Annotated in this window: 43 protein-coding genes (2 of these 43 running past the window's edge); 21 read left to right on the forward strand and 22 right to left on the reverse strand. The window is 67.1% G+C overall.

Annotated features, from left to right (window positions below):
• On the reverse strand, positions 1–1,940 hold the 5' portion of the coding sequence (locus ACFQRC_RS07090) for a TonB-dependent receptor (RefSeq protein WP_379959386.1). The gene continues 274 nt to the left of window position 1, outside the view; only the first 1,940 of its 2,214 coding nucleotides appear in the window; the start codon lies at positions 1,938–1,940; its stop codon lies off the left edge, out of view.
• A 93-nt stretch (positions 1,941–2,033) separates the two neighbouring features.
• Between ACFQRC_RS07090 and ACFQRC_RS07095 the strand changes: the two genes are divergently transcribed.
• A complete protein-coding gene (locus ACFQRC_RS07095; RefSeq protein WP_379959389.1) occupies positions 2,034–3,173 on the forward strand; it encodes a PepSY-associated TM helix domain-containing protein in 1,140 nt (379 codons plus the stop codon).
• Here the strand turns inward: ACFQRC_RS07095 and smc are convergent, their stop codons facing one another.
• From smc to ACFQRC_RS07115, 4 genes are read right to left on the reverse strand one after another with little or no spacing between them, the layout of a single operon-like run.
• Positions 3,174–6,614, reverse strand: a complete 3,441-nt coding sequence (gene smc, locus ACFQRC_RS07100) for a chromosome segregation protein SMC (protein ID WP_379959392.1) — start codon at positions 6,612–6,614, stop codon at positions 3,174–3,176.
• Positions 6,615–6,644: 30 nt separating this feature from the next.
• Positions 6,645–7,346, reverse strand: a complete 702-nt coding sequence (locus ACFQRC_RS07105) for a thioredoxin domain-containing protein (protein ID WP_379959395.1) — start codon at positions 7,344–7,346, stop codon at positions 6,645–6,647.
• Between the two features lies 1 nt (position 7,347).
• Positions 7,348–8,097 (reverse strand): thioredoxin domain-containing protein, encoded by a 750-nt coding sequence (locus ACFQRC_RS07110; RefSeq protein WP_379959397.1) that lies wholly within the window; start codon positions 8,095–8,097, stop codon positions 7,348–7,350.
• A gap of 4 nt (positions 8,098–8,101) precedes the next feature.
• Positions 8,102–8,707 carry a DUF721 domain-containing protein gene (locus ACFQRC_RS07115; protein ID WP_379959399.1) on the reverse strand — a complete coding sequence of 202 codons (606 nt, stop codon included), beginning with the start codon at positions 8,705–8,707 and terminating at the stop codon, positions 8,102–8,104.
• Here ACFQRC_RS07115 and mutY point away from each other — a divergent pair.
• Together mutY and nudC are read left to right on the forward strand one after the other, a co-directional pair.
• Positions 8,689–9,723, forward strand: a complete 1,035-nt coding sequence (mutY, locus tag ACFQRC_RS07120) for an A/G-specific adenine glycosylase (protein ID WP_379959401.1) — start codon at positions 8,689–8,691, stop codon at positions 9,721–9,723. The genes ACFQRC_RS07115 and mutY overlap by 19 nt on opposite strands.
• The gene (gene nudC / locus ACFQRC_RS07125) at positions 9,720–10,595 is read left to right on the forward strand and encodes an NAD(+) diphosphatase (protein WP_379959403.1); all 876 of its coding nucleotides are present in this window, start codon (positions 9,720–9,722) and stop codon (positions 10,593–10,595) included. Before mutY ends, nudC begins: the two co-directional genes overlap by 4 nt.
• Positions 10,596–10,616: 21 nt before the next feature.
• Here the strand turns inward: nudC and ACFQRC_RS07130 are convergent, their stop codons facing one another.
• From ACFQRC_RS07130 to ACFQRC_RS07145, 4 genes are all read right to left on the reverse strand, one after another.
• Positions 10,617–10,862, reverse strand: a complete 246-nt coding sequence (locus tag ACFQRC_RS07130) for a GlsB/YeaQ/YmgE family stress response membrane protein (RefSeq protein WP_379959405.1) — start codon at positions 10,860–10,862, stop codon at positions 10,617–10,619.
• A gap of 107 nt (positions 10,863–10,969) precedes the next feature.
• A complete protein-coding gene (locus ACFQRC_RS07135) occupies positions 10,970–11,239 on the reverse strand; it encodes a GlsB/YeaQ/YmgE family stress response membrane protein (protein WP_379959408.1) in 270 nt (89 codons plus the stop codon).
• Positions 11,240–11,442: 203 nt separating this feature from the next.
• Complete coding sequence (locus ACFQRC_RS07140) at positions 11,443–11,742, reverse strand: DUF1153 domain-containing protein (RefSeq protein ID WP_379959410.1); 300 nt, start codon at positions 11,740–11,742, stop codon at positions 11,443–11,445.
• A 132-nt stretch (positions 11,743–11,874) separates the two neighbouring features.
• The gene (locus ACFQRC_RS07145) at positions 11,875–12,132 is read right to left on the reverse strand and encodes a hypothetical protein (RefSeq protein WP_379959412.1); all 258 of its coding nucleotides are present in this window, start codon (positions 12,130–12,132) and stop codon (positions 11,875–11,877) included.
• Between the two features lie 98 nt (positions 12,133–12,230).
• On the opposite strand from ACFQRC_RS07145, the gene mnmA reads away from it, so the two are divergent.
• The 5 genes from mnmA (at position 12,231) to murA (ending at position 18,058) form a co-directional block, all read left to right on the forward strand.
• Positions 12,231–13,400 carry a tRNA 2-thiouridine(34) synthase MnmA gene (gene mnmA, locus ACFQRC_RS07150; protein ID WP_379959414.1) on the forward strand — a complete coding sequence of 390 codons (1,170 nt, stop codon included), beginning with the start codon at positions 12,231–12,233 and terminating at the stop codon, positions 13,398–13,400.
• A 119-nt stretch (positions 13,401–13,519) separates the two neighbouring features.
• Positions 13,520–15,313, forward strand: a complete 1,794-nt coding sequence (locus ACFQRC_RS07155) for a PHA/PHB synthase family protein (protein ID WP_379959416.1) — start codon at positions 13,520–13,522, stop codon at positions 15,311–15,313.
• Between the two features lie 89 nt (positions 15,314–15,402).
• Entirely contained in the window at positions 15,403–16,128 is a 726-nt protein-coding gene (locus tag ACFQRC_RS07160; protein WP_379959419.1) for a phasin family protein, read from the forward strand.
• A 162-nt stretch (positions 16,129–16,290) separates the two neighbouring features.
• Complete coding sequence (gene clpS / locus ACFQRC_RS07165; RefSeq protein ID WP_379959422.1) at positions 16,291–16,647, forward strand: ATP-dependent Clp protease adapter ClpS; 357 nt, start codon at positions 16,291–16,293, stop codon at positions 16,645–16,647.
• A 127-nt stretch (positions 16,648–16,774) separates the two neighbouring features.
• A complete protein-coding gene (gene murA, locus ACFQRC_RS07170; RefSeq protein WP_379959424.1) occupies positions 16,775–18,058 on the forward strand; it encodes a UDP-N-acetylglucosamine 1-carboxyvinyltransferase in 1,284 nt (427 codons plus the stop codon).
• Here the strand turns inward: murA and rnk are convergent.
• From rnk to ACFQRC_RS07190, 4 genes are all read right to left on the reverse strand, one after another.
• Positions 18,055–18,477 (reverse strand): nucleoside diphosphate kinase regulator, encoded by a 423-nt coding sequence (rnk, locus tag ACFQRC_RS07175; RefSeq protein ID WP_379959426.1) that lies wholly within the window; start codon positions 18,475–18,477, stop codon positions 18,055–18,057. The two genes, murA and rnk, sit on opposite strands and share 4 nt — an antisense overlap.
• Before the next feature lie 218 nt (positions 18,478–18,695).
• A complete protein-coding gene (locus ACFQRC_RS07180) occupies positions 18,696–19,961 on the reverse strand; it encodes a DUF445 domain-containing protein (protein ID WP_379959428.1) in 1,266 nt (421 codons plus the stop codon).
• A 170-nt stretch (positions 19,962–20,131) separates the two neighbouring features.
• The gene (locus ACFQRC_RS07185) at positions 20,132–23,200 is read right to left on the reverse strand and encodes an efflux RND transporter permease subunit (RefSeq protein ID WP_379959430.1); all 3,069 of its coding nucleotides are present in this window, start codon (positions 23,198–23,200) and stop codon (positions 20,132–20,134) included.
• 21 nt (positions 23,201–23,221) lie between these two features.
• The gene (locus ACFQRC_RS07190) at positions 23,222–24,412 is read right to left on the reverse strand and encodes an efflux RND transporter periplasmic adaptor subunit (RefSeq protein WP_379959432.1); all 1,191 of its coding nucleotides are present in this window, start codon (positions 24,410–24,412) and stop codon (positions 23,222–23,224) included.
• Between the two features lie 357 nt (positions 24,413–24,769).
• Here ACFQRC_RS07190 and ACFQRC_RS07195 point away from each other — a divergent pair, with 357 nt between their 5' ends.
• From ACFQRC_RS07195 to ACFQRC_RS07205, 3 genes are all read left to right on the forward strand, one after another.
• Positions 24,770–25,486: an SIMPL domain-containing protein gene (locus ACFQRC_RS07195; protein ID WP_379959434.1), complete on the forward strand. Its 717-nt coding sequence runs from the start codon at positions 24,770–24,772 to the stop codon at positions 25,484–25,486.
• 151 nt (positions 25,487–25,637) lie between these two features.
• Positions 25,638–26,297, forward strand: coding sequence for a c-type cytochrome (locus tag ACFQRC_RS07200; RefSeq protein WP_379959436.1), 660 nt, complete (start codon positions 25,638–25,640; stop codon positions 26,295–26,297).
• 10 nt (positions 26,298–26,307) lie between these two features.
• On the forward strand, positions 26,308–26,751 hold the full coding sequence (locus ACFQRC_RS07205) for a DUF1801 domain-containing protein (protein WP_379959438.1): 444 nt from the start codon (positions 26,308–26,310) through the stop codon (positions 26,749–26,751).
• A 3-nt stretch (positions 26,752–26,754) separates the two neighbouring features.
• On the opposite strand, the gene ACFQRC_RS07210 is transcribed toward ACFQRC_RS07205, so the two are convergent.
• Positions 26,755–27,639, reverse strand: coding sequence for an LOG family protein (locus tag ACFQRC_RS07210; protein WP_379959440.1), 885 nt, complete (start codon positions 27,637–27,639; stop codon positions 26,755–26,757).
• Between the two features lie 71 nt (positions 27,640–27,710).
• Positions 27,711–28,358 carry an extensin family protein gene (locus ACFQRC_RS07215; protein ID WP_379959441.1) on the reverse strand — a complete coding sequence of 216 codons (648 nt, stop codon included), beginning with the start codon at positions 28,356–28,358 and terminating at the stop codon, positions 27,711–27,713.
• A gap of 228 nt (positions 28,359–28,586) precedes the next feature.
• Here ACFQRC_RS07215 and ACFQRC_RS07220 point away from each other — a divergent pair, with 228 nt between their 5' ends.
• The 4 genes from ACFQRC_RS07220 (at position 28,587) to ACFQRC_RS07235 (ending at position 33,802) form a co-directional block, all read left to right on the forward strand.
• Positions 28,587–29,777, forward strand: a complete 1,191-nt coding sequence (locus ACFQRC_RS07220) for a phosphoserine transaminase (protein WP_379959442.1) — start codon at positions 28,587–28,589, stop codon at positions 29,775–29,777.
• A 68-nt stretch (positions 29,778–29,845) separates the two neighbouring features.
• On the forward strand, positions 29,846–31,423 hold the full coding sequence (gene serA / locus ACFQRC_RS07225) for a phosphoglycerate dehydrogenase (protein WP_379959445.1): 1,578 nt from the start codon (positions 29,846–29,848) through the stop codon (positions 31,421–31,423).
• Between the two features lie 183 nt (positions 31,424–31,606).
• Positions 31,607–32,896: an adenylosuccinate synthase gene (locus tag ACFQRC_RS07230; protein ID WP_379959448.1), complete on the forward strand. Its 1,290-nt coding sequence runs from the start codon at positions 31,607–31,609 to the stop codon at positions 32,894–32,896.
• Positions 32,897–32,917: 21 nt separating this feature from the next.
• Complete coding sequence (locus ACFQRC_RS07235; RefSeq protein WP_379959450.1) at positions 32,918–33,802, forward strand: class I SAM-dependent methyltransferase; 885 nt, start codon at positions 32,918–32,920, stop codon at positions 33,800–33,802.
• Here ACFQRC_RS07235 and ACFQRC_RS07240 read toward each other — a convergent pair.
• Genes ACFQRC_RS07240 through ACFQRC_RS07260 form a run of 5 tightly spaced genes read right to left on the reverse strand, consistent with a single transcriptional unit; the run spans position 33,799 to position 38,666 of the window.
• A complete protein-coding gene (locus ACFQRC_RS07240) occupies positions 33,799–34,080 on the reverse strand; it encodes an acylphosphatase (RefSeq protein WP_379959453.1) in 282 nt (93 codons plus the stop codon). The two genes, ACFQRC_RS07235 and ACFQRC_RS07240, sit on opposite strands and share 4 nt — an antisense overlap.
• A 6-nt stretch (positions 34,081–34,086) precedes the next feature.
• Positions 34,087–35,877, reverse strand: a complete 1,791-nt coding sequence (locus ACFQRC_RS07245; protein ID WP_379959456.1) for an SLC13 family permease — start codon at positions 35,875–35,877, stop codon at positions 34,087–34,089.
• A 45-nt stretch (positions 35,878–35,922) separates the two neighbouring features.
• Complete coding sequence (gene fabI, locus ACFQRC_RS07250) at positions 35,923–36,741, reverse strand: enoyl-ACP reductase FabI (protein ID WP_379959459.1); 819 nt, start codon at positions 36,739–36,741, stop codon at positions 35,923–35,925.
• Complete coding sequence (locus tag ACFQRC_RS07255) at positions 36,738–37,703, reverse strand: YihY/virulence factor BrkB family protein (RefSeq protein WP_379959461.1); 966 nt, start codon at positions 37,701–37,703, stop codon at positions 36,738–36,740. The genes fabI and ACFQRC_RS07255 overlap by 4 nt, the downstream gene beginning before the upstream one ends.
• Positions 37,704–37,709: 6 nt before the next feature.
• Complete coding sequence (locus ACFQRC_RS07260; protein ID WP_379959463.1) at positions 37,710–38,666, reverse strand: DnaJ C-terminal domain-containing protein; 957 nt, start codon at positions 38,664–38,666, stop codon at positions 37,710–37,712.
• Between the two features lie 387 nt (positions 38,667–39,053).
• Here ACFQRC_RS07260 and ACFQRC_RS07265 point away from each other — a divergent pair, with 387 nt between their 5' ends.
• Positions 39,054–50,078 carry a hypothetical protein gene (locus ACFQRC_RS07265; protein WP_379959466.1) on the forward strand — a complete coding sequence of 3,675 codons (11,025 nt, stop codon included), beginning with the start codon at positions 39,054–39,056 and terminating at the stop codon, positions 50,076–50,078.
• A 356-nt stretch (positions 50,079–50,434) separates the two neighbouring features.
• Here the strand turns inward: ACFQRC_RS07265 and ACFQRC_RS07270 are convergent, their stop codons facing one another.
• The gene (locus ACFQRC_RS07270; RefSeq protein WP_379959468.1) at positions 50,435–50,902 is read right to left on the reverse strand and encodes a hypothetical protein; all 468 of its coding nucleotides are present in this window, start codon (positions 50,900–50,902) and stop codon (positions 50,435–50,437) included.
• Between the two features lie 18 nt (positions 50,903–50,920).
• Positions 50,921–51,142 carry a hypothetical protein gene (locus tag ACFQRC_RS07275; protein ID WP_379959470.1) on the reverse strand — a complete coding sequence of 74 codons (222 nt, stop codon included), beginning with the start codon at positions 51,140–51,142 and terminating at the stop codon, positions 50,921–50,923.
• Between the two features lie 1,007 nt (positions 51,143–52,149).
• Between ACFQRC_RS07275 and ACFQRC_RS07280 the strand changes: the two genes are divergently transcribed.
• The 5 genes from ACFQRC_RS07280 to ACFQRC_RS07300 all read left to right on the forward strand — a co-directional run.
• Complete coding sequence (locus ACFQRC_RS07280) at positions 52,150–52,542, forward strand: hypothetical protein (RefSeq protein WP_379959473.1); 393 nt, start codon at positions 52,150–52,152, stop codon at positions 52,540–52,542.
• A 38-nt stretch (positions 52,543–52,580) separates the two neighbouring features.
• Positions 52,581–53,339, forward strand: coding sequence for a phosphatidylserine/phosphatidylglycerophosphate/cardiolipin synthase family protein (locus ACFQRC_RS07285; protein ID WP_379959475.1), 759 nt, complete (start codon positions 52,581–52,583; stop codon positions 53,337–53,339).
• Between the two features lie 1,287 nt (positions 53,340–54,626).
• Positions 54,627–56,444 carry a hypothetical protein gene (locus ACFQRC_RS07290; RefSeq protein ID WP_379959477.1) on the forward strand — a complete coding sequence of 606 codons (1,818 nt, stop codon included), beginning with the start codon at positions 54,627–54,629 and terminating at the stop codon, positions 56,442–56,444.
• Positions 56,441–57,199, forward strand: coding sequence for a hypothetical protein (locus ACFQRC_RS07295; RefSeq protein ID WP_379959480.1), 759 nt, complete (start codon positions 56,441–56,443; stop codon positions 57,197–57,199). Before ACFQRC_RS07290 ends, ACFQRC_RS07295 begins: the two co-directional genes overlap by 4 nt.
• A gap of 103 nt (positions 57,200–57,302) precedes the next feature.
• Positions 57,303–57,671 carry the 5' portion of a hypothetical protein gene (locus tag ACFQRC_RS07300; protein ID WP_379959482.1) on the forward strand. The gene runs 1,011 nt beyond the window's last position, so the window shows 369 of its 1,380 coding nt (coding positions 1–369); the start codon lies at positions 57,303–57,305; its stop codon lies beyond the right edge, outside the window.

Below are 57,671 nucleotides of genomic sequence, written 5' to 3' on the forward strand. Positions count from 1 at the left end.
CTGAGGCTGTGGCGCGGCGTGTTGGCGAGCACGTTGCCGACCTCCTCGGGGTCGTTCGAGTCCCGGATCTGGGGATCGAGATGGGTGTAGGCGGCGATCAATTCCCAATTGGGCAGGATGCGGCCGGTGGCGCCGAGCTCGAAACCGTCGACCCTCTGCTCGCCGGCGAGCACCGTCGCCGGCTCGCCGGGCAGGCCGGGGGTGCGGGCGTTGGTCTTCTCGATCCGGAACAGGGCGCCGGTGAGCAGGAGATGGCCGTCGAGGCCGTCCCATTTGGCGCCGACCTCGTAGGTGCGGCTCTTCTCCGGCTTCAAATCGACCAGCGCATCGGAGACGTTCGACGAGGTCAGGCCTTCGAAGGACGGATTGGCCGAGGTTCCGGCGCCGGCATAGAGGCTGAGCGAGGGCGTCGGCTTGTAGGTGAGACCGGCGCGCCAGGAGACGATGTCGTCGGTCCGCGCGAGCGGGGTCGGATCGGGGTCGGTTCGGGTCGGAAGACCGATATAGTCGACCTCGAACCGCTCGTAGCGAAGGCCGCCGGTCAGCAGCCATTGCGGGCTGAGCGTCAACGTGTCGAACAGATAGGCGGCGACAGAATCCGCTTCGGCGCGGGCGGTGAAGCCGGACGGGGCGATCACACCGTCATATGGACGGGTCGGGTCCGGATCGAACAGGTCGGTGGGGCTGGCTTCCTCGATATCGCGGCCGACATTGCGGCTCTTCTCGCGCGAAATCTCGAAGCCGGCGACGAGATCGTGGCGGAGGCCGCCAGTGTCGAACTCGGCGAAGATATTGCTCTGGTTGAGCCATATCTGATCGACCGTGTCGCGTGACTGGCCCTGCGCGCGAATCCGGGTGGTCGTCGAATCGAGGAAGCGCGGCGAGGAGTAGATCGAGTCGCGCGTCGAATGGCCGTAACGGGTGACGTTGGAGACCCGGATGTCGTCGGTGACGTCATGCTCCAGCGCGAAGGTGACGATGTTGGTCACCGTCTCCTCATAGTCGCGGTCCAGCAGGCCGTAATAATTGTCATGATCGACCGGCGCGGGGCGGTTGTGGAAGGGGAGGAGCTCCGGCACCTCGGTCGTGTCCGGCACGAACGGGACGCCGTAATCGGGGACATTGTCCTGATCGAGCCGGTAATAGCTGAGGATGGCGCGGGTCGTGCCGCCGAGGCCGAGCGCGACCGAGGGCGCGATGCCGAACCGCCGTCCTTCGACATGGTCGCGGCCGGGCACGTCGGAATCGTGGTAGAGCAGGTTGAGCCGGACGGCCGCGCCCTCGAGGCCAATCATGTCCTCGCCGATATTGAGATCGCCGGTCACGCGGAGATAATCAGGACTGCCGACGCCGGCCGTTCCCCCGACGAAGGTGTCGCTCCGCGGCTGCTTCGAGAAGAGGTTGATATAGCCGCCGGTCGAGCCGCGGCCGGTCTGGGCGGTGGACGGGCCCTTCACTACCTCGACCTGCTCGACGTTGAACGTGTCGCGCGTATAGCTGCCGAAATCGCGAATGCCGTCGATGAAGATGTCGGTGCGGGCGGAGAAGCCGCGCAGTGTGAGATTGTCGCCGGCCGGGACACCGCCCTCGCCCGCCGCCATGCTGATGCCCGAGACGTTGCGGAGCACGTCGCGCAGGGTCGTTGCCGCCTGCTGCTCGATCACCTCGCGCGGGATGACGCTGATCGATTGCGGCGCCTCGCGGATATCGCCGAGGCGGCTGTTGAGCGTGTTGATGCGATAGCGTTCCCCGGTGACGGTGATGTCGTCGGGGCGGGCGTCATCCGCTTCGGCGGCGGCGGCGGCTTCGACGTCGGCCAGTGCTTCGGCCGCCATCGCCTGCGGCGCCAGCGCGAGTGACGAGCCGCCCGCGAGAACGAGCGCGGCCTTGCGGCAGGAGCGGATGCCGACGGCGGCGATGAAGTGGTTTCGACTGGACATGCTGGCCCCTGTTGTTGCAAATCGTTCGCAGAATTGATGCGGCTGATAATCATTCGCAACAAGGGCTGGCAAGAAGCAAATGCGAGGAACGAAATGAACGCTGGAAATCAAGGCCTTGGCCGGGCGGGCTGGCGGCGTTTGTGGCTGCAGGTCCACAAATGGATCGGGCTATTGCTCGCGATTCTGATCGTCCCCATCTCGCTGACGGGGTCGGCCCTGGTCTGGCACGACTGGCTCGATGAGGCGCTGAACCCCGCCCGCGAGGTTGCGGCGGGCGCCGTTCCGGTACTGCCGGCATCGGCCTATGCCGCCGCCGCTTCGGCTGCTCTGGCGCCGGGCGAGCGAGTCCAGTCGATCCGCTATCCCGAGGGAGAAGGGCCGATCCTGGTCAGCGCCGCCCGGCCGCCGGAGAGCGCGGGCGCGGGCCGCCGGCCGGTGCGCACCAACATCTGGCTCGATCCGGCGAACGGCCGGGTGCTCGACAAAGCGGCGAGCGACGAGGGCGCGGTTCGCTTCCTCCACGTCCTCCATGGCAGCCTCCAGGTGCCGGACGTGGGGCGGCAGATCGTCGGCTGGGTCGGCGTGGCGATGCTGGTCTCGTGCCTCAGCGGCCTCTGGCTGTGGTGGCCGGTGACGGGTTCCGTGCGCCGAAGTTTCCGGTGGCGCCGGCAGAATGCGACCAGCGCCAACCTTCACCACCAGACGGGTTTCTGGATCCTCATTCCGCTGGCGATGCTGTCCTTCACCGGCGTGTGGATTTCCTTCCCGCAATTCTTCGGGCCGTTGTCCGGAGCGGAGGCGCCGCGCGCCGGGCCCCGCCCGGCCCCGGCGCGGCCGCTGGCCGAGACGCGGCTGACGCCGGACGCGGCGGCGGAAGCGGCCGGTTCCCATGCGACCGGAGCTCTGGTGTCGATCACCTGGCCGACCGACAAGGCGCCGGAATGGACGATAGCGTTCGCGCGCGACGGCGGGCCGGCCGAGATCGCCGTCGCCGACGCCGGCGGCGAAGTAACGCCGCCCTCCCCGCCCCGCCCCGAAACGATCGCGCGGACGATGCGGCGCTGGCATGACGGCGACGGTATGGGGCTTGTCTGGCAGCTCGTCATCTTCGTCGGCGGGATCATCCCCGCATTGCTCGCCGTCACCGGGATCATGATGTGGCTGCGCGCGCGGGGCTGGCGCAGGCGGATCGCTAAACGGCGGCTGAACGCCGCGCCCGCCGCGGCGGAATGATCACTCCGCCGCGAGCAGCCGCTCGGCGCCGCCGAGGTCCACGCTGACCAGGCGGCTGACGCCTTTCTCGATCATGGTGACGCCGAACAGGCGGTGCATCCGGCTCATCGTCACGGCGTTGTGGGTGACGATCAAATAGCGCGTGTCGGTCTCGGCGGTCATCCGGTCGAGGAGGTCGCAGAACCGCTCGATATTGGCGTCGTCCAGCGGCGCGTCGACCTCGTCGAGGACGCAGATCGGGGCGGGGTTGGTGAGAAACAAGGCGAAGATCAGGGCGACGGCCGTCAGCGCCTGCTCCCCGCCCGAAAGAAGGGTCAGAGCCGAGAGACGCTTGCCCGGCGGCTGCGCCATGATCTCCAGTCCCGCCTCGAGCGGATCATCCGATTCGATCAGCTCGAGATGCGCCTGTCCGCCGTCGAACAAAGTGGAGAAGAGGCTGCGGAAGTGGCGATCGACGGCTTTGAAGGCCGCCAGCAGCCGGGCGCGGCCTTCGCGGTTCAGGCTGCCGATAGAGCCGCGCAGGCGGTGGATGGCGACGCCCAGCTCCTCGCGTTCCGCCTGCGAGCTGGCATGGCCCTCCTCCAGCTCGGCCAGCTCCCGCTCGGCGACGAGATTGACCGGACCGATGCGTTCGCGGTCGGCCGAGAGGCGGTCGAGCCGCGCCGATTCGGTCTGCGCCTCCTCGATGCCGTCTTCGTCAAAGCCGACCTTTTGCGACAGGAGCGGGGGCGGACATTCGAATCGTTCGCCGGAGATGCGGCCCATCTCGACGCGGCGCATTTCCTGATTCTCGTGCCGGGCGACCGCGCCGGCGCGGGCTTCGCGGGCGATGGAGAGCGCTTCGCTTACTTCGGCGAGCCGAGCCTCCGTCTCCCGCAGCGCATCCTCCTCCGCGCGTTCATGGGCGGCGGCGGCGCGGGCGGCTTCGGCGGCGGCGGTCGCCTCCGTTTCCAGCTGTTCGAGCCGCGCGGCGAGGGCTTGCGGCGCATCCGCCAGCCGCCCGGCCTCTTCCTCCGTCTCCGCGATGCGCTTCGCCATGTCGGCCTGACGCTTGGTCGCGTCCGCGGCCCGGTTGCGCCAATCCTGCCGCTCCTGGCGCGCGGCTTCGGCGCGCTGCTTGTCGGCGCCGATGGAACGCGCGTGGGTGGCGGCCTCGGCGCGGACTTCGGCGAGGGCCGCCTGCGCGGCTTCCGCCCGCGAGCGAAGGCCGGCGACGCGCCGCTGCGTGGCCTCCGCATCGGGGAGAGCGGCGACGGACCTTTCCGCATCGCCAAAGGCTGCCTGGGCCTCGGCGACATCGGCTTCCGCCTGGGCGGCCCGCTCGCCAAGTCCGACGCGGCGCATCTCGAGCCGTTCGAGGGCGACGTTGGCGGCGTCTTCCTGGCGAGTCGCCTCGCGGATCGCGGCGGTCGCCTCGGCCTCGCTCCGGCGGCCCAGATCGGCGGCTTCGCGCGCGACCTGCATCTCGGCCTGCGCGCGCGCGACCGCCGCCTGCGCGGTCTCGACGGCGGCGGACGCGGGGGGTAGCGCCTGCTCGATCTCGGCGAGACGATTGACCCGGATCAGCCGTTCGGCGGCGGCGGCGCCCACGCCGGTGGCGACGAATCCATCCCAGCGGCGGAGCCGGCCGTCGCGGGTGACGAGGCGCTGGCCCACGGCGAGAGCGATGCCGCCGTCATCCTCGTCCGCCACGCCGATCTGGGCGAGGCGGCGGGCGAGCGAGGCGGGCGCCCGCACGTGATCCAAGAGCGAAGCGAGGCCGGGCGGCAGGGCCGGATCGTCCTCGCCCGTCTCGGCGCCGGTCCAGCGGCGCGGAGCGTCGCCCGCGACCGCCGCCTCCAGATCGTCGCCGAGCGCGGCGGCAAGCGCGCGCTCGAAGCCGGGCGCGGCCTTCAGATGGTTGATCGCGCGGTCGCCGCCCGCATTCTGGACGGCGCGAGCGAGGGCCTTGGCCTCCGATTCAAGCGCGGCCAGGACGGCCCGGGCCGACGCACCCTCGCTTTCGGCGGAATCGCGCGCGGCGGCGGCGGCCTCGCGTTGGCCTTCAGCGGCGACGATCGCCTGCGCCGCGACCGCGAGCGCGGTCTCGGCCCGGCCTCGTCTGTCGCGGGCGGCGCGTTTCGCCTCGACCAGGGGGGCTTCCTCATCCATCTCGCCGATCTGCTGGCGGAGGCGGGCGAGCTCGGCCTCGGCACGGGCGAGCCGGGTCCGCGCCGCTTCGAGCGCCGCCGCCGCGACCCGGGCCTCGGCCTGCTCGCCGGCCTGGGTCGCGCGCGCCTTGCCGAGCGCCGCCTCCGCCTCCCGCGCTTGGTCTTCACGTTCGACCGTGCGGATGTCGATCGTGCCGCGGTTCGCCTCGGCTTCGGCGAGGCGCCGTGCGATGACGGCGAGCTCGTCGTCAAGGCGAACCAGCGCCGCCTCGGCATCGGCGCCGAGCGACGCCTCGCGCGCGCGATCGGCGGTGAGCGTCGCCCGCCGGGCGCCGAGCTCGGCGATGCGGCGGTCGATGCCGTCGCGTTCGGCGCGCAAGGCCGCCAACCGGTGCCCGAGCGACGACGCCTGCTCGCGCGCGGCTTCGGCGGTCCTGCGCTGGTCGGCGAGGCGCCGCGCGGCTTCGGTCTGATAGGCCGCGGCCGCGCGCTGGGCCTCGGTCGCTTTCTCGACCGCCGCGCTCGCTTGTTCCGCCTCCGCTTTCGCGGCTTCGGCGGCGGCGGCGGCTTCGCGCCAGCGCGCGAAGATGAGCCGCGCTTCGGCTATCCGGATCTGGTCGGTCAGCTTGCGGTAGCGCTCGGCCGCCTTGGCCTGGCGCTTCAGCGCGGCGGCGCGGCTCTCCATGTCGCCGAGCAACTCGTCGAGCCGGGCCAGATTGGCCTCGGCGGCGCGCAACTTCTGCTCGGCATCCTTGCGGCGGACGTGGAGGCCGGCAATGCCAGCCGCCTCCTCCAGCATCATCCGACGCTCGGTGGGCCTGGCCGAGATGACCTGGGCGATCTTGCCCTGGCTGACCAGGGCCGGCGAATGGGCGCCGGTGGCGGCGTCGGCGAAGAGCAAGGCGACGTCCTTGGCGCGCACGTCCTTGCCGTTGACGCGGTAGGCGGAGCCGGCGCCGCGCTCGATCCGGCGGGTGACCTCGACCTCGCCGGCGGAGGCGATTCCGAACGCGTCGGGTATGTCGGCCGCCGGCCGCTCGACCAGCAGCGAGACTTCGGCGAAATCGCGGGCGGGGCGGATCGCGGTGCCGGCGAAGATGACATCCTCCATGCCCGCGCCGCGCATCGACTTGGGCGACGATTCGCCCATCACCCAGCGTATCGCTTCGAGGACGTTGGACTTGCCGCAGCCATTGGGGCCGACGACGCCGGTGAGGCCGGGTTCGATGCGCAGTTCGGCCGGCTCGACGAAGCTCTTGAAGCCCGAAAGCTTGATGCGCTTTATCCGCAAGGCGGCGCCCCCGCGCACATGGTCCGGGCCCTAGCTCCCCGGCGGCGCGAGCAGGGGCTCCAGCGCCGGCCAGTTATGGACGCCGTCGAGCCGTCGCCCGTTGAGGAGGAAGGTCGGGGTGCCCTGAAGGCCGTGCTCCTCGACCGCGACGCGGCGGATTTCCGCGAGCTGCCCGATCGCTGCGCCGTCCGCCAGGCATTGCGAGGGGTTGGCGACGCCGGCTTTGGCCGCGTCGTCGGCCAGCCCGCCGATCGCCGCCAGCCGTTTCAGTCGATCGGCGTCGGCCAGCGATTCAAGCTCCTTCCGCGCGGCTTCCGTCATTTTCTCAAACCGGCCGATCCACTCCGACTGGCTCGCGAAATAATGGTCGGTAAGCGCGAAATAATCGCCGGGACCGGCGCAGCGGCTGAGCATCGCGGCGGTAAGATCATAGGGGTCGCGGACGAAGTTCCTGAACTCGAAGCTGATCCGGCCGCCCTTCACATAGGCGTCGAGCAGCCGCGGCACGCCTTGCGCCGCGAAGTTCGCGCAATGGTCGCAGGTCAGCGAGCCATATTCGACCAGCTTTACCGGCGCGTCGGGATTGCCGACGCGGTAGCCGCCCTCGGGCGTCAAGGCGACGATCCGGGTCCAGTCCTTCTGGACCTCCTGCGCCGCGGCCGGAAGCAGCGCCGCCGGCGCGCCGCCTAGCGCCGTCGCCAGAACGAGGCCAAGGACGAGGCGCGCCTTCATCCTACCTCAGCGCCTGCTGGATCTTGGGCTCCAGCAGCTCCCACGTGCCGGCATTCTCGGCCAGCTCGCCATTGATGATGAAGGTCGGCGTGCCCGGGAAGTTCGGATATTCGGTGGTCGCTGCCTGCGCCATTTCGACCAGCTGGTTGAACTCCGCTTCGTTCGCCAGGCACTGGCGCGCCTTGTCGGCAGGAATGCCGCGCAGCCGCACGAAATCGATGAGGCCCGCCTGTTCGCCCATCGCCGCGACCGCCTGCTGCGGCGACAGCGCCTGGAGCTGCTGCTGATCGGCCGGGCTCATCGTCTGGAGACGGCCGATCCATTCCTCCTGCGCGCCGAACATCTGTTCGGTCAGCTGGAAGTACGGAGTCGCGCCGCCGCAGCGGGTGAGCAGGGCCGCGGCTATGTCGGCCGGGTCGCGCACGAAATTGCGGATTTCGAGGCTGACCTGGCCGGTCTTCACATATTTGTCGATAAGCGCCGGAATCCCGGATTCGGCGAAGGCCGCGCAATGGTTGCAGGTCAGCGACGCATATTCGACGACCTTCACCGGCGCCTCGGGATTGCCCATCACATATCCGCCGGCCGGAGTCTCCGTCACCGTCTTGGTCCAGTCCCCGCCATTGGGCGCGGGGATCGAAGCGACCGGGCTCGTGTCGCCGGCGGCGACCATGTTGCCCTCGCCCTCGCCGCCGCAGCTCGCCAGGAAAAGCGCCAGCGTCGCCGTGCCGGTGGTGATCAGTGCCTTCATGTTTCTACCTCGTCAGTTTGCCGACGATCGGGATCGTCATCATGTCAGGGGGCAGCCCTTCGCTCGCCGCGACGCCGCGCGCAAGCGATTCGAGGACCGCGCGAAGCTCGGGATCGGCGATCTCGCGGAGCGAATCGCCGAGATCGGCCGGCAGCGGCTTCAGCGACGGCGGCGCGATTCGCGGCTTGGCTTTCGCCATCGTGACGATGCCCTGGCGAATCACGATCCGCTCGACCGCCGGATAGCCGAAGAAGCGGTTGACCCGCTCGACGATGACCGGGGCGACATGCTGCATCATCGGCGCATGGGCGCCTTCGACGATCAAAGTGAGCACACCTTCCGATTTGCGGCCGTGCGGAAATCTGATCGATTCGGGCGAGGAGACCCCGGCATAGCGCTTGCCGACGATCTCGGGCCAGCGGCTCACCACCGAAGACTGGACGAAGCCGAAGCGGCGGAAGGCCGCGCCGCCGGCCTGCGGCACCATGTCGGACACGGCGCGCGGCCGCATCGCCCGGCGCGGCGCCTCCGGCTGCTTTTTCGTACGCGGACCCGATTTCGCCATCGCCGCCAGCATGGCATAGGCGGGCCATGTCCGTCGATGCGGCAAATGCACTTATCCACTGGTATGATGCCAATGCGCGCATCCTGCCCTGGCGCGCGCGGCCCGGAGAAACGCCCGATCCCTATCGCGTGTGGCTGTCGGAGATCATGCTCCAGCAGACGACCGTGGCCGCCGTCCGCCCATATTTCGACACGTTCACTCGCCGCTGGCCGACCGTCGAATCGCTGGCGGCGGCCGAGGATGGGGAGGTGATGGCCGCCTGGGCGGGCCTTGGCTATTATGCCCGCGCGCGCAACCTCATCGCCTGCGCCCGCGCGGTGGTGACGGAGCAGGGCGGGCAATTCCCGGACACCGAGGCGGCGTTGCTGAAGCTGCCCGGCATCGGCCGCTACACCGCCGCCGCCATCGCGGCCATCGCCTTCGGCCGGCGCGCCGTGGTCGTCGACGCCAATGTCGAACGCGTGGTCTCGCGGCTCTTCGCGATGAAGGCGCCGCTGCCAGGTGCCCGCGCCGGCCTCTATGCGCTCGCCGACGGCATCACGCCATCGCGCCGCTCCGGCGATTTCGCTCAGGCGATGATGGACCTTGGCGCCACCATCTGCACGGTTCGCGCGCCCGCCTGCGCGGTCTGCCCGCTGTCAGCGCCTTGCGACGCCCGCCGCGAGGGCGCGCCGCAGCGTTATCCGGTCAAGGCTCCAAAGGCCGTCCGCCCCCACCGGCGGGGCAACGCCTATTGGCTGGAGCATGACGGCCACGTCCTGTTGGTCCGCCGCCCCGGTAAGGGGATGCTCGGCGGGATGCTCGGCTTTCCCACGGGCGACTGGGCTGACCAGGTCGAACCGGGCGACGGCGCGCCGATCGCGGCGGACTGGGCGGAGGCGGGCTCCGTCGACCATGTCTTCACCCATTTCGCGCTGACCTTGAATCTCTATTGCGCCGGGGCGGCGGGCCGGGAGCCAGACCAGCTGTGGTGGCCGGTCGAAAAGCTCGGCGAGGCCGGTCTTCCCACGCTCTTCGCCAAGCTGGCGGCGCGCGGCGCGACGTGGCAGAGGGCGGCATGATTTCTCCACGAGCGCCGGGCTTCACCGGTTCCCGAATCGACCGCGCCGACGCCCTTCGCCTCGACGAGGAAAGGATCGCGGCGCTGCTCGGCCATCTCGAGGCGCGACTGCTGCGTCTGGAAACGCTCGACCCGGTGTTGGGCGAGGACGGGCGGCTCGCATGGGACAGCATGGCCGGCCTGGGCGACGGGGCCGAGTCGCTGTTCCTCGGCCTCGACGGTGACGCGCCCTTGTTCGCGCCGCTCGCCCGAATGGCGCCGATCACCGGCCACGCCCGGAGCGTGTTCCCCCTGCTCGACCGGATGGACAGCGGGGACGCGGCCTTGTGGGCGGCGGCTCGCAGCCTCATCGAATGGCACAATCGTCATGGTTTCTGCAGCGTCTGCGGGAGTCCCAGCGAGATATTCCGTGCCGGCTGGGCGCGCCGTTGCCTATCCTGCGCGGCCGAGCATTTTCCGCGCGTCGATCCGGTCGTCATCATGCTCGCCGAACACGACGGGCGGGTGCTCGTCGGCCGGGGGCTTGCCTATCCGCCGGGCCGCTATTCCGCGCTCGCGGGATTCGTCGAACCCGGCGAATCGATCGAGGAGGCGGTCGCGCGCGAGCTGTTCGAGGAAGCGGGAGTGCGCGCGAAATCGGTCCGCTACGTCGCCAGCCAGCCCTGGCCATTCCCCGGATCGCTGATGATCGCCTGCATCGCCGAAACGGAGAGCGACGCGCTCACGCTCGACCGTACCGAGCTTGAGGACGCGATGTGGATCGACCGTGCGGGCATCGAAGCGGCGTTGACGGGTGCGGCCGAGGCGCCATTCCAGGCGCCGCCCCATTTCGCCATCGCCAACACGCTGCTGGCGAGGTGGCTGGCGGGTTAGGTTCATCGCGGGGATAGGAAGCTAGCGGCCCCGTCTCACGAAGAAGACCAGGGCGAGCAGGCCGACCGCGCCCAGCGATGCCACGACCGGGGTCATCGGGTCGAACGCCGCCTCGAGAATATTGCCGCCGCCGAGCAGCGGGCCGAGAATGAAGGCGCCAAGAAGCGAGCCGACCATGCCGGCGACGGGGTTGAGCCAGCGGCCGCGCGGGGAAGCGGGGCGCATGGCGAGGCCGGCGAGCCAGCCGATCGCGGCGCCGACGATCAAGGCGATGATGAAGCCCGTAAATCCCTCCCCAGCATTAATCGGCGGAACGAGAAAAGGCCGCCTCTATCGCGAGGCGGCCTTGTCCCGTCGAGTCGAGCTTCAGCGAGTTAGCGGACGCGGCCGCGGCGGAAGAGGTTGACGATCGCGAGCAGGATGACCGCTCCCAGGAACGACACCAGCAGCGACATCGGGTTGAACGCCCCGGTCGTGATGGAGGCGCCGCCAAGCAGCGGCCCGAGGATCAGGCCGCCCAAAAGCGCGCCGATGATGCCGACGACGATATTGAGGATGATCCCCTGCTGCGCGTCGGTGCGCATGACAATGCTGGCCAGCCAGCCGAGAATGCCGCCGACGATGATGATAATGATCCAAGTCATCTTTAATCCCTCCTGTACTCCGCCTGCGAACCGAAAGAGGTTTCAGCGGCGTTCCGAATCCAAGACGCGCGAAAGGCGTGCTTGTTCCTATGGGTCGTCGCACATTCTGGCGGCGCGGATCGGCCCAAGGCGAGCAGAGCCTTACATCGTTTCGGCAAAGTATTGAAGGAAAGACGTCGCGGCGGCGGAGGGGCCGACGCGGATCAGAATTTCTGCTGGCGCTCGTAAAGCGACTTGTAATGCTGGATGCGGGTGACGCGCAGGCCCGGCATTCCGGAACGGTCGACCGCGCGCTGCCAGCCGGCGAATTCCTCGAGCGTCAGATTGTAGCGCTCGCAGGCTTCGTCGACGCTCAGCAGGCCGCCGCTCACCGCCGCCACCACCTCGGCCTTGCGGCGGACGACCCAGCGGGACGTCGAGGACGGTGGAAGCGAATCGAGCGTCAGCGGCTCCCCGAGCGGGCCGATCACCTGAGCGGGGCGTATCGTCTGATTTTCGATCATTCCTACCTCAAAATAATCCCCCGGAACTCAGGGGGCGTCTCGTCCGGTCGCTCATCCTTAGCGGGAGGGCATTGAAGGAAGGCTAAAATGCGAAGGTAAATTTCCCGGTCATATGCATTGACGGAAAACCGCCTATCGCGTCCGCGACGGGTCGCGGTGGAAGCGCCCCTCCTGCGCGGCGACCGCGTCGGACCAGGCGGGCGTCGCGAGCAGGATGTCGACCAGCGGCTCGCGCGGCGCGGAATCCGCCGGGCCCCGGGCGCAGCGCGCGGCGCGGGCCGCGGCGCTCGCCGACTGGATCGCGTCGAGCGTCGCCACCAGCACGCCATAATCGAGGCGGGCGGGGGTCCGGTCGGCGAGCAGGCGTCGGGCGCGGAGGGGGAAGCTCATGTCCATTGCCCCCGAGTCCCTATAGGAGAAGGCTGAATCCATCGTAAAACCCGCCCGGGGTGGGCGCGGCCCGCTCATGCTCCTATATGGCGGCCCTCATGATCGTGGATTTCCAGCTCGACCGGCCGCTGAATGAGGCCCGGATCGTCGTCGCCATGTCCGGCGGCGTCGACAGCTCGGTCGTGGCCGCGCTGGCCGCGCGAACCGGCGCGGAGGTGATCGGAGTGACCCTCCAGCTCTACGATCACGGCGCCGCCGTCCAGCGCACCGGCAGCTGCTGCGCCGGCCAGGACATATATGACGCGCGGGTGGTCGCCGACCGCCTCGGCATCGCCCATTATGTGTTCGATTATGAAAGCCGCTTCCGTGACAGCGTCATCGAGCGCTTCGCCGACGAATATATGAAGGGCCGCACGCCCATCCCCTGCATCAGCTGTAATCAGGGGGTGAAATTCACCGACCTGCTCAGTCTCGCCCGCGATCTCGGCGCCGACTGCCTCGCCACCGGCCATTATGTGCGGCGCGTCGTCGGCCCGAACGGGGTCGAGCTCCACCGCGCCGCCGATCCGGCGCGCGACCAGAGCTATTTCCTGTTCGCGACCAAGCGCGAGCAGCTCGATTATCTCCGCTTCCCGCTGGGCGACATGCCCAAGCCGGCGGTGCGCGAGATCGCGCGGGAACTGGGGCTGCTCGTCGCCGACAAGCCGGACAGCCAGGACATCTGCTTCGTCCCCGACGGCGACTATGCCTCGATCGTCAAGAAGGTTCGGCCCGACGCGGCGGCGGAGGGAGAAATTGTCGACCGCGACGGCCGTGTGCTGGGCCGCCATCCCGGCCTCATCCATTTCACCGTCGGCCAGCGGCGCGGGCTGGAAATAGGCGGGCAGCCCGAACCGCTCTACGTCGTCCGGCTGGAGCCCGAGAGCCGGCGCGTCGTCGTCGGGCCGAAGGCGGCGCTGGCGGTCGGCGCGGCGCGTCTCGGCGACATCAACTGGCTTGGCGAGGACCAGCGCGAGGGCCTCACCGCCAAGGTCCGATCGATGGCCAAGCCCGCGCCGGTTCGCCTCGACGGCCCCACCATCCGCTTCGCGGCGCCCGAATATGGAGTCGCCCCCGGCCAGGCCGCGGTGCTGTACGACGGCGACCGGGTGCTCGGCGGCGGCTGGATCGAGGAGACTTTGCCCGCGGACACGCGGTCCGGAGCTGACCGGGCTGATTCCGTCCCTGGCTTCGAAAAGGATGAAGCGACGGAAGCCGTTTCCGCCTGAGTTGCCCGCGCGCCACGAGCGGAAGGCTGAAATCCTGCCGATTTCGTGTAAAGGCCGTCCCAGTTCGCTAAACTCACGGGGGGAACCCGCCACCCCCGCAGCCTATCAGGAGCCCGAACATGGCCGAGCCGGATGCCGATACCCGCCCGAAGGCCGAGTCGGCCGCCGCGATCCCCACTCTGGCGGAGATGCAGCACTGGACCTGGGTGATGGGCCGCGCGCAGCAGCTGATGATGGAGCATGTCGCCAAAGGCTGGGGCGAGGCGCCGCCCATGAAGGCGGCCGACCCCAAGGCCTTCGCGCAATGGCCGGGAATGAACCTGTTCGCCTATCCCGGGCAGATTGCAAAAGCGCAGGCCGATATGTGGAGCGAGGGGCTTGCGATCTGGCAACGGGCGCTGGGCGGCGACGCCGGGCCGTCCGAGATCGAAGAGAAAGCGGCCAAGGACAAGCGTTTCGCGGCGTCGCAATGGCGGGAAAATCCGCTGTTCGACATGATCCGCCAGACCTATATCCTGATCTCCGACCGGCTTCTGGGCTCCGTCGACGCCATCGAAGGCGTGGACGACAAAGGGAGGGAGAAGCTGCGCTTCGCGACCCGCGCCTTCGTCGATGCCATGAGCCCGTCCAATTTCGCCCTCACCAATCCGCTGGTGCTCGAGAAGACGCTGGAAACCAAGGGCGAGAATCTGCTCAAGGGCCTGGAGAACATGCTCCGCGACCTTGGCCAGGGCCAGCTCACCCATACCGATCCGCAAGCGTTCGAGGTGGGCCGCAACATCGCCACCACGCCGGGCAAGGTCATCAGGCAGACTCCGCTCTACCAGCTCATCCAATATGCCCCGACGACGGACCAGGTCGACGAGACGCCCGTCGTCATCTTTCCGCCCTGGATCAATCGCTTCTACATTCTCGACCTCAACCCGAAGAAGAGCTTCATCCGATGGGCGGTCGAGCAGGGCCTGACCGTGTTCGTCGTGTCCTGGAAGTCGGCGGACGAGGGCATGGCCGACCTGACGCTCGACGATTACGTCCTTGCCCAGATCGACGCGATCGACACGATCCGCGACCTGCTCAAGGTCGATGACGTACACACGATCGGCTATTGCGTCGCCGGCACGACCCTGGCGGCCACCCTCGCTTTGCTCGAGGCGCGCGACGAGGCGGACAAGGTAGCGAGCGCGACCTTCCTCACCGCCCAGGTCGATTTCTCGGAAGCTGGCGACCTCACTTTGTTTCTCGGCGACGAGCAGATGCAGCTGATCCAGCAGCTCTCGGCCGACAAGGGCTATATGGACGGCCGCTACATGGCGGCGACGTTCAACCTGCTGCGCGGCCGCGACCTCATCTGGAGTTACGTGACCAACAATTACCTGATGGGCGAGGATTATACGCCGTTCGACCTCCTCCACTGGAATTCGGACACGACCAACCTGCCCGCCAAATGGCACCAGGCCTATCTGCGCGATTTCTACCGCGATAATCGGCTGGTCCAGCCGGGCGGGATCGTCGTGGACGGAACGCCGATCAACCTCACCAGGGTGAAGATACCCGCTTACGTCCAGGCGGGCCGCGAGGACCATATCGCGCCGCCGCAAAGCGTCTGGAAGATCACCCATCATTTTCAGGGGCCGCTTCGGTTCGTGCTCGCCGGGTCGGGTCACATCGCCGGCGTCGTCAACCCTCCCGACGCCCAGAAATACCAATATTGGATCAACGAGGAGCCGGTCGTGTCGCTCGAGGAATATGTCGCCGGAGCGACCGAGACCAAGGGGAGCTGGTGGCCCGACTGGCGCCACTGGATCGAGCGCAAGTCCGATGGAAATGTCCCCGCCAAAGGCGCGCGGGTGCCGGGCAAGGGCAGGCTCAAGGCGTTGGAAGACGCGCCGGGAAGCTATGTGAAGGCGCGCTAACCGGCTTTGCTGCACCGCACAAAAAATACTTGAAACGCTCGCTCGAATCCCTTATTGTTGCATTGCAGCATAAGTGGAGAGAATTTGAGATGGCGCATCGGAAAGCCAAGAGCCGCTCGACCGCATCGGCCCAGAAGGGCGCCGCTGCGCGTCCGGCTGTCAATGCCGTTCCGACGGTCAAGGCGGAGGCCAAGCCGGTCTCGGCCGCTCCCGCTCCGGCGGCGAAAGTCGAGACGGCTCCCGCACCCGTTGCCCCCGCGGCGCCAGTCGCTCCGGTCGTCGAAAAGACCGAAGCGGTGCCCGCCGCCATCGAAACCCGCATCAACACCGCAACCGAACAAAGGACCAAGACCATGACCAAGCAGACCAACACCGCCACCGAGACCGGCGCCATCGCCGCCGACCGCATCCAGGCCGCCATCGGCGACGTCAATGCGCGCGCCCAAGTTGCCGCCGAGAAGGGCACCAAGCTCCTCGAGGAAGCCACCGAGCTGACCAAGGGCAATGTCGAAGCGCTCGTCGCTTCCTCGAAGATCGCCGCCAAGGGCGTCGAGACGCTCGGCCAGGATGCCGCCGAATATGGCCGCAAAAGCTTCGAAGAGGCCTCGGCCGCTCTCAAGAGCTTCGCCGAAGTCAAGTCGCCGACCGACTTCTTCAAGCTCCAGAGCGACTATGCCCGTTCGGCCTTCGATTCGATGGTCGCCGAGAGCGCCAAGGTCAGCGAAGCCGTGATCAAGCTCGCCGGCGAAGTCGCCGAGCCGATCACCAGCCGCTACTCGGTCGCCGCCGAGCGCGTGAAGACGCTGGCTCTCTAAGAGCTTCTCCCACCCCCCGGGAGAATGAAGGGCGGCCGTTCCATCCGGAGCGGCCGCCTTTTTCGCGTTCGTGGAACCCGGACGGCCGGTTCGGCTTTATCGGCCCGTAACCATGGATGGACTTGCCGCCTCATGGGGCGGATGCCATATTCGGGCGCTGTGATGCTTAGTTATGAAACACTCATCGTGGCCGCCGGCGACGACGGCAAAGGCGACGACGAGGGCACCGGCCTCGGCGTCGCGACCCGCACGCGCACCCGGACCAAGACGCCGTCGCCCTACAAGGTGCTGATGCTCAACGACGATTATACGCCGATGGAGTTCGTCGTCTTGTGCCTGCAGCGCTTCTTCCGGATGGACATAGAGGATGCGACCCGGGTGATGCTGCACGTCCACCAGCGCGGCGTCGGCGTGTGCGGCATCTTCAGCTACGAAGTGGCCGAGACCAAGGTCGCGCAGGTCATCGACTATGCCCGCGAGAACCAGCACCCGCTCCAATGCACGCTGGAAAAGGCCTAAAACCGCTCGTCATCCCGGCGAAGGCCGGGATTCCCTCTCGCCTGCCCGCCCTTTCCGACCTGGGATTCCGGCCTTCGCCGGAATGACGGTGTCTTGCACGGCGGGCGCAATCCCCTAGAAGCCCCCCATGGATCGCATCATCATCCGGGGCGGCAAGCGCCTTGAAGGCAAGATCTGCATCTCGGGCGCCAAGAACGCCGCGCTGACGCTCCTTCCCTGCGCCTTGCTTACCGACGAGCCGCTGACGCTCAGGAACCTGCCCCGCCTCGCCGACGTCGACAGCTTCGGCCATCTCCTCAACCAGCTCGGCGTATCGACCTCGATCGAGGGCTCCAAGCCCGACGAGTTCGGCCGGGTGATGACCTTGCGCGCCTCGAACATCAGCTCGACGGTCGCTCCCTACGACATCGTCCGCAAGATGCGCGCGTCAATACTGGTGCTGGGGCCGCTCATGGCGCGCGCCGGCGAGGCGACCGTGTCGCTGCCCGGCGGCTGCGCGATCGGCAACCGCCCGATCGACCTTCACCTGAAGGCGCTAGAGGCGCTGGGCGCGGAGATCGAGCTCGCCGCTGGCTACGTCAAGGCGACCGCGCCCAAAGGCGGCCTCGTCGGCGGCCACATCCAGTTTCCGGTTGTCTCCGTCGGCGCCACGGAGAATGCGCTGATGGCGGCGGTGCTCGCCAGGGGCGAGACGGTCATCGAGAATGCCGCGCGCGAGCCCGAGATCACCGACCTCGCCAAATGCCTGATCGCGATGGGCGCGAGGATCGAGGGCCTGCGGACCGACACGCTGACGATCCAGGGCGTGAAGAGGCTGCACGGCGCCACCTATTCGGTGATGCCGGATCGGATCGAGGCGGGAAGCTATGCCTGCGCCGCCGCCATCACCGGCGGTTCGCTGGAGCTGGTCGGCGCGCGCAAGGAGACGATGCCGTCGATCCTGGGCGGCCTCACCGACGCCGGCCTCATCGTCGAGGATGTCGATGGCGGAATCAAGGTCAGCGCCAACGGCCGGCTCAGGCCGCTGTCGCTCTCCACCGCGCCGTATCCCGCCTTCCCCACCGACATGCAGGCGCAGTTCATGGCGATGCTCGCGCTCGCCGACGGCACCAGCCTCCTCACGGAGACGATCTTCGAGAATCGCTACATGCACGTCCCCGAGCTCGCCCGGATGGGCGCCGAGATCGAGGTGCGCGGCCGCTCGGCGGTGGTGCGCGGAGTCGACCGCCTGGTCGGCGCGCCTGTGATGGCGACCGACCTGCGCGCCTCGATGAGCCTCATCCTCGCCGGCCTCGCCGCCGAGGGCGAGACCCAGGTCGGCCGGGTCTATCATCTCGATCGCGGCTACGAGCGGCTCGAGGAGAAGCTCCAGGCCGTCGGCGCCGACATCGAACGGGCAGGCGACGGCTAAGGCTCGATTTCGGGCTGCCGCACCGCGAGGATGCGGATCCGGCGCTCGCGGCCTTCCAGATCGGGCCATTCGATCGCCTGTCCGGTGGACAGCCCGATCAGCCCCGCCCCCATCGGCGTCAGCACCGATATCCGGCCGGCCTCGATGTCGGCCTCCGCCGGCAGGACGAGCCGGACCCAGCGCTGGGCACCGCTGCCTTCGTCAAGATATTCGAGCTCGGAGCCGAGCGTCACGACATCGCGCGGCAACGTGTCCCGGTCGTGGATTTCGGCGCGCTCGATCTCGGTCAGGAGCATCGCCGAGACCACTGGAATGCGGTGCTCGGCCATCAGCGCGAGGTTGCCGAGCAGATCCGACTGGGAATCGAGAAGGTGGATGGGCGGACGTATGCCGGCGGGGGCCGAGGGGTTGGAAACCATGGAACAGTTCCTTGAATGGAATGCGACCGGCGGAACAGGCGTCCGTGCGGGCGATGTGAGCAGCTGAAAAACAAGCCTCCCCGGACCAGCGCCGGGAGGGGCGGATCCGGGGCTAGGCCCGTGCCGGAAGCTGGCCGGCGTGGAGGCAAAACCGCCTGAAGGAAGAACGCGTCCGCATGGCCTGCACCGTGCGCCAGGACGCGGCGGTTGTCAAAGCATCAGGTCACCACCTCGACGCTATGAATGGCGAGGCCGACGAGGCCGCCGACGATAGTGCCGTTGATGCGGATATATTGAAGGTCGCGGCCGACGGCGCTCTCAAGGCGGCCGGTGATGGTGCGGGCGTCCCAGCCGCGGATCGTGTCGGAGACCAGGGTGACGATGCCGGTGCCGTAGCTGGCGACCGCGCCGACCACCGCCCGCCGCGCGAACTGGTTGATCGTCGCCTTGAGCCGCGCATCTTCCTGCAGGGTCGCGCCGAGCGCGCGGATGGCCTCGCCGAACTTGCCGGCCATGGTCGCGTCGGGATCTCGCGCGGCGTGGAGGAGGCCGGCGCGGGTCTTTTCCCACAAGCCGTCGATCCAGTCGCCGACCGCCTTGTTGGCGATGATGTCAGCCTTGGCCGCCTCGACCTTAAGACGCGTCCCCTCGTCATATTGGAGGTCCCAGGCGAGGTTGGCGAGGCTCTCCTCCGCCTTGAGCCGGAGCGGGTGCCGGGTGTCCGTCGCCATCGCGATGGTGAGGCGCCGCAGCCCGTCGATGATGCCGTCGGCCAGCTTCTCGTCGAACCCGGCGAACCGGACCAGCCAATTGGCGCGATCGTGGACCATCGACCGAATCATGTCCTCATTGGCGTCAAGGGTCCGGCTCGCCCAGCCGATGATGCCGTCGAGGACCGGCACGTGGCGTTCCTCGGTGATCGCCGCGTCGAGCGACTGACCGAGCAAGGGCGACACGTCCATCGCCCGCAGCCGTCCGGCCACCGCCGACTTGACCATCCCGCCCAGCCGTTCCTGGTCGAGCGCCTCGAGGATGTTGGCGATGAGGCCGGAAGCGCCCTGGCGAAGGCGTCCCTCGCCGGGCGGGTCGGTGAGGAACCGGCCGATCGCGCCGGCGACGTCCACGCCGCGCATCCGCCGGGCAACCACCGAGGGAGTGAGGAAATTGTCGCGCAGGAACTGGGCCAGCGTGTCGCCGATCCGATCCTTGTTGCGGGGGATGATCGCGGTGTGCGGGATCGGCAGGCCGAGCGGATGGCGGAACAAGGCGGTGACCGCGAACCAGTCGGCGAGACCGCCGACCATCGCCGCTTCGGCGAACGCCTTGACGAAGCCCCAGCCGGGGTGAATCTCGTCGAGGCTGTTGGCGACGAGGAACACCGCGGCCATGACCACCAAGGTGCCGGTGGCGATGACCCGCATGCCGCGCACGCCGCCCTGCGCGGGGTTGAATCGGGTCAATCCGGTTCGTTCGAGCAGGGTCATCCCTGGCTCAATAGCCGGAAAACCCGATTAGGGCATGATGAGTTTGGATTGCACCACCTCGTCATGCTGAACTTGTTCAGCATCCATATCCGAGCCACGCGACGGGTGGATAGGTGGACCCTGAAACGAGTTCAGGGTGACAATTCAATGTAACCGCATCCCGCTCTCGTTCACTCCGCAGGTTGCGCCTCCGCCGCCGGGCCGTGATCCTGCGGTCCTTTGTAGGTCAGCAGGCGGCCGAACTTGGGCCCGATCCACCGTTCGAAGCTGTCGGCCAGGCTGAATCCGGCCGGCACGATCACCAGCGTCAGGATGGTCGAGAGGATGAGACCGCCGATGACGACGATGCCCATCGGCTGGCGGAAGCTGCCGTCGCCCGACAGAGCGAGCGCGGTCGGGATCATGCCCGCCACCATGGCCACCGTGGTCATCACGATCGGCTGGGCGCGCTTGTGCCCGGAATCGGCGATCGCCTCATCCTTGGGCACGCCCTTGTCTATCTCCTCGATCGCGAAGTCGATCAGCAGGATCGAGTTCTTGGCGACGATGCCGAGCAGCATCAGGATGCCGATGAACACCGGCATCGACATCGCCTGGCCGGTCAGATGGAGCGCGATCGCCCCGCCCAGCGGCGCCAGCAGCAGCGAGCCCATGTTGACGAAGGGCGGGACGATCCTCTTGTAGAGCAAGACAAGCACCGCGAAGACGAGGAAGATGCCAGCGACCACGGCCATGCCGAAGCCTTCGACCATCTCCTGCTGCATCTCGGCCTCGCCGAATTCGGCGCGGTTGACGCCCTGCGGCAGGTTCATCAGCGTCGGCAGCTGATTGATCTTGCTCAGCGCCTCGACCACGCCCGGGGCGAGATCGGCGCCGACCATGATCCGCCGTTCCTGGTTGAAGCGCTGGATCTGCGTAGCGCCGGCGCCGAAGCTGATGTCGGCGATCACCTTGAGCGGAACCGATCCGCCGCTGGTCGTCGGCACCGGCATATTCTCAATCGTCGCCAGGCTGGTCCGCGATTCCTCGGGCAGCATCACCCGGATCGGAATCTGACGGTCGGACAGCGAGAATTTCGCGCTGTTCTGGTCGATCTCGCCCTGCGTCGCGATCCGGATCGTCTGGCTGAGCGCCTGGGTGGTGACGCCCATGTCGGCGGCCAGATCGAAGCGCGGCGTGATCATGATCTCGGGACGCCTGAGGTCGCCCTCGACCCGCGCGGCGCGGATTTCGGGCATTTCGTTCATCTCGGCGACGAGCTTGGCGGCCGTTTGTTCGAGCAATTCGGGGTCGCTGCCGGCGAGCATGACCGACACGGCGCGACTGCCCCCGAAGCCGTTATTCGCGCGGAAGAAGACGCGGGCGTCGGGTATTTCCCTCAGCTTGGGCGCGGTCTCGCGCTCGAAGTCGGTGCTCTTGCGCTCGCGATCCTCCCGAAGCGTCATGTAGACGCTCGCCCGGCCGACCTGGACCGACCCGAATGCCGATTGCACTTCGGGCTCGGCGCTGACGATGGCGGTCACCTGATCGACGACATTCTCGGTCTGCGAGAGCGTCGCCCCCGGCGGCATCTCGACCGAGATCGAGCTGAACGGGCTATCGCTGTTGGGGAAGACGATGAACGGCAGGGTGGCGAAGGCGAAGATGGTCGCGACGAAGGCGGCGAAGCCGACCCCCATCGTCTTCCAGCGGTTGCGCAGCGACCAGCGCAGCACGCCCATATAGCGGTCCATCATCCAGCCTTCGCCGTGCTTGGCGGGGCCGTGGGATTCAAGGAAATAGGCCGCCATCATCGGCGTGATCAGGCGCGCGACGGCCAGGCTCATCAGCACCGCCACGCAGATGGTGAGGCCGAAGCTCTTGAAATACTGCCCGATAATGCCGTCCATCATCGCGACCGGCAGGAACACCGCCACGATCGAGAAGGTCGTGGCGACGACCGCGAGACCGATCTCATCGGCAGCCTCGATGGAGGCCTGATAAGCGGATTTGCCCATTCGCATGTGGCGCACGATATTCTCGATCTCGACGATCGCATCGTCCACCAGCACACCGGCGACGAGGCTCAGCGCGAGCAAGGTCACGCCGTTCAAGGTGAAGCCGAGCAGATCCATGAACCAGAAGGCCGGAATGGCCGACAGCGGGATGGCGATCGCGGAAATGACCGTCGCGCGCCAGTCGCGGAGGAACAGGAAGACGACGATGACGGCGAGCACGGCGCCCTCGATCAGGGCTTCCATCGCCGAACTATATTGATCCTTGGTATAGTCGACCGTCGTGAAACGCTCGGTGAAGGTGACCTTGGGGTTCTCCTCCTCGAGCTTGTCGAGCTCGGCGACGACCTCGTCATGGACCGTCACTTCGGACGATCCCTTGGCCTTTTCGATGCCGAAGCTCACCACCTGGACGCCGTTGACCTTGCCCATCGAGCGCTGCTCGGCATGGCCGTCGCGGATCGTGGCGATGTCGGCGAGACGGATCGTCCGGCCGCCGCTCAAGGAAATCTGCTTCTGGCCGAGGTCGTAGGCGCTCTCCGCGTTTCCGAGCACGCGCACGGCCTGCTCGGCGCCGGCGATTTCCGCCCGGCCGCCCGGCGCATCGACGTTGGTCATGCGAAGCTGCTGGTTGACCTGCGCCGCGGTGATGCCGTGCGACTGCATCTTGACGGGATCGAGGATGACCCGGATCTCGCGGCTGACGCCGCCGCCGCGGCTCACCGCCGCCATGCCTTCCACGCCGAGCAGGCGCTTGCTGACGACATTGTCGACATACCAGCTGAGCTCTTCCAGCGTCATGTCGGTGGTGTGGGCCGAGAAGAAGCCGAGCGGGCCGCCGTCGGCGTCGATGCGCGTCACCTGCGGCTCGAGGATGCCCTCGGGCAGATCGCCGCGTATCTGGGAAATGGCGTTGCGGACGTCGTTGACCGCGCGATCGACCGGCGTATCGAGCTCGAACTGGACGAAGGTGCTGCTGCTGCCCTCGCGGACCGTGGACTGGATTTCATCGACGCCGTTGATGCCGCGGATCGCGGCCTCGACGCGCTGCGTCACCTGGGTCTCCAGCTCCGACGGCGCCGCGCCGGGCTGCGCCACGGTGACGTTGGCGGCCGGGAAGCTGATGTCCGGATTGTTGTTCACGTCCATCCGCAGAAAGCTGAAGATGCCAAGCAACGTCAGCGCCGCGAACAGGACGAGCGGAATGACGGGGTTGCGGATTGCCCAGCTGGAAATGTTACGCATCGTCATTCACTCCAAAAGCGCTCAGCGGGACGCCGCCCGCTGAGGCTTGATCTTGTCGCCGGGGTTGAGGAAGGCGCCGGCCGAATAGACGACCCGCTCGGTTCCGTTCAGCCCTTCGGTGATGACGACCCCCTTGTCGATCACGGAGCCGACCTTGACCGGCCGGCGCTGCACGACATCGTCGGCGCCGACGATATAGACGAAGCTGCCGCGGGCATCGTTCAGCACCGCCGATTCGGGCAGCAATGGGGCTTGCGTCGAGCCCGCGACGATGTCGGCGCTGGCGAAGCCGCCGGGCCGCAGCGCGGGGCTGTAGGGTACCGCGATCCTCGCCTCGCCCTGCCGGCTCTGGGGATCGATCACCGGCGACACCTGCCACACCGAGCCCTGGATGCTTTCGCTGGTGCCGACCGGGGTGACGGTGGCGGGCATGCCCGGCTTGATCCGGGTCAGATCGCCTTGCGGGAGCTGCGCGAGCACCTCCATCTGCCCGCCCTGGGCGATGCGGAACAGGGCGCCGGAGCCGGCGCCGACGACTTGGCCCGGCTCGACCATGCGGTCGAGGACGAGCCCCGCGGCGGGCGCCCGAACGTCCAGCCGTCCGATGCGCGCGCGGGTCTCGCCGAGCTGCGCCTGGGCCACGCGGACGCGGGCGTTGGCGGCGTCGCGCGTCGCGGTCTTGCGGTCGACATCGGCCTTGGACACGAAACCGCGCGACACCAGGGCCTGGGCGCGATCGAGCTCGCTCTGGGCGAGTTCCGCGTCGGCGCGGGCGACCTGGATCTGCGCGGCCAGCCGCTGCGCCTCCTGCGACTGGACCGAACGGTCGATGACCGCCAGAACCTGGCCGGCCTCGACCCACTGGCCGGGTTCCACCAGCACGCGGGAGACCTCGCCGCCCTCGCCCGCGACGCCAACCGGCAGGTCGCGGCGGGCGGCCAGGGTCCCGGTCGCCGAAATGACGCGGGCGACCTGCTGGCTGCCGGGCACGACGACGGTCACTGCGGGAAGCGCCGCGCCTTCGCCCGCTCCGGGCGCCGCGGCCGGCTCTCCGCCGCCCGTAAAGGCCAGGATCGCCGCGATGGCGATGATCGCCGCGGCGACGATTCCGATGATGATCCGCCGGCGCTTGCGCCGCTGCATGACCACAGTCTCGTCGAGCACATCGCCCTCGAGAGCCTTGCGCCGCCATCCCGTCGTTTCGAAGTTCATGGTCCTCATCTTTCCCCAACCGCCGGGCGGCAGCGCCGCGTTCGGCTACTGTATTAGCCGAATAACTCACCGCGCTCAAGCCAAAGTTTTCGTTTCCGTCGGCCGCCCCACGCCGGTGGACGCCCATACACGCGCGGGTGGGGGTTTACCACCACAACCGTCTCCATTCCCGCGCGCGCGGACGGGTAGGGTGAGATGGCGATTGGTGGCGCCGGAGGCAAGATGGGCGGACTTTTCGACCAGCATGCCCCCTTTTTCGACGAATCGCCTTCGTAACGGTTCAGCAACCGTGCAGGCCGCGGCACGTTTTATGGCATGTCCGGCGACGCCGGAACGAACTTTCAAGGAGATTTGCCAATGATCAAACCCATGATGCTCGCTTCGGCGCTGGCCCTTTCCCTTCCGGCAGGCGCGGCCCTGGCCCAGGGATCGATGCCGGTCCAGGCGATCTCCGGCACCCGGCTCGACATCGTCGCCACCGGCGAGGTCACCCGCGTTCCCGACGTGGCGCGGATCAACGCGGGCGTGGTGACGCAGGCGGGCAGCGCGACCGCGGCGATCGCCCAGAACGCCCAGCGGATGGAGAGGGTGATCGCGGCGCTGAAACGGGCCGGCATCGCCCAGCGCGACATCCAGACCAGCTCGATCAACCTCAATCCCGAATATCGTTACGCGGAAAACCAGCCGCCGGTGCTGACCGGCTACCGGGCGAGCAACGAGGTCACCGTCCGCTTCCGCGACATCGCCGAAACCGGTGCCATCCTCGACGCCCTGGTCGCCGAGGGCGCCAACCAGATCAACGGGCCGATGCTCGGCATCGACAAGCCCGAAGAAGCACTGGACGAGGCGCGCCAGCAGGCGCTGACCAAGGCCCGCGCCCGCGCCGAGCTCTACGCCCGCGCCATCGGCAAGAGGGTCGGCCGCATCCTGTCGATCAGCGAATCGGGCGCGATGGCGCCGCCTTATCCGATGCCGATGATGCGGATGGAGGCAGCTCAGGACGCTTCGACCAAGATCGTTCCGGGCGAACAGTCGCTCTCGATCACCCTCTCGATCAGCTACGAGCTGGAATAATTCTTCGCCTTCCTCTCCATCCGGGAGAGGAAGGGAGGAACCGCGCCCGCTTGCCCCGCCGCGCCGCGCCGCCTAAAGGGACGCCCATCAATTCACTTATCGCGCGCCCCTTTTCCCTGCGGCCGCGCGGCTTGCGGAGGTTCTGGGCGGCATGGACGATCGGTTCAACACGATTGCGGGCTGGGTGTTGGGCGCGGGCATTGTCGCGCTCGGCGCGTCGCTGTTCACCGGCGAGGTCTTCAAGGCGGAGCGGCCCGAACAGATGGGCTATCCGATCGAAGGCGTCGAAGTGGAGAGCGAAGGCGGCGAGGCCGAGCAGCCGATCGCCTTCTTCCTCGCCAGCGCGGATGCCGCCGCCGGCGAGCAGGTGTTCAAGAAATGCGCCGCCTGCCACACCGCGGATCAGGGCGGCGCCACCGGCCTGGGGCCGAACCTTTGGGCCACGATGGGCAAGCCGGTCGCGCATGTCGCCGGCTTCGCTTATTCGGACGCGCTGAAATCCCATGGCGGCAGCTGGGACTGGGAGACGATGAGCGCGTGGCTCAAATCGCCCCGCGATTTCGCGCCGGGCACCAAGATGACCTTCGCCGGCCTCTCCAAGCCCGAGGACCGCGCCAACCTCATGGTCTGGCTGAACAGCCAGGGCAGCAACCTGCCCATTCCGGCCCCGCCCGCGGTCGATACGCCGGCCGAGCTGGCGGCCGAGATCGCCGACCAGCCGGCCGCTCCCGGCAAAGCCGAGGACGAGCCGGTGCTGAACGAAGCCACCGCCCCGACCAAGGGCGAGGGCGCGGCCGCCGACCAGGAATAGGGACGAAGGGATGGTCAGCAGCAAGGCCGCCACCCCCGAAGCCTATCTCGCCGAACTACCGCCCGAGCGCGCGGCCTTGATCTCGCACGTCCGCGACCTCGTGAACGCGCACCTTCCGCCCGGCTATGTCGAGCGGATGAACTGGGGGATGATCGGCTGGGAAATCCCGCTGGAGCGCTATCCCGATACCTATAACGGCCAGCCGCTCGCTTATGCCGGGCTTGCCGCGCAGAAGAACCATTGCGCTTTGTATCTCAACTGCGTCTATGCCTCGGAAGCGCGCACGGCGCGGCTGAGAGAGGCGTGGGCCGCCGAAGGCAGGAAGCTCGACATGGGCAAGAGCTGCATCCGCTTCAAAAAGCGGGACGACCTTGCCGAGGAGGTGCTGGCGCGGACGATCGCATCGGTGCCCGTCGACGCCTTCATCGCCGAATATGAGGCGTCGCGGCGGTAGCGCCTATTTCGCGCAGCCCAGCTCCGGCGCGCTGGCGGAATAATGGTCGCAGACATGGTCCCAGGCTTCCTCGGCCGTCTCGACGAACTTGAACAGGTCGAGATCGTCGGGAGCGATCGTTCCTTCCTCGACCAGACCCTCGAAGCTCATCACCCGCTCCCAGAATTCGCGGCCGAACAGCATGATCGGCAGCGGCTTGACCTTGCCGGTCTGGATGAGGGTGAGCAGTTCGAAGCATTCGTCGAACGTCCCGAAGCCGCCGGGGAACACCGCCACCGCCCGCGCCCGGATCAGGAAGTGCATCTTCCTGAGCGCGAAATAATGGAATTGGAGGCTGAGCGACGGCGTCACATAGGGATTGGGCAATTGCTCGTGCGGGAGCACGATGTTGAGGCCGATCGATTCCTTGCCTTCGTCCACCGCGCCGCGATTGGCCGCTTCCATGATCGACGGGCCGCCGCCGGAGCAGACGACGAATTGCTTCTTGCCTTCCTCGTCGGGCTCGACCCGGCTGGCCATGCGGGCAAGCTTGCGCGCCTCGTCATAATATTTGGATTTGGCCTTCAGCCGCTCGGCGATCGAGCGCTGGTGGTCGGTGGCGGCGGCCTGGATGAGGGCGTCGGCCTTGGACGGCTCCGGGATCCGGGCCGATCCGTAGAAGACGAAGGTCGAGGCGATGTTCGCCTCGTCGAGGAGCAATTCGGGCTTCAGCAGCTCGAGCTGGAAGCGCACCGGCCGCAAATCCTCGCGCAGCAGGAAATCCATGTCCTGGAAGGCGAGGCGATAAGCGGGGTCTTCGGTCTGCGGGCTGGACGTCGCGTGGCGGGCGGTCTCGGCCTCCTCGCTGGCGGGGGAGAAGACGCGCTTGGGCGGAACGGGATCGGTCATGCGCCGCCCCTTAGAGCGGTTCGCGGCCGAATAGAACCTCCATTGGGCCGGCGCGCCACGCGGTGCGCCCGCTATTTGCAATAAGGCCCGCGCCCCATGTCGAAATGGAAATGATTGTGGTGGAGCGAATTGGCTTCCGGGCCGATCGTGATCTGGAAGCGGCGGCAGCCGGCCTGATGCACGGCGCGAAGGAAGCGGCGGACACCCTCGTCGCGGCTGTTCCAGCCTTCGAGCACGGTGATGCGGCGTCCGTCCTCCAGCACGAAGGCGGAGATATCGACCGCGTTGGCCCGGCCATGCTCGCTCAATTTGCCGCCGGCCATGCCGTTGACCGGGCGGCAGGCATAGGTGCCGAAGCTCTCGATCCGGACGATGCGGCTGTCGAGCCAGGCTCGCGCCGCCGGCTGCGCCGCCTCGCGCGTCCAGCGCGAGAATTCGCGGGCGAGCGGGCAGGTCATCGCGGTGAGGTTGGTCGTCGGAGTGCCGATGTCGAGCAACTGGACCGACCCGACCGCCGTGCAGCCGCCGCCGAAATTGCGGTCGGGCAGGATCTTGAACTCGACGTCGTCGCGTCGAAGATCGGCATGGCATTGGCGGGTCGCCGCATCCTGGCGCTCGGCGCGCGGCGCTTCCGCGGACGGCGCCTCCGGACGCCGTTCCTTCGATGGAATGCACGCCGCCAGCAGCAGCGTCGCCGCGATAATCCCCCGCTTCCCCATGGCCGGCATCGTGCGGCATCGGGAGTCGCCGCGTCAACCCGTTCGTTAACCAAGACGAGTCGAAACGTTCCGTCTCCGCGCCGACTCGCCTCCGGCTTTCGGCTCGTGGCGCGCTTTTGTCCGGCCGCCGGGTGAAGACCTGTTGACACCCCCGCGCCCGCCTCTAAGTCCGGCGGCGGGCCACGCCGTCCCAACGCGGCGCGCGCTCTCTGCGAGGAGAGACTGAACGTGACGAATATCGAACCCGGCGCCACTGTTGCGCCCGCGCATCGCGGAAAGCCGCAAATACGCCCCGCGCGACCCTATTTCTCTTCCGGCCCCTGCGCCAAGCCGCCGGGATGGGGTCCCGAACATCTCGCTTTGGGATCGCTCGGCCGCTCGCACCGGTCGAAGCTCGGCAAGGCCCGGCTTTCCTACGCGATCGAGCTGACCCGCAAGGTGCTGCGCGTGCCGTCCACGCACCGGATCGGCATCGTTCCGGGCTCGGATACCGGCGCCGTCGAGATGGCGATGTGGTCGATGCTGGGCGCGCGGCCGGTGACCATGCTTGCCTGGGAGAGCTTCGGCGAAGGCTGGGTCACCGACGTTCTGAAACAGCTCAGGCTCGACGCGACGGTGATGAAGGCGCCTTATGGGGAACTGCCCGACCTCGCGGCGGTGGATCAGTCGTCGGACATCGTCTTCACCTGGAACGGCACCACGTCGGGTGTGCGCGTGCCCGATGGCGGCTGGATCAGCGAGGCGCGCGAGGGCCTGACGATCTGCGACGCGACCTCGGCCGCCTTCGCGCAGGACCTGCCATTCGACAAGCTCGATGTGGTCACCTTCAGCTGGCAGAAGGTGCTGGGCGGCGAGGGCGCGCACGGCATCCTCATCCTTTCTCCCCGCGCGGTGGAGCGGCTGGAGAGCTATACGCCCGACCGGCCGCTGCCCAAGCTGATGCGGATGACCAAAAGCGGGAAGCTGATCGAAGGCATTTTCCAAGGCGAGACGATCAACACGCCGTCGATGCTCGCGGTGGAGGATTATATCTTCGCGCTGGAATGGGCGAAGGATCTGGGCGGCCTGAGGGCGCTGATGGCGCGGGCCGACGCCAATGCCGCCGCGCTCAGCGCCTGGGTCGAGGCGACTCCCTGGGTCGAGCATCTCGCCGCCGATCCAGCGAGCCGGTCCAATACCAGCGTCTGCCTGAAATTCGCCGATGATGCGGTGCGCGGGCTCGACGAAGAGGGGCAGAACGCGCTGGTCAAGAAGATGGCCGCATTGCTGGAGGCGGAGGGCGCCGCGTTCGACATCGCCGGCTATCGCGACGCGCCGCCGGGCGTCCGCATCTGGTGCGGCGCCACGGTCGAGACCGACGATATCGAGGCGCTGGCTCCCTGGCTGGACTGGGCTTTTACGGAAGCACGGAACAACTGATCGTTCACCGGCGCAAGCCGGTGCCCAGACTGGACCCCGGCTTCCGCCGGGGCACAAGGAACCCACACATGCCCAAAGTCCTGATCTCCGACCCGATGGACCCGAAAGCCGCCGAAATCTTCCGCGCTCACGGAGTGGAGGTCGACGAGAAGCCCGGCCTCTCAAAGGAAGAGCTGAAGGCGATCATCGGCGATTATGACGGCCTCGCCATCCGATCGGCCACCAAGGTGACAGCCGACCTGCTGGAGGCGGCGGCGAAACTCAAGGTGGTCGGCCGCGCCGGCATCGGCGTCGACAATGTCGATATTCCCGCCGCCTCGGCCAAGGGCGTCGTGGTGATGAACACGCCCTTCGGCAATTCGATCACCACCGCCGAGCACGCCATCGCGCTCATGTTCGCGCTCGCCCGCGACCTGCCCGCCGCCGACCTCTCCACCCAGGCCGGCAAGTGGGAGAAGAACCGCTTCATGGGCGTCGAGCTCACCAGCAAGACGCTCGGCCTGATCGGCGCCGGCAATATCGGCTCGATCGTCGCCGAGCGGGCCTTGGGCCTGCGCATGAAGGTGATTGCCTACGACCCCTTCCTGACGCCTGAGCGCGCCGTCGACCTCGGCGTCGAGAAAGCGACCCTGGACGAGCTTCTCGCCCGCGCCGATTTCATCACGCTCCACACGCCGCTCACCGATCAGACCCGCAATATCCTCTCTCGCGAGAATCTCGCCAAAACAAAGCGCGGCGTCCGCATCGTCAATTGCGCGCGCGGCGGCCTCATCGACGAGGCGGCGCTCAAGGAGGCGCTCGACAGCAGGCAGGTGGCGGGGGCGGCGCTCGACGTGTTCGTCGACGAGCCGGCGAAGCAGAGCCCGCTTTTCGGCGCGCCCGGCTTCATCGCGACGCCGCATCTCGGCGCGTCGACCACCGAGGCCCAGGTCAATGTCGCCATCCAGGTCGCCGAGCAGATGTCCGATTATCTCGTCACCGGCGGCGTCACCAACGCGCTCAACATGCCGTCGCTCTCGGCCGAGGAGGCGCCGAAGCTCAAGCCCTATATGGAGCTGGCCCAGCAGCTCGGCTCGCTGATCGGGCAGATCGAGGGGCGCCGGCTGAGCGGCGTCGCGATCGAGGTGGAAGGGGCGGCCGCGGAGCTCAACCCGAAGCCGATCACCGGCGCCGTGCTGGCCGGACTGATGCACGTTTATTCCGACGCGGTGAACATGGTGAACGCGCCCTTCCTGGCCAAGGCGCGCGGCCTCGACGTGCGCGAGGTCCGCCACGACCGCGAGGGCGATTACCACACTTTGGTGCGGGTCACCGCGACCACGCCGGACGGCCCCAAGTCGGTGGCCGGCACCCTGTTCGGCAACGCCAAGCCGCGCCTCGTCGAGATGCTCGGCATGGGCATCGAGACCGAATTGGCGGGCGACATGATCTATGTCGCCAACGACGATGCCCCCGGCTTCATCGGCCGCTTGGGGACCACTTTGGGTGAAGCCGGCGTCAATATCGGCACCTTCCAGCTCGGCCGCCGCACGGCCGGGGGCGAGGCGGTGCTGCTGCTCTCGGTCGACAGCCCTATCGACCAGCCCCTGCTCCAGCGCATCCGGGCGCTGGAGGGCGTGCGCGAGGTCAAGCCGCTGCGTTTCTGAGGCGATCCTTCGACGCGGACTTCGTCATTGCGAGCGGAGCGAAGCAATCCATTCTCGGTGCGAATGGATTGCCCTTCGTCGCGATGACGAAGGGGGCGTTTGTCGCGGCAATCCCCAGCACATGGCTGGACGCGGCACGGGAGTCCCCCTAGAGCCGGCCCGTCATTTTTCCGAGGAAGTGTCTTGGCGAACGTAACCGTGATCGGCGGCCAGTGGGGCGACGAGGGCAAGGGCAAGATCGTCGACTGGCTCGCCAGCCGGGCCGACGTCGTCGCGCGATTCCAGGGCGGCCACAATGCCGGCCACACCCTCGTCGTCGGCGAGCAGACCTACAAATTGTCGCTGCTCCCCTCAGGCATCGTGCGCGGCACCTTGTCGGTCATCGGCAACGGCGTGGTGCTGGACCCCTGGGCGCTCAAGGCCGAGGTCGAAAAGCTGACGGCGCAGGGCGTCTCCATCACCGCCGACAATCTCCAGATCGCCGACAATTGCCCGCTCATCCTGCCCTTCCACCGCGATCTCGACGCCTTGCGCGAGGATGCCAGCGGGCAGGGCAAGATCGGCACCACCCGGCGCGGCATCGGCCCGGCTTATGAGGACAAGGTCGGCCGCCGGGCGATCCGGGTCTGCGATCTCGCCCATCTCGGCGAATTGGGGCCGCAGCTCGACCGCCTCTGCGCCCATCACGACGCGCTCCGCGCCGGCTTCGGCGAAGCCCCGGTCGACCGCGCCCGGCTGGAGCGGGATCTGGGCGAGATCGCCGATTTCGTGCTTCGCTTCGCGCGGCCGGTATGGCTGACGCTGAACGACGCCAAGGTCCAGGGAAAGCGCATCCTGTTCGAGGGCGCGCAGGGCGTGCTGCTCGATGTCGATCACGGCACCTATCCGTTCGTCACCTCGTCCAACACGATCGCCGGCACGGCGGCGGGCGGCACTGGCATGGGGCCCTCGGCGGCGGGCTTCGTGCTCGGCATCGTCAAGGCCTATACCACCCGCGTCGGCTCCGGCCCCTTCCCGACCGAGCTGGACGATGCGATCGGCCAGCGGCTGGGCGAGCGCGGCCGCGAGTTCGGCACCGTCACCGGGCGCAAGCGCCGCTGCGGCTGGTTCGACGCGGTGCTCGTGCGCCAGTCGATGGCTGTGTCCGGCGTCACCGGCATAGCGCTCACCAAGCTCGACGTTCTCGACGGCTTCGACGAGCTCCGGATCTGCACCGGCTACCGGCTGCGCGGGGCTGTTCTCGACCATTTTCCCACTCATTCCGCCGATCAGGCGGCGGTCGAGCCCATATACGAGACCATCGAGGGCTGGCCGCAATCGACCGCCGGCGCGCGCAGCTGGGCGCAATTGCCCGCCCGGGCGATCAAGTACATCCGCCGCGTCGAGGAACTGATACGCTGCCCCGTCGCTTTGGTGTCGACCAGCCCCGAGCGTGAGGATACGATCCTGGTGCGTGATCCCTTCGCCGACTGATCCACTGACACGAGGCCGACCATGACTTCACGCGAGGCAACCGGGCTACTCCCGCGGGCGCAGGCCGGCGCCGAATGGTCGCGCCGCAAGCGCACCCTGCGCGACTGGGCCACCCTCTTCGCCTTCGGCCCGATCAACACGCCCTGGCTGCTCAAGAGCCTCCATGGCGGGAGCAAGCAGCGCAAGCGGGCGCTGCTCGAGCGGCTGGACCTCCCCGAGGGCGCGCTGCCCCATCTCGGCAGCTGGAAGGCCGATGTCGGCCTGCTTGCCCTGGTTGCCGACCATATCCTCGCCACCAAGCCGAAGGTGGTGGTGGAGTTCGGCGCCGGCGCCTCGACTTTGATCATCGCCCGGGCGCTGCAAATGGCCGGCGGCGGTCTCCACATCGCGTTCGACCAGCATGGCGATTTCGTCGAGGCGACGCGGAACTGGCTGGCGGAGCATGGCCTCGCCGCCGATCTTCGCGCTGCGCCCCTGGTTCCGGCGCTGGGCGGCTGGGCGGGCCTGTGGTACGATCACGAGCCGCTGCCCGACGCCATCGATTTCATGCTGATCGACGGGCCGCCCTGGACGATCCATCCGTTCACGCGCGGCGCGGCGGCGACCCTGTTCGGCCGGATCACGCCCGGCGGCACGATCATGCTCGACGACGGCGCCCGTCCCGGCGAGCGGGTGATCGCCCGGCGATGGCGGAAGATGTGGCCGGATTTCGATTTCAGGCTGCTCAAGAGCGGGACCAAGGGCACGTTGGTGGGGACGAGGGTCCGAGAGCCGGATGGGTTTACGCTAACACACCGTCATTGCGAGCGGAGCGAAGCAATCCAGACGGGCGCCGGCTCAGACTGGATTGCTTCGTCGCTCGCGCTCCTCGCAATGACGATTCAAACATATTTCATCGCGCTCTAGGCGGTCGGCAGCTTGGTGAAGGGTCGCGGCGCCTCATCCGCGCTATTCTCCACCTCGACACTCTCCACCGCCGCCGCCGGCGGTCCATCCCGGCAAAGCCCGATCAGCGCCTCCACGGCCTCCTCCTCGCCGGCCGCTAATATCTCGACGCTGCCGTCGCGGCGATTCCTTACCCAGCCGGCCACGCCCAGCGACCGAGCCTGCTCGACCGTCCAGTTGCGGTAGAAGACGCCCTGGACCCGGCCAGTGACGCTGATCCGCTTCGCGACGTCCGCCATCGAAGGTCAGTTCGGATAGAAAGCGAGGATCGCGAGGCAGGTCATCGGCCCCACGAAAATGGTCACCAGCCCGCCAAAGCGGATGAAGTCGAGGAAACGGTAATTGCCGGCGGCATAAACCAAGGTGTTGGTCTGGTAGCCGATCGGCGTGGCGAAGCTGGCCGAGGCGGCGAACATCACGGCGATGACCAGCGGCCGAGGATCGACGGCGAGGTCGCGGGCGATGGCGATCACCAGCGGCGTCACCAGCACCGCGACCGCATTGTTGGTGATGAGCTCGGTCATCAGCACGCACAATCCGTAGACGACGAAGACGAGCGCCCAGGGCGGCACGCTTTCCAGCGTCGGCCCGAGCTTCGAAACCACCATGGCGACGCTTCCCGATTGCTCGAGCGCAGCCCCCACCGCCAGCATCGCGAAGATGAGAATCAGGACGTTGCCATCGACCGAGCCCCAGGCTTCCTCGGCGTCGATGCAGCGCGCGACGAGGATCGCGCCGACCGCCAGCAAGGCCGCCGTCAGGATCGGCAGGATATCGAGCGCGGCCAGGCTCACGACGGCGACCAGCGCGGCAATCGCGATCGGCGCGCGGTGGCGCCGGAAGGCGCGGGTCCGGGTCTGGCCGACGCCGAGCAGCCCGGGATTCTCGTACATGCGGCGGATCGCATCGTCCGACCCGGTGACGAGCAGGCGGTCGGCGGCGCGCATCCGGGCGTTGGGAAGGTCGGGCCCCGGAACATGATCGTGGCGGGACACGCCCAGGATCCGCACCCGCACGCGCGACAGGAAAGGAATATCGGCGAGCCGCCGGCCGAGGCTTGGATGCGAGGGCGCGATGGTCGCCTCGACGACCGTCTCGCTATTGGCGGGCGGGGCGTTGGCGGCGCCCAGCCCGACCTCGAACTGGCGCGAGTTGCGCATAGACATCAGCTCGACCACGTCGGTCCGGATGACGATATGGTCGCCCGCGGTGATCGCATATTCCGGCAATTCGTGGCGGATGATCCGGCCGCCGCGCTTCAGCGCGATCACCTTGGTACGCGCGCGGCGCAGAGCGGGTATCGTCCCGATCTGCCGCCCGATCACGCTGCTGCCCGGCGGCACGGCGAGTTCGGTCAGGAACTGCGTATGCTCCTCGCTTCGGTAGAGGGTCTCTGGATCGCCCTCGGGCAGCAGCCAGCGGCCGAACAGGACCATCACCAGCGCGCCGGTCGCGGCGGTGACGATACCGTAGGGCGCGATCTCGAAAATGCCGAACGCCGGCAGCCCCTCGTCGCGCGCCACGGCATCGACGATGAGGTTGGTGGAGGTGCCGATCAGCGTCATCGTGCCGCCGAGGATGGCGACGAAGGACAAGGGGATTAAAAGCCGCTTGGCGCTGGTCCCGGTGGCGTGGGCGAGGCGGGCCATGATCGGAATCAGCACCATTACCACCGGCGTGTTGTTCATGAAGGCGGAAGCCACGAAGGCGCCGAGGAACAGCTCCGCCGTCGCGAGACGCGGATGCTTGCCGGCCCGCTCGACGATCTTGCTGGCGATGGCGTCGATGGCGCCGGTCCGGAGCAGCGCCCCCGACAGGACAAACATGGCGCCGATCGTATAGGGCGCCGGATTGGCGAGGGCGGTCATCAGCCCGTCCTCGTCCAATATGCCGAGGACGAGGAAGACGCAGGTGCCGAGGATCGCCACCACCGCGGCCGGGAAGCGCTCGGTGAGGAAGCCGGCGAACATCAGCCCCAGGATGACGAGGCCGATCGCCGCCTGGTGCGCCTGGATATAGGCGTCGATCGCGGTCATCGAGACGCTTCCATCATCCCCTCACCGGCATCGTGGTCACGGGCCTCACGTGGTCGCGATGTCCGGGGCGTCTTCCGCCTTCATGCCGACGACGTTGTAGCCGGCGTCGACATGATGGGTTTCGCCGGTGACGCCGCTGGCAAGATCGGAGAGCAGATAGAGGGCGGAACCGCCGACATCCTCGATCGTGACGTTGCGGCGCAAGGGGGCGTTATATTCGTTCCACTTCATGATGTAGCGGAAATCGCCGATGCCGCTCGCCGCCAGCGTCTTGATAGGGCCGGCCGAAATCGCGTTCACCCGGATCTTCTCGCGCCCCAGGTCCATCGCGAGATATTTGACGCTGGTCTCCAGCGCCGCCTTGGCGACGCCCATCACGTTGTAATGGGGGATGACCTTCTCGGCGCCGTAATAAGAAAGGGTGAGGATCGAGCCGCCATTGGGCATCATCGCCCGGGCCGCCCTCGTCACCGCGACGAAGCTGTAGCAGCTGATGTTCATCGTCATCAGGAAATTGTCGAGGCTGGTGTCGACGAACTCGCCGCGCAATTCGTTCTTGTCGGAAAAGCCGATCGCGTGGACGAGAAAGTCGATCGTCTCCCACCGTCCTTTCAGAACGGCGAAGCTGCGGTCGAGCGCGGCCATGTCGGAGACGTCGCAGTCGATCAGGAAATCGGAGCCGAGCTGCTGCGCGAGCGGCCCCACCCTTTTGGCGAGCGCCTCGCCCTGATAGCTGAAGGCGAGTTCCGCGCCCTGCTCGGCCAGCGCCTTGGCGATTCCCCAGGCCAGCGAGCGGTCGTTGGCCAGGCCCATGATCAGCCCGCGCTTGCCCGCCATCAGTCCCTGCGTCGCTTGGCCGTTCATATGCTTTCCCTGTTGTAAAATGCTTCCTCGCCCTCCTTTAGGGCTTCTTCCGGCACCTCCGCTAGTGCGGCGTTGAGCTCGGCGCCGATGACGACGCCAAGGCCGATGATGAAGAAGAAGATGAGCGTGATCATCACCCCGGCGAGGCCGCCATAGGTGAGGTCGTAGCCGCCGAGCGTCGACAGCGCCACCGGCAGCAAGGCCGTCGTCGCCAGCCACCACAAGGTGACGAAGGCGGCGCCCGGCCATTTGAGGCACCCTCGCTTGCGATAGCGCTTGGGCGTCAGCGTGTAGAAAAGGAGATAGAGGGCGCCGAACAGCACCAGCCCGGGGACGATCCGGAAGATCGTGAACAACGCAACGATGTCGTCGGCGACCGGCAGAGTGCGGACGACGAACGCCTGGACGCTGCTCAGCACGATCGAGACGGAGAAAGCGACCATCGCCAGGATCACCGACGCGATGATCATGCCGACCGAGCCGAGCCGATATTCCCAGAAGGGGCGGCTGAAGGTCACGCCATAGGCGCGGCGGATGATGTCGCGGATCGTCTCGATGAAGCTGCCCGTTGTCCACAACCCGACGAGCGCGCCGAACCAGAGGAGGTTGCCGGACCGCGCCTCGAGCACGTCCGCGATCGGCTTGGAAAGCACTTCCGCGACGCTCGGCGGCATCGTCTGGAGCAGGCCGATCACCGCTTCCATGCCGCCTTCCTGCTGCCCGACGAGGCGCGCCACCGCGGCCGCCACGATGACGAACGGGAACAAGGTCAGAAGCGCGAGGTAGGCGAGGTTGCCGGCATGGATGAAGCCGTCATTATAAACACCGACTGCTACCCTTTTCACCACTTCGAAGGCGTAGCCGGCCGACTTCATCCGCTGCCAGTGGCCGCTGATCCGCTTGCGCGGGCCGGAAAACCGCTTGCGCCTTTCCTCGGGGCTTTCGGGGGAGATGTTGGTCACGGGTGGTTAGACGCCCAGCCCGGCCCGCGGGTTTCCTTTCCCCTTGCCGGGCCAGCTCTCGACGAACCCGGCGAGCGCGGCATCGTCGGCAGGGACCTCGATCAGCAAGGTGACCAGCTGGTCGCCCCGCGCGCCGCTCCTGCCGGTGAAGCCGCGGCCCTTGAGGCGCAGCACCTTGCCCGAGCTCGACCCCTTGGGCACGCTCAGCATGACCGCGCCCTCGACGGTCGGGACCTTGACCTTGGCGCCGAGCACCGCCTCGTCGAGCGATATCGGCAGATCGAGCCGAACGTCGTCGCCCTCGCGCCGGAAGAAACGGTGCGGCTGGACCGAGATGGTGACGATCGCATCGCCATTTCCGCCCGGCCCCGGCTGGCCCTGGCCGGCGAGACGGATTTTCGTCCCCTCCTCGACCCCCTTGGGCAGCTTGATGTCGACCGTCTTGCCGCCCGCCAGCGTCACCCGCTGGTCGGCGAGCGTCGCGGCATCCTCGAACGAGACCGGCAGCCGGTAGAGCGCGTCCGCGCCCTTGGGCGGGGGCGGTCGGCGGGCGCCGCCAAAGCCGGCCGCACCGCCACGCCGCTGCGGGCCGCCGAACAGGCCCTCGAACAGGTCGGAAAGGTCCGCGGCCTCGCCTCCCGCGAACCCGCCTTGGCCGAAATCCGGCCCGGGACCGCGCCGGAATCCGCCGCCCGCGCCCGGCTGCGGCCCGCCCCGCCCGAAGCCGAACGGCGATTTGGGATTGCCGTCCTCGTCTATCTCGCCGCGATCATATTGGGCGCGTTTGTCCTTGTCCGTGAGGATGTCATAGGCTTGCGTCACCTTCGAGAAACGCTCGGTCGCCTTGGGATTGTCCCTGTTACGATCCGGGTGCAGCTCCTTGGCAAGCTTGCGATAGGCCTTCTTGATGTCCGCCTCGCTCGCGCCACGCGCCACGCCGAGCTGTGAATAAAGGTCCGCCATTCGAGCTTCGTTCTCCAGACCGCCGCAAAAGTCCAGACTTGTCCTTGGCGGCGGCTGCTACTCGACAGCGCTCGCGGTCCGACGGGGCGCCGCCGAGACCGCCTTCTCGACGATCCGTCCGTCGCTTATCACCTGCCGAATGGCCCGCGCATTAGCTCCCGATCCGCCGTGCTGTCGATCCGGCAAGAGCATCCGAAAGTCGGCTCCTTCCGCCCGTTCAATAACGGGTCGAAATCGACTGACTTGTAATAGTTAATTCTTTTGACGCGCGTGTTGCGGAGGCGTATTTTTTGGTGCCTTTCAGTAATGTGCGAGTCGAACTGCGGGGTGGCTGATCGCGTGTGGGGCGGCGGCCGATGAGCCGAAGCCTATGGGGAGGGACCAGTCATGGCGGACTTGGGGTCGCAGTTCAGTCGCGTGGAATCGTCGGACGGTGCTGGAGAGGGCTCTGCCCGAAAATCCCGGCACTCGTTTGACCAACTGAGCGGCGCGCTCGCGGCCCTCGTCAGCCGCGGCGAAGACGCGGCGCCGGAGCAGGGCGAGGAGGAGTCCCAGGCCCGTCACGCCGGCGCCATCCTTGCCGCCGAGCCGGGGAGTGGATCGGAGCCAGGCGTCGACGCGCTCGGCGAAATCCAGCCGTCCGGCGATCAATACGCATCCGGCATGGTCGAACGACCGGCCATGGACGGGCCCGCCCCTTCGGGCGCAACCGGGGGTGAGCTTGCAACGGATGCCGCGGCGGCGCTCGATGAACCCCGGCCGCAGGGCACGTTCCAATATGCGGACGTTGATGGCGGCGGCCCGGCGGTCGCGGCATCTTCGCAGATCGAACCCGTCGCACATATGGATAGCGAAGCGGAGATCGGCGATCCCATGCTGGGCGCCGGCGACCGGATGGTCGCGGATGAGCCGTCCTACCTCCCCATTGGAGGGGCGGAAAATGCGCGGGTGGCAGGGCCGAGCAGCGACGACTTTTTCGCCAGCGATCCCGACATCCAGCTGGCCGGGAGCGCGGCCATCCCGCAGGAAGTCGCCAGCGCCATCACGGCCAGCGACATCCAGGAATTGAGCGACGGCATCAGCGCCGCCCTCGCGAGGATCGAGAGCCTGCTCGACACCGACGCCTTCGACGCGGACCTCCCGATCCTCGGAACCCAGCTTGGCGAAATCTACCAGAGCGCGACCGGCGACGTGCGCGATGCGCTGACCACCATCAGCCAGGTGAAGACGGCGCTGGTCAACGCGTTCAACGCCGTCCAGGGCGCCGCCAACTTCGCGACGATGACGGATGAGGATCTCGAGGCTCTGATACAGTCCAAGATCGATCAGTTCATGGATGCCGCGGGTCTCAACGACAGCGGCTTTCCAACGCCTTTCGTGAACGTGAATGCGGGCGACATCACCATATTGGTCAGGGGAGCGCGGACCGACACCTTCACGTTCAACGCCGGCGATCTCGGCATGGATTCGCTCAACCTGACGCTCGAGGGAACCGCGGCGGCGACCACCCACGCTTCCGCGGGCATCTCCTTCGGCCTCGATTCGTCGGGCTTCTACCTCGACAGCGGCAACAGCAATTTCAATCTCGGCGCCAACGTGTCGCTCGGCAACACCAGCCTCGATGCGAAGTTCGGCTATCTGAACTTCAACGCCACCAACGAAGCGACCGGTCTCGTCAACAACAATCCGGGCGTGCTCGCCGACGCGGATACGCTGAGCCTGAACCTGGCGGGCAGCCTGACCGATACCGGCACGATCGACGGCAAGATTCGCGTTTCGGAGCTCGGCGCCGACATCCTGAACGTCAATGCCGACGGAGACCTCGATCTCGACATCGCGCTTCATGCCGATGCCGGCGGGTCCGCGGCGCCCTCGCTCGACGCCATTCTGCGCGGCGACTATTCGTTCAGCGCCGGCCTCAACGGCGGCCAGTTCACCGCCGACCCGGGCAACCTCACGCTGAGCTTCGACGACGTTCGCTACGATCTCGGCGATTTCATCGAGAATTTCGTGCGGCCGGTGGTCGAGAAGATGGCGGGCGTGATCGTGCCGCTCAACCAGGCGCTCGAGGTCCTCGACAAGTCGCTCTCGCCGTTCCTTCCCGACGATTGGGAAGCGAATATGGACGTGGTCGACACCAACGGCGAAGCCGACGCCGCCACCCACGTCACCCTTATCGACCTGCTCGAGCTGGCCGACCGCGTCGATAACGTGGATGATTTCGATCCCGGACCGATCGCGCAACTGATCGAGGTCATCGGGCAAGTCGCGAACCTGATCAACGTCTTCACCGGCAACATCTTCAATCCCGGCTTCGAGTTCGCGGTCGGCGACTATCAGCTCGTTCTCGACAATGTGAACAGCGCGACCGAGGCGCTCAACAACCTGCCCTTCGACGGCAACGGCTTCGCAGAGGCGGGCGTGGACATCTTCGAACTGTTGCAGGGCCTGAGTTCGGGTTCGACCGGCAGCGGGACGCTCTGGACCGACGTCGTCCAGGGCAAGCTCGCGACCTCCGCCGTCGAGGATCTGATCGACAGCTCGGTCTTCAACATTCCGATCATCGAGGATCCGATCAACGCCATCCGCCTGCTCATGGGCCAGACGATCGATCTCGTCACCGTCGATGTGGCGCCGATCGAGATCGGCATCGGCGAGTTCGACGCCGAGGGCAATCCAATCGCCTTCGAGACTTTGCTGTCGACGCCGATCTGGGGGGTGCCGCTCATCACCCTCGACATCGGCGTGGCGTTCCAGGCGATCATCGACGTGGCCTTCGGCCTCGATTCGACGGGGCTCCAGGATTGGGCCGATCTCGGCTTCGACGCCGGCCAGGCCGGCATGATCCTGAACGGCCTCTATCTCGACGACAACAATGCCGATGGAGTCGATGTCGATGAGATCATCCTTCGCGCCGGCGTCGAGATCGGCGGCGCGATCGAAGCCATTATCGGCCGGTTGAGCGGCGGCGGCAACATTGTCGGCGAGCTGCGGCTCGACCTCGACGAGGATTTGGCGGAGGGCGATGGCAAGATCTACATCGACACCGTCATCTCGAACCCCTTCTCGCTTTTCGAGATCAGCGGCGGGCGCATCACCGCCGGCTTCCGCGCGGCGCTCGAGCTCGGGGTGCCGCCCTTCCGCGGCACCGTCTGGGAATTCTCCTCGCCGCGCCTCACCCTCATCGACATTTCCGGCGAGGCCGGCGCGGACGACAATCCGGTCTCGCCCCAATTGGGCCACATGGTCGGCTCCGAGCTCCACCTCAACATCGGCGCCGATTCGGGCCTGCGCGACCATGACCGCAACGGAACCTCCGACAACCGCGCCGACGGCGGCGAGGTGGTCGAGGTCAGCGGCCTCACCGGCGGCCTGCGCCTCGGCGGATTCGGCCTGTCCGAGCGCTTCGTCGAAGGCGAGGTGGGCGCGATCGGCCTCATCCGCGGCGAGGGCGGCGCGAGCAACGACCAGATCCTCCTCGACAGCGGCGTACAGGTCGCGGCCGACCTTGGCGGCGGCGCCGGCGACGACACCATCCAGTCCGGCGCGGCGGACGATTCGCTGTCGGGCGGCGACGGCAACGACTGGCTGCTCGGCGGCGCCGGCAACGACAACATAAAGGGCAATGACGGCGACGATTATATCGAGGGCGGCGACGGGGCCGACGACATTCATGGCGGCGACGCGGCTGGCGACAGCGGAACCTTCGACGTCGCCACTTACTTCAACGCCGCGGGCGCGATCACGCTCGACCTCGTCAACCTCGCGCAGAATACAGGCGACGCGGCCGGCGACTCCTTCTCCGGGATCGAAGGCTTTCAGGGCTCCGGCCACAACGACATCATGCGCGGCACCGGCGGCAACGATCAGCTCTACGGCGCCGGCGGAAACGACCAGCTGATGGGCCGCGCCGGCAACGACTGGCTGATCGGCAACGAGGGCGCGAACAATATCAACGGCGGCGCCGACTACGATCAGGTCGGCTATTATTTCGCCAGCGGCGGCGTGACGCTCACCACCTCCGCCAACGGCCTCGTCTTCACCGTGCGGCAGGACGTGTCGGGGACTCTCCGGATCGACGACAGGATCCAGCAGGTCGAGGCGATCCGCGGCTCCCGGTTCGGCGACGGCATGACCGGCGGCGTCCTTGCCCAGACCTTCTACGGCGAGGCTGGCGACGACACGCTCGACGGCGGCGCGGCCGACGATCTGCTGATCGGCGGTGGCGGGGCGGACGATCTGATCGGCGGCGACGGCGTGGATAGCGCCAGCTATTGGGACGCGCAGGACGGCGTGACGCTCAACCTCGCCGGGGTCGGTACGGCGGGCGACGCGCTAGGCGACACATTCGACGGCATCGAGAATGTCCAGGGCTCGGCCCATGATGATCTGATCGTCGGCGACGGCGAGGCCAATTTCCTGTTCGGCGACAGCGGCGATGACGATCTCCAAGGCGCGGGCGGCAACGACATCCTCGAAGGCGCCGGGGGCGCCGACGACCTCATCGGCGGCGACGGGCGTGACGAGGCGACCTATTATAACAGCGCCAGCGGCGTGACAGTGAACCGCGGCGCGGTCACCACCGACGGTGGCGAGCTGATCGTCAATGGCAGCTTCGAGACCCAGGACGGGGTCAACCAGAGCCGCGAATGGATTCTGGCCGCGCCGAACGATTATGACGGCGTCACCTGGCGCATGACCGGCGCCCTGTTCGGCTGGGGCAAGTTCGATCCCGCCGGCGAGGAGTTCGAACTCAACACCACGGGCACGAACAGCGCCTTCGCGCCCGCCAGCGGCACGGCCGCGCTCGACCTGGAATCCGATCCCGGCGAGAACCTGTCAATCTATCAGGATATCGGCGGGGTGGCGGCTGGCCAGTCGCTGCGCCTGACCTTCTCCGCGGGGAGGCCGACTGGCGGCCCGATCAACGCCAGCCCGACCGCAACGCTCGAAGTCTGGTGGAACGGGGTCAAGGTCGGAACCGTCGCGCCCGCCTCTACGACGCTCCAGCAATATGCCGTCACCGTCGTGGCCGCCGCCGGGGGCACCGGCGCGGGCGGCGCGAACCGCCTCGAGTTCCGCGAGGTCGGCGGAAGCGACGCGCGGGGCACCATTCTCGACGCGGTGTCACTGCAGCGGATCGTGACGGGTGAGAATACAGGCGACGCAGCGGGCGACAGCTTCAACAGCATCGAGATCGTCTCGGGCTCCCGCTTCGGGGACAGTATCCGCGGCACCGACGATGCGACGGTCGAGGATTATGCCACCGAAGCCGTCACGGCGGAGGAGCTGCGCGGCTACGAAGGCGACGACTTCCTCTACGGCGGCGGCGGCGACGACCTGTTGATCGGCGGCGTCGGCGCCGACGAGCTGCACGGCGAGGGAGACGAGGACCTGCTGCGCGGCGACGAGGGCGCCGACGAGCTGTTCGGCGGCGGCGGCGACGATTGGCTGGTCGGAGGCACCGGGGCGGATGCACTGGACGGCGGCGCCGACCGCGACCGCGTCACCTATCTCGCCTCGACCGCCGGGATATTCGTCAACCTCGCGGCCGGCGCGCGCACCGTCGGCGGCCTCACCCAGGCGGCGCGCTCGGCTCAGGATGGTCTCGGATCGACCGACAGCTTCGTCGCCGGCCTCGAGGGCCGCGCGACGATCGAGGACGTGACAGGCTCCCTGTTCGCCGACCGCATCCACGCGAACGAAGTGGGCTCACGCATCGAGGGCGTCGACGGCGCCGACCGCCTCACCGGTGACATCGGCGACGATGAGCTGAACGGCGGCACGGGCGCCGACATCCTCAACGGCGGCGGCGGCAACGCCGATATGGCGATCTATGTGGACGACGACGCCGGCGTTGTCGTCGATCTCTCCGGCGGCCAAGCGACGGACGGCAGCGGTGCCATCGACACGCTCCAGAATATCGAAGGCGCCGTCGGCTCCGATCATGACGACCAGCTGACCGGCAAGGCGGGGGTCAACCGGCTGGTCGGCGGCCTCGGCATCGACACGATCAACGGCCTGACGGGCGCCGACATCATGGTGGGCGGCCGAGGCGACGACGTCTATTTCGTCGACGAGGTGGGCAACGGCCCGGCCCTCCCCGACGATCAGGTGATCGAGCTCGGCGGCCAAGGCGTCGACCTCATCAGGACGTCGGTCGATTATGGACTGACGCTCGCCGCCAATGTCGAGGATCTGCAGCTCCTCGGCACGGTCGCGGTCGGCACCGGCAACGGCCTCTCCAACCGCCTCATCGGCAATGGAGCGGCCAATATCTTCGACGGCATGGGCGGAGCCGACACCTTCTGGGGCTATGGCGGCAACGACACCTACAGGTTCGACAGCCTCGGCGACACGATTGGATTGGGATCGGCGCCCCGCTCCGGCGTCACCGGCGCCGGCGAGGTCGCGAACGGCGGCACCGACACGATCCTGCTGCGGACCACCCTGCTCACCGCCGCCGGCACCACCTATAGCTACAGCCTCGACGTCGACTGGGGGCAGCATGTCGAGAACGTGTTCCTTCAGGATCACGACCGCGACATCAACCTCACCGGCAACGCGCGGAACAATCATCTCGTGGGCAATGCCTGGGGGCAGGAGCTGCGGGGCCTCGGCGGCGACGACCGGCTCGATCCCGGCACCGATCATGACACCGTCTTTGGCGATGCCGGCAGCGACACGATGGTGCTCGATTGGAGCGCGTTCGGCAATCGCGTCTACATGGGCAACGACCCCGCCGCCAACGCGGCGCTCGGCGGCTTCGACGGTTCCTTCTACCGGTCGAGCATCGGCTGGTACGCCAGCTTCGACTCGATCGAGCATTTCGAGATCAGCACCGGCGGCGGCGACGACACTCTCGTCACGGCGACCGGAAACGACATCGTCAGCAGCGGCGACGGCCATGACGATATCTATGTCGGCTCGGGCAACGACATAGCGGACGGCGGCGACGGCGTCGATCGGGTCAGCGCCGATTACCGCACCGACACGACCCGCATCGTCTGGAACCTTCAGACGAACACCTATCAGGGCGGCGCGCGCAGCTTCACCAATCTGGAGCAGTTCGAAACGCTCCGCACCGGCTCGGGCAACGATGTCATCACCACCACCGCAGCGACGACCCATTCAGGCGGCAATGAGACGTTCCATCTCGGCGCCGGCAACGACCGCGTTACCTTCGTCGCCGGGCATGACACCGTGTTCGGCGAGGCCGGCGCGGACACGCTGGTGCTCGACTGGAGCCAGGTCAACAATCGCGTCTACATGGGCAATGATCCGGTGGCGAACGCGGCGCTAGGCGGCTTCGACGGTTCTTTCTACCGCAGCAGCGTCGGCTGGTATGCCAGCTTCAACTCGATCGAGCATTTCGACATCACCACCGGCACCGGCGACGACACGCTCGTCACCGCGGCCGGCAACGATATCGTCCGCAGCGGCGCCAACCATGACGACGTCCATGTCGGCTCCGGCAACGACACCGCCGACGGCGGGACCGAAAACGACCGGATCAGCGCCGATTATCGCACCGACGCCAACCGGATCGTTTGGAACCTCCAGACCAACCATTATTCGGGCGGCGCTCGCAGCTTCACCAATTTCGAGCAGTTCGGCACCCTCTACACCGGCTCCGGCAATGACGTGATCACGACGTCCGGGGTCACCACGCATTCGGGCGGCAACGAGACGCTGCATCTCGGCGCGGGCGACGACACGGCCACGCTCGTCGCGGGCCATGACACCCTCCTCGCCGGCGACGGTCTCGACACGATGATACTCGACTGGAGCAACGCGACGACGCGGGTCTATATGGGCACCAATCCCGCGCTCCACGACACGTTCGGTGGGTTCAACGGCTCCTTCTACCGCAGCAGCATCGGCTGGTACGCGACCTTCAATTCGGTCGAGCGGTTCGTCGTCACCACCGGCAGCGGCAATGACGACATCGTCACCGCGACTGGCGACGATGTCGTTCGCCTCGGCCTCGGCGACGATCACGTCGATGTCGGCACCGGCCGCGACGAGGCCCATGGCGGCGAGGGCATTGACGGCCTTGCCGCCGACTATAGCGGCGATGCGGCCGCGATCCTGTGGGATCTGCAAGTCGACAGCTATTCGGGCAGCGGACGAATCTTCACCGGCTTCGAATATCTCTCCAACCTGCGGACCGGGGCCGGCGACGACGTGATCGTCACGACCATCGCCGACCGCACCGACGTGCTGGCGCTCGGTGCCGGCGACGACCGCGCCACCCTGGTCGCCGGCCACGACCGCGTCGACGGCGACGTGGGCAACGATACGATGGTGCTCGACTGGAGCCATGTCGGCAATCGCGTCTACATGGGCAGCGGTCCGGGCGAGAATGGCGCGCTGGGCGGCTTCGACGGCGCCTTCTACCGTAGCAGCGTCGGCTGGTATGCGACCTTCACCTCGATCGAGCATTTCGAGATCAGCAGCGGCAGCGGCGACGACACACTCGTCACGGCGGCGGGGGACGACATCGTCCGCGGCAATGCCGGCCACGACGACATCTACGTCCAGACCGGCAACGACCGCGCCGATGGCGGCGCCGATGTCGACAGGATCAGCGCCGACTATGGCGGCGACGCGACAGCCATCATCTGGAATCTCCAGACCGACAGCTATTCCGGCGGCGACCGGGAGTTTACCGGCTTCGAGCAGTTCGGAACGCTCCGCACCGGATCCGGCAACGATCGCATCACCACGAGCTCGGCCACGGTTCACGAGGGCGGCAACGAGACCCTGCACTTGGGCGCGGGCAACGACATCGCCACGTCGGTGGCCGGCCATGACGCGGTCTATGGCGACCTCGGCACCGACAAGCTGATCCTCGACTGGAGCTATGTCGACAACCGCGTCTACATGGGCAGCGGCCCCTCCGCCAACGCCGCTTTGGGCGGGTTCGACGGCTCCTTCTACCGCAGCAGCGTCGGCTGGCATGCCAGCTTCAATTCGGTCGAGCAGTTCGAGATCAGCACCGGCGGCGGCAACGACACGCTCGTCACGGCGACCGGCAACGACATCGTGCGCAGCGGCGCGGGCCATGACGACGTCCATGTCGGATCGGGCCGGGACATCGCCGACGGCGGCGCCGATATCGATCGGATCAGCGCCGATTACAGCACCGACACCACGAAGATCGTCTGGAACCTCCAGACCAATTCCTATGCGGGGGGCGGCCGCAGCTTCGTCAATTTCGAGCAGTTCGGGACGCTCCATACCGGCTCCGGCGACGATGTGATCACCACCACCGACGCCACCGTCCACGACGGCGGCAACGAAAACCTGCATCTGGGCGGCGGCGACGACATCGCCGCCCTGGTCGCGGGCCACGACGCTTTCTTCGGCGGATCGGGCGACGATACGATGGTGCTCGACTGGAGCGCGGCGACGACGCGCATCTACATGGGCAGCGGCCCCTCCGCCAATGCGGGGCTGGGCGGGTTCGACGGCTCCTTCTACCGCAGCAGCATCGGCTGGTATGCCAGCTTCAACTCGGTCGAGCATTTCGTCGTCACCGCCGGAAGCGGGCATGACGAGATCGTCACCGGCGACGGCGACGACACGATTCGCGGCGGCGCCGGCAACGACAGTCTCAACGGCGCGGGCGGCGTCGACACGGCCGATTATGCCGACAAGACGCTGGCGCTGGCCATCGCCCTCAACGGAGCCGGCGCCGTCGCCGTCAGCGTCGGCGGCGTGTCCGAAGACGTGATTGCGGGTTTCGAGAACATCATCGGCGGCTCGGGCGACGACAGCCTCGCCGGAGATGCGGCCGCCAACATGCTCAGCGGCGAGGCCGGCGGCGATATCATCGAGGGCGGCGGCGGCAACGACCGGCTCGACGGCGGCACCGGCATCGACATGCTCTCCTACGCCGGGGCCGGGGCCGGGGTGCGGGTGAGCCTGGCCGTGCTGGCGGGCCAGAATACCGGCGGCGGCGGGTTCGATACGGTCGCGAATTTCGAACGGCTGCAAGGCTCGAGCTTCAACGACACGCTCACCGGCAACGCGGCCGCCAACCTGCTGGTCGGAGGTCTCGGGACCGACCGCATGACCGGCGGAGCCGGCAACGACATTTATGTGGCCGATCGGGCGACCGACAAGGCGATCGAGACGTCGGCGGCGCACGGTATCGACACGGTCGAGAGCTCGGCGACGTTCACCCTCGGCAACCATGTCGAGCGGCTGGTCCTGACGGGCTCCGCCAATCTGGGCGGCACCGGCAACACGCTCGCCAACCGCATCACCGGCAATTCGGGCGCCAACCGTTTGAACGGACGCGAGGGCGCCGACGTGATGGAAGGCGCGGCCGGCAACGACACTTATTATGTCGACAATGCGGGCGACAGGACGATCGAGGCCGCCGGTGCCGGCACCGACACGGTCAGAAGCTCGGTCACGATCACGCTGGCCAACAATATCGAGCGGCTGTTCCTGAGCGGAGTTCTCGCGATCAACGGCACCGGCAACGCGCTCGCCAACACGCTCACCGGGAATTCGGCCGTCAACGTTCTGAGCGGCGGCGGCGGCAACGACCGGCTCGATGGAAGGGACGGCGCGGATCGCATGGCGGGCGGCGCGGGCAATGACAGCTACGTGGTCGACGATGCTTCCGATCGTGTGGTCGAAGGCCTCAATGCCGGCACCGATCGCGTGTCGAGCTCGGTGAGCCACGTGCTGGCCCGCAATGTCGAGCATCTCGCCCTCACCGGCACCGACGCCATAAACGGCACCGGCAACAACCTCGCCAACTCACTCACGGGAAATCGCGGCGCCAACCGGCTCGACGGCAAAGCGGGCGCCGACACGATGCGCGGAGGGGCCGGCGCCGACACCTATATCGTCGACAATGCCGGCGACCGGGTGATTGAATCCGGGGCCGGGCTGGATGTGGTACGGAGCTCAGTCTCCTTTGTGCTGGGCGCCAGCGTCGAGAATTTGGTTCTCACCGGGTCGAGGGCAGCCACCGGGACCGGCAACGCTCTCGCCAACGCCATTACCGGCAACGGCGCCAACAATCTGCTGAACGGCGGCGCCGGGCTCGATCGGCTGACCGGCGGCGCGGGTGCCGACCGCTTCCAGTTCGACAGCGCGCTCGACGCCCGGCGCAACGTCGATGAAATCCTCGATTTCGTCGCAGCGGACGATTCGATCCTGCTCGACCGATCGGTGTTCGGCGGGATCGCGTCGAACGGCGCTCTCGACGCGGCCGCCTTCGCTGCGGGAATCGCGGCGCAGGACGCGGACGATCGGATCCTTTACGATTCGGCGACGGGGCGCATCTTCTACGATGCCGATGGCGTCGGGGGGGGCGCGGCCGTGCTGTTCGCCAGGGTGGACGCCGGCACCGCCCTCACCAGCGCCGATTTCGTGGGCATCCCCTGAAGACTAGCCACCCGCGAGTCCGCGTCCTAGCCGAACCGCTCGAAGTCGGCTGAATCCTGGCTGTCGACTGAACATGAATCCACCTCGGCAAGACGCGACAACTTCGGACAAGGTTCCGAGCTTCCAGCGCACACGCGGCCTTCCTCTCAAGCTGCGGTCGGCGGGGGCGTAGGCACCCCTTCCGTGTTCCTTGGCGGTCGGATCGGGAAAGGGATGACGTTGTCCGGGAGGCCAGCCTCATCTGCACGGCCGGTTGGCGGACGAGACCCGCCGGATCGACGATCATCGGGGGGCATGGCCGCTCTCCCTAAAGTCGCCCGGGGCATTTCCCCGCAGCCGCGAAGTCCGGATCCCGGTCATATCGCGGCCTCCAGCCATTTGCCGACCCCGGCGCCGTTCTCGACATGCACGACGTGCAGATTGCTCAGCAGTCCGTCCTCGCCGGGCCAAAGGATCGACTGGCCGGAGCGAAGGCCGATCAGGCCCGCGCCGACGAGGCTAGTAACGCCCATCCCATAAGAGGGCCTGTTCGGCGCCGAAGGATGAACGATCTGGCAGAAGCGCTCGTCCGCGTCGCCGTGGCTGAACTCGACATAGCTGTTCATCCGGGCGATGCCGCGGTCGAAATCACTGCCTGTCGCTTTGTGGGCGATCCGGAGCTTCTTCAACAGCAGGTGCGCGGCCAGATCGTCGTCCGCCGCCAGGGCCATGGCCGTCAGATAATGGACCTCGCAATCGTGCACGACGATGAGGGCGGTCCTCTGCAGGGCCGCCCATAGATCGGTCAGGTTCTCCGCCGTCCTGGGCTGAAGCGCGGCCAGCATGATGCTACCTCCCTCAGGTTATTGGAGCGTCGGGGCGAGGCGCGGCTCCGCTCCCGCGCGCCGGCGCTGCGCCCGGGTGACCTTGGCCACCGAGGTCGCGAGGGCCTTCGCGCGGGCGAAGGTGCGCCCTTCGAGGCCCGCATAGGCCGCGTCCGACGAAAAGAACCGGAACCCGCCCGCCGAACGGACGGCGACGCCGACGACCCGTCGATCGGCTTCCACTACAAAACGGTCTGACATGATGCCTCCACGACTTGCCATGAACCTTCCCCGGCGCGCGTCCGAACAGGCCGACCCGAAAGGCCGGTCCCTGGGAGCGATGCTGGAGAAAGTCGGCCGGATTTTTCCGGCCTCGATCAGGCGGGTCCGCCCGCCCGGCGGCTGCGTCCCGGACCTTCGCCGCGGCTCAACGAGCCGCGCGGTCCGGGGCGGGAAGGCGTGCCGTGCTGCTGCCGGCATGGAGCTCGGTGCGCTCTATCGTCCTGGTGCCAATCATTGCCTCTTCAAGATGGCGCTTGTTCCCTCCGTGTCAAGCCGACCGCCCAGGGAGCGCCATCGATCCCTAGCAATATCCTTCGCGGCCGAGCGCGATTCCGGCGGAGGGAAGCGCGAGCGGAGCAGCGGGTCGGCGAGCATCGGCTTCTCCCGAGGGAACGCGGCGCATCGTAGCATCGGCACGGCCCGATTGTGAGCGGCGGGAATTAAGTAGAGTATCCCCAGGACCGTGTCTCCGGTAGTGTCCCCGGGACCCGGTGCCCCCCCGGGACCTCATGTGTGTTCCCGAACCCTGTGAGTGTCCCCCGAACCCGCCGGAACCGTGTCCTCGGAACCCTACAGTGTCGCCGGAACTCAAGTGTTATCCTGGGTTTATTCCGAGGATATTGCCCGTCCAGAATAACCAAACGTTGTCTGGCAGATGTGGACAAGCAGGGGTATTCATATAGCTTGCGGAGGGGATGACGTGCGCTTGTAGGGGGTAAGCAATGGCTCAGGAGCAGGATACCAATGGCTGGGCATACGCGGCTGGCATGTTCGTGCTGATTGCTGCGGCCGTCTGGTGGAGTGGGAGCGGTGACACAGAGGCCCCGCCCCCGGTTATAGCCACTACAAGGACTCCTCCGGCCACATCATCTCCTTCAATCCCGGCACCGATAGAACGCGGACCGGTAGCTCCAGAGCCTGCCCCCGCACCCCCGACACCCAACTACAGCTTCGTTGAGGGCGACACTTATGGATACATTGCTGCGGTGTCCGAGGAAGATCGGAAGCGTGGCAAAGAGGCGGGCGATGTAGTCATGTATCGCTATGCGGGGTTCTGGGATGGTGAGTTTCACCTAGAGGGCCTTAACGACAACGGTGACATTACGAGCGTCAACACATGTTCTCAGCCGTGCATCGCTCTTAAATCCTACTACGGTGGGAGGATGATCCGCACTGCTTACAACCCGGCCAGCGTGGTCGGCGCCGCCATGGAAGATGCGATGAAAGGACGGTTGGTCCGTAAGAAGCCAGAGCGCAAACGGCCGGAGCCCTCCGTAGATACTGATGGTAGCCAAGCTGAGATGATCGCCGAAGTCGCGCCGGCAGCGGAAGAGGATGGCGTACAGTCTAATCTAGCAGCCGCAGACAATCTGCATTGAGTGCAGAATGAGACATGTGAATGACTGACAGAGATCCCATGGCTGATGTGCTGCGGGGCATTGCACCTATGGACCCGACGGAGGCCCTTCGCAGGTTGCAAGTCCTTGTGCAGTCGGAGCCGGACCTGAGGGCAGTCCAGGACGACTACAGCGTTCCTCCCGAGACGCTGAAGTGGCTTGGGCAGCTACATGCGGTTACCAGCCAGATGAAACGCGCTGCAGACGAGATTTCCCTGAGGGCAGCGAGCGACCGGTTGATGAGGAGCCGGGGCCGTGATGGGTCCGGTGAAATTCGTGCAGTCCTGTATCGGGTTCTCGCTGCGGCCGAGCTATCTGCCCCTGCTTCCGAGCAAGGCGCTTTCATCGCGGCAGGCAACGAACTGGACGCGTACGCAGCTATATCAAAGGTGCTTGCGTCGGCGAAGCAGGAACTGCTCATCGTCGACCCCTACATGGACGGGAAGGCGCTAACCGACTTCATGGCAAGCGCAGCCGAGGGTGTATTGCTTCGCGTGCTCGCGGATGAGGCATCCGTTAAACCCACCCTCGCTCCTGCGGCCGAGAAGTGGAAGGCACAGTTTGGGACCGCCCGTCCGCTGGAGGTGCGTGTTGCACCAGCGCGATCCCTTCATGACCGTCTTATTGTCGTCGACGAAGGCGAAGCTTGGTCCCTTACCCAATCGTTCAAGGACTTCGCAAACCGTGCGCCCGGCGCGGTTATGAAGGCAGACGCTGAAACGGCAGTTTTGAAGATCGCTGCCTACATGGACTTTTGGAACAATGCGGGTCCGCTCTAACGGGCGCCCTGTCGCGGCAAGTGGTAATTACTACCAACCTCGAACTTAGACGCCATCCCAATTCCGGGGACATGGCGTAATTCCCTGTCCGTTTCGCCCCTGGCTTGCGCTTGGCCAGCTTTCGCCCGGTGCAGGCTTATATGACCTTAGGAGCGGGTGGTGGAGCCGAGGGGAATCGAACCCCTGACCTCTGCAGTGCGATTGCAGCGCGTCTGATCGTTTTTCGCAGAAAATCGCCCTTTTGATGTTGAGGATGATCGAAGAGGGCTATGATTCACCCAAAATGCGATACACTTGCGATACACCTACTCGTGCGCGCCACGCATCGGACCTCGCCTGAGGATGGCTGCCGCCGACAACGATTGCCCAAGCAACCGCCGGATTTTGCTTTTTCAGACAAGCTGTTGTTATCATAGGTTTAATTAATTTCGCTTCTGAATGGCCGTCTTGCTTCGTCGCGATTTCGCTTATCCTCTACCGTTCACAACGATGACGGCAGGAAGCATCGTCAGCACCGATGTCCCTGCCAATACCGCTCCCATCGAAGAGCGGTTCCGCTGGCTACCATGGCGCAATTCACGTCCACACCGTCCTCTAGGGCGCAGAAAGCGGTGATCCGATCATATGACCGTCCCATCGCGCGGCACGTCAGCACCCGCCCCGCCACCAGCCGCGACAGGGCCGCCGTCGCCGCCCCGGCTGACGCCGCCGGACACGGATGCCCAGGTCCGCATCGCCCGTCTCGCTCCCGCGCCGAAATCCCCGCCAGCCTTAGCCTCATCCCGCGTCCGTCGACTTCACGCTCCCGGCATCGCAACGTATCTCCGTCGATCACCTGCCCGACCGAACAGGTGAATGTTCCGACGGCCACCGCCCCGCCAGCATCCGACCTGTCGCCGTGCACATGCACGTTCGGACCGCCCGCATTCACGCGCTTAGCAATGGTAGGCGCCTCAGCCGCCGAGGTAGCAGCACCGCCATCCGTCGCCACGCTCCCGATCGATCCGCCGAACAGCGCAACCCCCGCCCCACCCGCAACGATCGTCGCTGCAATCCCGAGTTTCCGCCGCGCCCGCCGTCGCGCCGATCGCGTTCCTAGCCTGCCTTCGCCCCGTCGCGCCATCAACTCCATCGTCCCCAGCAGATTAACACTTACGCACCCCAGGTTTTGCGCAGCTCACAACATCTGGCTGTGGAATAACGAAACCCCGAATGAGTTGACTAGGCGCACACTCGCTGTTCTACAACATCGGCAGTTTGCAGGGGACGCGACATAGGGGGCGTTTATTGGACTCTTCAATTATCGTTGGCTGGGCGCTCATCGTCGCTCTTTTGACCATTCTCTGGGTGCTTGTCTGCATCCCCGCCTTCGCCCTCCTTGCCGGCTGGCGTCGTATCGGCACCGAGTCGCCGGCTGAAACTGCCCGCTGGTTTCTCGACCGGCGCCCCGACATCGCGCGCCATTATTCCGCATTCCGAGTCCGCTTCGCTGCTGCCGCCGACACTCTGAGTGGCGCCACCGTCCGCGTGATGGTCGACCGCCTGCATCGCCGCCTCCGCCGCAACCTCGCCGCAATACGCGCCGAGATCGACCGCCGCCTCCAGCGCATCTCCTCCGCATCCACGGCGCGCGAAGGAGGCACGCTCGTCGACCTGCTCCAAAGCTTTAAGGCGGACACCGATCGCGCCCTCGAATTTGGCACCCTCGAGGACGGCTTCGTCGACAACAGCGTGGCTCGCTCCAAGGCGCGCCTCTCGGCGAGCCTTGCCATTGCTTTCGCCCTCATCATCGCAGCCGCCAACTTCGGCCTGCTCTACATGTTCTTCAACGAGGCATACCCCGGACGTATTCCCTATCTCGACATAAAACTCGCTGTCGCCCTCGCCCTCTTCTTCCCTCTAGTCGAAGCAGCCGCAGGCGTCGCCGGAGAGATCCTAAACAGCTCGAGCACCTCCGCGCTCATCAGGAGCGTGGGCGTTGCCGTCATCGTAGCGGTCATGGTAGCCCTTGGCGCCCTCGAATTCGTCATCTTTTACCAATTATTCGGTGAGCTCTTCCGCTCCCTGGAGGCGTTCCCACGCGACTCACTCATGCACACCCTCGTCGCACTTGTCGGCGCGGCACTCACCGTTCTCCAGGCCATCTTCGGGTTCGTCGCGGCCCGCAGCCTCCTCCACCTCCGCGAACTCGGCACTTACATAAGCATCCGCGATCAGGTGGCCGACGCCCGCGCCTTCGTCGACGGCCTTGAGTCCCGCTACGCCGCCATCGACAACGCCGCCGCCGGCGCGGCCCGTTCGATCGACGAACTTGCTGCCCAGCTCCGCGGCCGCGGTGAAGCGGAGCTGCCTGTGGCTTCCGCGCTCGCCGAGCAGCGCGACGCGCTCCGCGCCGCAATCGATGAGGTCAACCCGGAGAAATGGCCGGCCGACGTCGCCGCCTCCGACGCCGACCGCACCTCGATCGCCGCCCAGGCTTGGCTCTTCCCGATCCTAGTCCTCGCCGCCCTCGCCTTCTTCACGCTCGCCGCCGGCGCCACGATCGAGCGCAGCGCCGTCGCCGGCCCCGACGCCTGGCTGGAAGGAATCCTCGTCGCCTTCGCCGCGGGCATCGCCGCTATCATTGCCGGGGCTCACCTTTTCGACCGCGCTACTCTCGCCTATCAGTCCGGTGACGAATGGCGGGATGCCATTTCGCCGCGCGATAGCGCCTTTCGCGTGTTCGCCCTCGTTATCCTCGTCATCGCTTCGATCGGCACCCTCTGGCTCTGCATCCACGCCGACGGTTGGCTTGGCCTCGCCGAGGGCCTTCTTCTCGTCGCGATCCTCCTCGCGCTCGCCGTCGCCGGTTCGTATCTCGATTTGCTCCTGCGCGGCCTCGCCTTCCTCGCCGTCGTGCTCGGTCTGGCCATAGTCCTCACTTTCCTGATGCTCGTCCTCTCTGCCTGGACCGCCCTCCTCGTCTTCGGCGCGATCCTCGCGTTCCTCGTGCACGCACTCGCCGCCCTGCTCGCCTGGCCCCTCGCCTGGGCACTGTCACTCCGCAGCGACCGCAACTCGGCGCAAGCGTCCGCTTCGACACGCATGCCAACTCGTGCGGCATGAGCGTCCGCATTGGCCTCCTCGTCTTCGCACTCGCCCTCGCCGGCTGCGATGGGCGCGATAACACCAACTCCACCGAAGGTGACGGCCGTCGCCCCGAATCCGCCATCTCGGTCCTTGTCGATCTCTCTGAGACTTGGCACAACCCGATCTCCCGCGCCCTCAACCAGCGCCTCTTCGGCAACGTCGGCACCGCCATTGCCCGCTCCGCCTACGACCTCCCCTTGCCCCTTTCCGTCCGCTACCACATTATCGGCAGTGGCAGCCTCGGCCGCCAGGCGCCCTGCGCCGCCGACTTCGCGCCCAGCACGTTCTCGATCGGGGAGACCCCGCCCGGCACCATCCGCGATCGCGATCAGTTCCGCCGCTACATCGCAGTCGACTGCCCCGAACTCCTCCTCGCCCAGCCGGCTGAGCCAGCCACCGAGATAAGCGCCGCGATTGTCAGCGCCCACCGCGCGGCCGCCCTGCTCGCCCCATCCGCCCCGCGCACCTTCATCCTCCTTTCAGACTTCAAAGAAGAAGCCGCCGCCATGCCTGCGCTTGGAGCTCTCGACCTCCGTGGCATTCGTTTCCTCTTGGTCTATCGCACCCTTCCCGAAGACAGGCAGCAGCCTGACGCGCAGGACGCGCGCCTCGCCATCTGGCAAAGGCGCCTCGAAGCAAGTGGCGCCGCCGTCATTCTCGTCGACGAAAACGCCGTGCTTTCGTCCTTCACCGACTTTCAGGCCCTAATCGGACGAAATCATGCCCGCTGACGACGACAGTCCCGCTCAGGCCGACCCGCGCCGCCGCCGCGGCGCTAAGGTCACTCGCGTCGGGCCGCCCCAAGGCGGGCCCGCCACGACCGGCGTGCCATCAATGCCCGAGGCCGACGCTCGGCCAATGGATTTCGAGACAACTACACCCTCTCCACTACGCGGCGACCCCGGCCGCCGCCTCCAGTCCGCCTTCCTCCTTGCCGCGTTGATCGGCTTCATCGCCGCCCTCCTCGGCCTCGTCCCGCAAGTAGCGTGGGCGGGCTTCGCCGGTCCGCTTGTCACTATCGTCGGTTTTTACTGGTGGGGCCATCACGCCGGTCTCGACGACCGCGGCGACACGCGCCAGCGTTTCGCCGACTCCTGCTACTTCCTCGGATTCCTCCTCACCATGAGCGCCATGCTCATTGGCTTCTTCCCAGCGGGCATGTTGGGCCATGAGCTTACCAGCCAGGGCATCCTCCGCCACTTC

The sequence above is a fragment of the Enterovirga sp. GCM10030262 genome, from assembly GCF_042666435.1.
In the GTDB taxonomy this organism is placed as follows: domain Bacteria; phylum Pseudomonadota; class Alphaproteobacteria; order Sphingomonadales; family Sphingomonadaceae; genus Allosphingosinicella.

Excerpts from the sequence above, each read along its gene's own strand:
- ACFQRC_RS07095 (WP_379959389.1), top strand. The coding sequence starts at position 2,034 with ATGAACGCTGGAAATCAAGGCCTTGGCCGGGCGGGCTGGCGGCGTTTG.
- ACFQRC_RS07105 (WP_379959395.1), bottom strand. The coding sequence starts at position 7,346 with ATGAAGGCGCGCCTCGTCCTTGGCCTCGTTCTGGCGACGGCGCTAGGC.
- ACFQRC_RS07110 (WP_379959397.1), bottom strand. The coding sequence starts at position 8,097 with ATGAAGGCACTGATCACCACCGGCACGGCGACGCTGGCGCTTTTCCTG.
- mutY (WP_379959401.1), top strand. The coding sequence starts at position 8,689 with ATGTCCGTCGATGCGGCAAATGCACTTATCCACTGGTATGATGCCAAT.
- nudC (WP_379959403.1), top strand. The coding sequence starts at position 9,720 with ATGATTTCTCCACGAGCGCCGGGCTTCACCGGTTCCCGAATCGACCGC.
- ACFQRC_RS07135 (WP_379959408.1), bottom strand. The coding sequence starts at position 11,239 with ATGACTTGGATCATTATCATCATCGTCGGCGGCATTCTCGGCTGGCTG.
- ACFQRC_RS07140 (WP_379959410.1), bottom strand. The coding sequence starts at position 11,742 with ATGATCGAAAATCAGACGATACGCCCCGCTCAGGTGATCGGCCCGCTC.
- ACFQRC_RS07145 (WP_379959412.1), bottom strand. The coding sequence starts at position 12,132 with ATGAGCTTCCCCCTCCGCGCCCGACGCCTGCTCGCCGACCGGACCCCC.
- mnmA (WP_379959414.1), top strand. The coding sequence starts at position 12,231 with ATGATCGTGGATTTCCAGCTCGACCGGCCGCTGAATGAGGCCCGGATC.
- ACFQRC_RS07155 (WP_379959416.1), top strand. The coding sequence starts at position 13,520 with ATGGCCGAGCCGGATGCCGATACCCGCCCGAAGGCCGAGTCGGCCGCC.
- ACFQRC_RS07160 (WP_379959419.1), top strand. The coding sequence starts at position 15,403 with ATGGCGCATCGGAAAGCCAAGAGCCGCTCGACCGCATCGGCCCAGAAG.
- clpS (WP_379959422.1), top strand. The coding sequence starts at position 16,291 with ATGCTTAGTTATGAAACACTCATCGTGGCCGCCGGCGACGACGGCAAA.
- murA (WP_379959424.1), top strand. The coding sequence starts at position 16,775 with ATGGATCGCATCATCATCCGGGGCGGCAAGCGCCTTGAAGGCAAGATC.
- rnk (WP_379959426.1), bottom strand. The coding sequence starts at position 18,477 with ATGGTTTCCAACCCCTCGGCCCCCGCCGGCATACGTCCGCCCATCCAC.
- ACFQRC_RS07180 (WP_379959428.1), bottom strand. The coding sequence starts at position 19,961 with ATGACCCTGCTCGAACGAACCGGATTGACCCGATTCAACCCCGCGCAG.
- ACFQRC_RS07185 (WP_379959430.1), bottom strand. The coding sequence starts at position 23,200 with ATGCGTAACATTTCCAGCTGGGCAATCCGCAACCCCGTCATTCCGCTC.
- ACFQRC_RS07190 (WP_379959432.1), bottom strand. The coding sequence starts at position 24,412 with ATGAACTTCGAAACGACGGGATGGCGGCGCAAGGCTCTCGAGGGCGAT.
- ACFQRC_RS07195 (WP_379959434.1), top strand. The coding sequence starts at position 24,770 with ATGATCAAACCCATGATGCTCGCTTCGGCGCTGGCCCTTTCCCTTCCG.
- ACFQRC_RS07200 (WP_379959436.1), top strand. The coding sequence starts at position 25,638 with ATGGACGATCGGTTCAACACGATTGCGGGCTGGGTGTTGGGCGCGGGC.
- ACFQRC_RS07205 (WP_379959438.1), top strand. The coding sequence starts at position 26,308 with ATGGTCAGCAGCAAGGCCGCCACCCCCGAAGCCTATCTCGCCGAACTA.
- ACFQRC_RS07210 (WP_379959440.1), bottom strand. The coding sequence starts at position 27,639 with ATGACCGATCCCGTTCCGCCCAAGCGCGTCTTCTCCCCCGCCAGCGAG.
- ACFQRC_RS07215 (WP_379959441.1), bottom strand. The coding sequence starts at position 28,358 with ATGGGGAAGCGGGGGATTATCGCGGCGACGCTGCTGCTGGCGGCGTGC.
- serA (WP_379959445.1), top strand. The coding sequence starts at position 29,846 with ATGCCCAAAGTCCTGATCTCCGACCCGATGGACCCGAAAGCCGCCGAA.
- ACFQRC_RS07235 (WP_379959450.1), top strand. The coding sequence starts at position 32,918 with ATGACTTCACGCGAGGCAACCGGGCTACTCCCGCGGGCGCAGGCCGGC.
- ACFQRC_RS07240 (WP_379959453.1), bottom strand. The coding sequence starts at position 34,080 with ATGGCGGACGTCGCGAAGCGGATCAGCGTCACTGGCCGGGTCCAGGGC.
- ACFQRC_RS07245 (WP_379959456.1), bottom strand. The coding sequence starts at position 35,877 with ATGACCGCGATCGACGCCTATATCCAGGCGCACCAGGCGGCGATCGGC.
- fabI (WP_379959459.1), bottom strand. The coding sequence starts at position 36,741 with ATGAACGGCCAAGCGACGCAGGGACTGATGGCGGGCAAGCGCGGGCTG.
- ACFQRC_RS07260 (WP_379959463.1), bottom strand. The coding sequence starts at position 38,666 with ATGGCGGACCTTTATTCACAGCTCGGCGTGGCGCGTGGCGCGAGCGAG.
- ACFQRC_RS07265 (WP_379959466.1), top strand. The coding sequence starts at position 39,054 with ATGGCGGACTTGGGGTCGCAGTTCAGTCGCGTGGAATCGTCGGACGGT.
- ACFQRC_RS07270 (WP_379959468.1), bottom strand. The coding sequence starts at position 50,902 with ATGCTGGCCGCGCTTCAGCCCAGGACGGCGGAGAACCTGACCGATCTA.
- ACFQRC_RS07275 (WP_379959470.1), bottom strand. The coding sequence starts at position 51,142 with ATGTCAGACCGTTTTGTAGTGGAAGCCGATCGACGGGTCGTCGGCGTC.
- ACFQRC_RS07285 (WP_379959475.1), top strand. The coding sequence starts at position 52,581 with ATGGCTGATGTGCTGCGGGGCATTGCACCTATGGACCCGACGGAGGCC.
- ACFQRC_RS07295 (WP_379959480.1), top strand. The coding sequence starts at position 56,441 with ATGAGCGTCCGCATTGGCCTCCTCGTCTTCGCACTCGCCCTCGCCGGC.